We start from the raw sequence: 57671 nt of genomic DNA on the forward strand, positions 1-57671 counted from the left end.
CTTGCTGTAGTTAAACGCTAAAAAAAGCGATAGGATAAAAAGAATGGAAATGAGTACAATGAAGGTTATACCGAGCGAGAAATTTTTACGATAACCACTTTTTTTATCTAAGGCCATACCTTATTTCTTACCTAGATTTTCTTGTAAAAATTCTTCTAACGCTTTGTACAGAGCCGTTCTACTCTGTTGACGTACTATAGGGTTTGGACCTTCTTCCTTTTCGATATAGGTAACCTGAACATTCCTTTTTTTCAGCTCTTTGATAAACTGAACACCTTCTGCTACATTAACACGTGGATCTTTAGGATTCTGTGCTATAAAAACAGGCGATTTAAACCGATCGGCATGGAAAACAGGCGATGCAAACCGCATATAATCGGTATCGGTTACCGGATTGCCAACAATTTCATAATACATCTGCAAATTCGCTTTTAAAAACGGCGGGATGGTTTTCAGGTAACTAAACAAATTGATTACTCCTGAATTTGATCCACCACATTTATAAAGATCGGGATTTTTATACAAACAATTTAATGCGATATAACCACCAAAACCATTGCCATAAATGGCGATTTTTTTAGGATTGGCAATTTTTTGCGCGATCAACCATTTTACACCATCATTAACGTCTTCCTGGATTTTATCGCTCCACTGCTTAAAACCAGCAGCATAAAAAGATTTACCATAGCCGGTAGATCCACGATAGTTTACCTGCAAAACAGCATAACCACGGTTAGCCAAGAATTGAACTTCTGCATTATAGCCCCAACTATTTCGCCCTGCAGGGCCATTATGCGGCAGCACCACTACAGGTAAATTAACAGGCTTTTTATTTTTGGGTAAAGTTAAATAACCGTTAATGGTTAAATTATCTGAGCTTTTAAAAGAGATTGGTTTCATGGCACTCATATCGCCCTGTTTAATAGATGGGCTAATATCAGTTAGTTTTTTAAGTTTGTTCTCGCTAACGGTATAGAGATAATAAGAACCCGGATTTTTATCGGTAAATGTTCTTACCACAAAAACCTTATCCATTTTATCTTTATCCATAATCTTCCATTCAGTACCTGGCAAAAGCCGATCTATTTTGGAATAGGTAATCTTCGTACTGTCATCAAGGTAATATTTTTCCTTTTTCCAGGTTTCGCAGGTTACAAAGAGCATTTTCTTTTGTGGTCGCGAATATTTTGCATCTACTACATTTAAGGTATCATTTGCAAAAAGCACCTGTTTTTCTTTGCCTGTTTTTAAATCGAGTGCCACTAGTGCATTCTTATCCCTATTTACGTTAGAAATGACATAAAGTATATTGGGTTGGCTTTCTGAGAAGGCAACTGGCTGCAAAGTGGTTTCGAAATTGTTTGTAATTACCGGAGCAAAGGCCTGGTTTTCGTTTTCCCGGTACATTAAGGTTTCGTTCACTCCATCGCTCGCTACAGCAATTTTCAACACCCCTCTGTTATCCGTCATCCATTCGGTGATATTGCCAGGGTTTTTAGCTGCAATATCCATTTTACCATTCCGAACATTTAAGCGGTAAACATCGAAAACTGTCGAATCGCGTTTATTGGATGCAACAATAATGTATTTATCATCAATTAACTGATCTTCTATTACCCTTAACCTGTTTTTCTCATTTGCACTCAGCTGAACCTGCTTGCTCCCATCTTTATTGATCACGAAAATATCCGATTTGCGCTCTTTAGATTCATCTTCAGTATAATAAATCAACTCATTATTGCTGGTCCAGAAATGAAAACTGATATTCTTCCCATTCAAATGGGTTAACTGAAGACTATTTCCCGTAGCAAGATCTTCAACAAAAAGATCAAGCTTTTTATCATGAAGCTTTAAGTAAGAAAGACTTTTCCCGTCTGGAGAAATGCGATAATAGGCTTTATCCTGCGTTTTAAAGAAATCGTCCACAGGAATAGTATCATTGTTAGTGCCTTTACAGGCCAAGATCAATGCAACCATTAACAATAGAAAAATCTTTTTTAGCATAAATAAATCCTTTACGGGATGACAAAAATAAGTATCATAACAACTTAACTGCGATTTACACCAACAATGTTACTTATGCAATCAATAATAAGTCGTGGTTCAATTTAGTATTTATAAAATACCTACAAAATAAAATACAGGTAACATTTAAAATACGTTTAATATCAATTGATGCTTTAGCTAAAGATGTATTAAAATGTTACATTTAAAACTTATAATTTAGGGTTTATGAACCGCTTGCTTTTCATCATATTCTTATTTCTATCTCTTGGGGTCAATGCACAAATCTTCCGTCCCAATCAACAGATTGCACCTGATGAAAGTAGCCTGGCCATTCAATACTATAATGATGGAGATTATGAAAAAGCAGTTGTGCTACTGGAAAAACTTTATGCCATACCCAATAATGAAGCCTATTTCGATATTTACTTTAATACATTGGTAAAATTAAAGCGTTATGATGTTGCGGAGAAAGTGGTTAAAAGAGAAATAAAAAAAAATCCTCAAGGCGATGTTTATCCAATAGCATTGGGCAAACTTTATCAAGAGAAGGGCGATGTACAAGCAGCCAACAAGATTTTTACCGATGTAATTAATAAACTTCCGAAAGATGAATTTAAGATCAGGAATTTAGCTAATAGTTTTTATCGTTTTGAAAATTATGAATTTGCGGTTCAAACTTTTAAGCAGGGCAGAAAACTGTTGGGCAACGATCAGCTATTTGTCTTTGAGCTATTGAACATTTACCGCTTTAAAAAGGATAAAGCCATGCTCATGCAAGAGTACCTTGATGCCATGGGTACCATGCCTCAGCTTTTACCGCAGGCTGAAGCCGTACTGGCTTCTATTTTTGAAGATAAAAACGATTATCAAACTTTTCAGACGGCCATTTTAAAAAAGATACAGAAAGAACCTGATGCCGAAATTTATATTCAGTTACTAACCTGGAACTATATTCAACAACAGGAATTCGATATGGCCCTGCGCCAGCTAATTGCATACGATAAACGCACCAAAGCTGATGGTGGGACCTTATTTAATGCTATTTATACATTTGTTGACAATGGTGCATACGAAACAGCGATTAAAGCCTACGATTACCTATTAACTAAAGGAAAGGATAACCAGTATTATCTTCCTTCAAAAATAGAAATGCTGAATACCAAGTATAACCTTCGTACCAACGGAAAATATACAGTAGCTGACCTTGATCTGTTAGCGAAAGATTATCAGTCCCTACTGGATGAAAACGGCAAAAACAGAAATACACTTTTCGCGATAAAAAAACTCGCAAACTTGCAGGCTTATTATTTAAATCAACCCAGCAGTGCAGAAAAAGAACTGGAAGAAGCAATAAAAATGCCTGGCATTAACGATCAGGAGTTAGGCCAGTTAAAACTCGATTTAGGCGATATTTACATTTTAACCAACCAACCCTGGGAAGCTTTTTTAGTGTACGAGCAAGTGAGCAAACAATTTGAAGGACAACCCGTAGGAAATGAGGCACGTTTCAGGAGTGCTAAACTTTCCTTTTATCAGGGTAATTTCGAATACAGCAATGGCCAATGCCTGGTTTTAAAGGCCGCAACTTCACAACTCATTGCAAATGATGCGCTGAACCTGAGTTTACTGATTAACGATAATATTCAAACCCCTGCGGATAGCAACGCACTAAAAATGTATGCCGATGCAGAGATGCTTTTATTCAGAAACCTCCCTGAGCGTGCACTTAAAAAAATGGACAGTATTGCGATAGCCTTTCCACAAAATAGCCTAACCGACGCTATAATGATGAGTAAAGCAAGAATTTTCATCAAAGCAAACGATTTCCAAAAAGCAGCTGATATCCTAAAAAAAGTAACTGAAGATTTTAAAGATGGGATTTGGACAGATGATGCACTTTTTACATTGGGCGATCTTTATGAAAAGAAATTAAACGACATTACGCAGGCCAAAATCTATTTCCAGAAACTGATTACCGATTACCCGGGGAGCATGTTCAGTGCCGAAGCCAGGAAAAGGTTTAGAAATTTACGCGGAGATGGGGTTTGATTAGTTCAATGGTTCATTAGTCATTAGTTCATTCGTAATGGTTAATCGGTTAATTGATGCTAAACGCCAAACCAATCTACCGTTTCCAGTCCCAAACCACAACATTCCATTCTACAGCGCTGTTATCGGTATAAGTATGAACAACCTCAAAACCAATACGTTTATGTGCATTCATAGATCGTAAATTGATGCTTGCAATTTCGGTGATTGCGAAATCGTATTTAAACTTAAAATAGTCTTTATAAGCGCGATAACATTGATCGAACAAACCTTTACCTCGATAAGCCTGACTAACGCAAACCTGCCCTACAACAATATAGGAATAAGAAGAAACGGATTTACCTTGATATTGGATGTGATCGAAACTTTCGTACATTTCAACCAGTCTTGGGATATCATTTTTAGAATCATCGGTCATTGCTAACACATAAGCTACAACCAATTCTCCATCTTTTGCAATAATGTTGGGTTCGTACCGATGCATCTTTTCCAGATCATCAAGAGAATGCGAAACGGTAACAAAGCCTTCTTCTTTTATTTGTTCGGGAGTTAAATCTTTCTTTAAGTTTTGCTTTTGAAGCTTAAGAATCCCTTCAAGTTCCTTAGTGGTAGACGAATTGGTAATGGTAATCATTTCTGGATCCAGATGGTTTAGGCATCTAATGCAATAATAGTTAAGGTTAGCAACAAAATGAAGCAAATTCCTGATAAAATTAAGATCCTCGCACCGTGTTGTCTATCGGTTAGCGAATAAGAGAAAACTTTCTCACCCGTACTCAATTTCCTTTTTTTCTTCATTAAATCCCAACCAATCACCAGCCCCAAAATACCGCCGAAAATTGCAGTTAGGTAACCAGTATAAATATAATTACGAGTGGAATTGTCTATTTTTTGAGAGTCGTTAGTTCGTATCATGCTTAAAAACAATGGGAATCGTCAAATTTAACAGATTGACACCACTTTAAAGAATAAAATCCATTATCACCAATTTTTTAACATTTATATATTATTTACCTTTGTACCATGTTTTTATATAATGTTACGCTCATCCTTGATGATGCAGCAGCCGAAGAGTGGTTACAGTGGATGCAAGATGTTCATATACCTGAAGTGATGGCTACGGGTATGTTTATCTCCAACCGTTTATTAAAGGTTGTAGATTCACCGAACGAAGGGGTAACCTATTGCGCACAGTACGTTGCCGAAACATTAGATCATTACAATAAATACCAGGAAGTATTTGCGCCTGCTTTACAGGCTGAACTAAACGAAAGGTACAAAAACCGCTTTGTGGCTTATCGTACCTTAATGGAATTTGTACCTCCAACCTCCTAAAGGGGGCTTAAACCATTAAAAATCTAAAGTCCCCTTTAGGGGATTTAGGGGTTTAGCTTCTCATTATTCTTATGCCTATCTGCATCGCGGATGCTCTTTTTCTCCAGGTTTTTTTCTAAAGCGTCAGTTAAGTTTATACCCGTTTGATTAGCCAGACAGATTAAAACGAACATTACATCGGCCATTTCATCGGCGAGGTTTACCTCTTCGTCGCTTTTTTTAAACGACTGCTCTCCATACTTACGCGCCATAATCCGTGCAACTTCTCCAACTTCTTCCATCAAAATGGCAGTATTGGTGAGTTCGTTAAAATAGCGGATGCCTGTGGTTTTAATCCAACGGTCTACGGTTTCCTGTGCTTCGTTAATGGTCATGTTTTTCTTCTTCTATTTCTGATTTTATGATGCTATTCACATCAATATTAGCATCTTCAAGCAAAAACACACCTGCGCCTTCTTCTCTCGCGTAAGGTGTTTTTATCTCTCCAATTTTAGTAATCCTGGCAAAATAGGGCTGCTCTCTCTTGCGCTGTGGATCTTCATCGTTCCACCAAGTGATCATAATTAAATCCTTGATCGGTTTATCTATTTTAAACCAATAAAGATAATCAGCATTATACGATACAGCATTTATATTTTTATATTTTGAATAATAGTTAATCGCACCAGCTTGTCCATAATTATCGGCACGTACCAATACGGTAGATTTATCTTTAACCATTCCGTAAGCGGAATCAACAAGTGCTGCCAATTCCTTCCAGCCTTGCATATCGGCATAATCTTGTGGCAACTGGTGGTTTTTACCGTCCTCCCATCGCAAGGCACCTACCCGTTCAAATCTTTTATGATGTGCAACAATTTCATCAGGACTATAAACTGGCATGATAAGCGGTATCAAATAAATGAACGAGCCAATATTAAAGGCAAACAGTAATCCCGTCAGTACATATTTCTTAGCTAAAACCCTACTTAAATAATGGGCTCCAAAAGCCAATAAAACAGGGTACAAACCTAATGCATAATAATCTTTTGCCTTAAAATAGCTAAATACAATAAGTGTAAACAGGTAGGTGAGAATAATCCATCTGTATTTGCTAAAATCCTTATAAAAAATCAGGCTGCCGATGCCTGCTAAAAGAATAAAGATTGAACTGATAAAAAAGAGAAATTGTCCGATAAAAAAATCAATCCGGTTTACATGAACCAATTGCGTTGCCTGTAAAAGTTTCATGTGGGCGAGCACCGGAAAGTGATTGTTAATCTGCCAGATTACATTGGGCGAAATGATTAAAAGCGCCAGTAAAATGGCCAGATAAAGATGTTTATCAGTAAATATTTTTCGTTTTGAAGTAATGAGTATAGCTGGTAGTAAACCAATTATGAGAAAAAGGATGTTGTACTTATTTAAAAAACCTAAGGCCACAAAAATGGCAAAGGCATACAGATATCTGGCTTCGTTTTTATCAAAATATTTTAACAGATAATAGAATATAGCTGTCCACGCCAAAACATCGAAAGAATTAGGCTGGTAAAGGGTATTTAGCCTTAGCATAGCAGAACACAGGCAGGCTACAGCAACCAGGCATTTGGCCAATAGGTTACCCTTCAAAAAACCGACAATTTTCCAGCAGTAAAATATAGTGAGGGCACCTAATAATGCAGGAACAAGCTTTACCACGAAATATCCATTGCCAAAAGCTTTAATAAGCCATGAAAATAGAGAGGTTAACGGCGGAACTGATGTGAAACCCGCAGCGAGGTGGTTCGCCTGATCTAAATGCAGAAATTCATCACGGTGCAATTCGTAAACTGAATTGACCAATACAAAAGATAACACTAACTTTAAAATCAAAAAAAACACAAGACAACCGTACTCCGCTAGCCGGTTCGGATTTTTATCCTCCATATTAGTTTAGGTTAAAAGTTTGGAATAAATTAATATTGTTTTTTTGACAATTTAAGACTTAATAAGTTACGCCGCTACTGTTTAAATTTTAATTATTCCTTATCTTTTGTATCAATCAAAATCGTAACTGGTCCATCGTTTAAAAGTGCGATTTTCATATCAGCACCAAAAATTCCGGTTTTTACTTTTTTACCCGATAAAGCAGATAGTTTTTCGATCATTTTCTCGTAAAGGGGAATGGCCACATCTGGTCGTGCTGCTCTGGTAAAACCTGGACGGTTTCCTTTTTTGGTAGATGCAAATAAGGTAAACTGGCTGATCAATAAAATATCTCCACCCACATCGGCAAGTGCTTTATTCATCATTCCGTTTTCGTCTCCAAAAACACGCATACCAATAATTTTCTGTGCTAACCAATCCAAATCCTCTAATGCATCGGCGTCTTCTATGCCTAACAACACTAGGAATCCGGTATCAATCGCTCCCGTTACCTCACCATCAACTGTGCAACTTGCCTGTGTAACTCTTTGTAAAACTGCTCGCATTTTATACTACTTTTGCTCAATAAAATTGATATGCGCAAGATAAGTATTTTAGTGATTTCTGTGTTTCTCTTCCTTGGTTGTAGGCAAAAATCAACCGTTCACCCTACTTTTTATTATTGGAAAACGGATTATCAGAACAAAAAGGAAGAAACCGGTTATCTTGATCAATTTAAATCTAAATCTTTGTACGTGCGGATTATGGATGTAGATTTTAATCCAGATCTGCAGCTACCAGTACCCATTTCGCCGATTAAATTTTCGGATCCCCTACCTAAACAGATCGACATTATCCCCGTTGTGTTTATCGTTAACGAGGTTTTTAACAAGATTGACACCATGCAAACAGCGGTTATGGCCGATCGAATTGTCAAATTTGTAGCCGCAAAGGTAAAACAGGCCGGAAAGCAAAATTATGCGGAATTACAGATTGATTGTGATTGGACCAAAGGCACCAGAAACAGGTATTTTAAATTCCTCGAACAATTAAAGGCGAATCCGCTTTTAAAGGGAAAAACCATTTCGGTAACCTTGCGGTTGCATCAGGTTAAAAACATCGTATCAAGCGGCGTACCTCCTGTAGAAAAGGCCATGTTAATGTGTTACAATATGGGTAACCTGCGCAAATATGGTGAGCAGAACTCTATATTGGATCAACACGAAATGGATCTTTACTTAAAAGATTTCCTGGAACAATATCCCTTATCACTTGATGTGGCCTTACCGATTTTTGAATGGGCGGTGGTATTCAGGAACGGGCAATATGCGGGCATCTCCAAAAGAATCAGCAAAATCCAGATCGGGGATAAAAAACTTTTTAAACAGAGGGGAAATTCCATTCTTTATGATCTTTTGGTTGATTATCCTGCAGCCGGGTTAAAAAAAGGAGATGTGGTAAGGTGGGAAGATATTTCCACTAAAGATTTACTTGTTACATCCAAATTTTTATCACGATATTTAAGTCCTAGAGAACGAAACCTCGTTTTTTACCATTTAGACACCGACCTTTTAAAACATTTCACCGATGAAGATTTTCAAAAAGTTATCGCTAATTTTTAGTGTATTTCTGATAGCTTTTTTTGGTGAAATTGCCATAAACCTTGCCTGCGGCCCAGAGGCCGATCCATATGATTACTACCCTACCTATTTCCTCAATAATGTACAGGGGGATGAATATGCTTCGTTTGCCTACAACCAGATGGTTTACCTATACAATGATAGAGATTTCGAAACCGAAGAAGATGTTAATGGCCAGGAGTGGGGTAAATACCTAGGCGTAAAAAAAGACGATGTAATTGATGCCATGTACGATGTTGACAGCGCAACAAGTGTTTTGCTGAAAACCTTTTCAAAACAGACCTTTAAGAAATTTCCAGACAGCCTAAGAAAAAATCATTTTCTAAACAGACTAACTAAAAACCCCAACGCGTCAAAATATTTCCGTTTTACAAAAAGCTGTGAGCCATACATCGCCGTTAATTTTGATTACTGGAATGTAAAACAGAAAGATTCTGCTGCAATGATTCAGAAAGGTTGCGATGCCTTGGATTCGATAAATAAAGTAAGTACCGATAACTTCTTAAAGCTACGGTATGCATTTCAGGCACAAAGGATGTTTAGTTACGCCGGAGACTCTGGCCAGGCCGAATCTACCTACCACAAATTTATTAAAGATGCAAAAATTGTTAGTGTGATAAAAGGCTGGTCACTGGCAATACATGCTGGAACGGTAGCAGACAATAACGAATCAGCTTACCTTTTTTCAAAAGTGTTTAACAAGAATCCCGAAAAAAGGGTGCTTGCCTATAAAAACTATAGGTATATGAAAAGTGATGTTGACGAAGTTTTAAAGCTTGCAAAAAACAATGATGAAAAAGCCACTATTTTAGCTATAAACGGATTTGGAGAACCTACCTATAATTTAAAAATGCTCAAAGCAGTATATAAATTAAGTCCTAAAAGTTTGTTAAACGGAGCTCTTCTTGTTCGCGAAGTAAATAAGCTCGAAGAAAAAATAATCAAAAGTGAACAAATCGCAAAAGATTTCCCAACCATCTATTATGAAAGATGGGATAATGCCATAAATAAGGATAGTTTGCGAAATGTTGGCTTATCGGATCTACAAAACATCAAAGCTTTTGCACTTCAGCTGGCCAACGAAAAAAAGTACCCTCAACCAGAACTTGGTACCTTAACCGCCGCATATTTATTGTGGATGGAAAAAAAAGATGCATTAGCAAATACTTATATAAAAAAATTAAATCTCACAAAGCTTCCTGAAAGATTAAAGGATCAATACCGCATAATCGATTTATTAATTAAAGCCAGAAACATAAAAGTAGGGAATGATTTTAACGAGAACGAACTTATTCCTACCTTAAAATGGCTTGACAAAAAAAGGTTCGCTGAAAACTCAAAAAAAACAGCGCAAGAATATTACTATAACTGGGGTGATGCCGAAAACCGTTTTACAAAAACAACACGTAATTTTTATCAACAGATCCTTGCACCTGCATATTTAAAAAAAGGAGATACGGCAAAAGCGGCATTGGCCATGCTAAAAGGAGATGCTAGGCATAAGAGTTACGGAAAGCGGTTTAGATTTAAGCAGGTCAGTTATCAAACCACTATGTTCTGGCAAAAACAGCTAACAACAAGAATAATGGCCAGGTTGGCAAAATACAGATCAGCAAAAAACCGTAATGGTATGGATTCGTTATTGGCAATGAGCTCGAAAAGTGTAGATAAAGATGATTTTTATGAACTTTATGGTACTACTTATCTCCGCGAACATAAATATGACAGTGCATTAAAAATGTTCGATAAAATCTCGCCCAAATACAAATATTTCTATAATGAAGATTGGCGTCTTAATGATTCTACATACTTTTCCACTCCATTTATTGAAGCCATAAACGACTATCCCAAAAACCATGTGGGATTAAAAGAAGCATTTAACAAAAAAAGTTTTGCCAAAGAAATGCTCCATTTACAAAAATTAACGGTTAGCGACAAAAAGAATGCGGCGGTTTACTATTATAAAATGGCCAATGCAGTTTACCAAACAGGTTATTTTGGTAACAGCTGGTTTTTGACCAACTACGATTGGACAAATTATGACAATAACGGCCCTGTAAATTGTGGGTTCGAGATGGATTACAAGAAAGCTTATACTGCAAAAAAATGGTATACTATAGCAAGATCGTTAAGTAAAAATATTGATTTTAAAGCAAAATGTACGTTTATGCTGGCCAAGTGTGAACAGCAACAAATTCCCCGTTCGAGCGAGATAGGCTATTATATATACGATAAAGATTATAAGATGTTTATGCGCGCAAACATTAACAACCCATATTTTAAAGAATTAAAACTGAAATATAGCAAAACACCGTTTTACCAAACTGTTTTAGGGGACTGCAGTTATTTGAGAGATTTTATTACAGGGAAATAAAGCAACCCACTTATAATTTTACTCCGTCTCTCTAAATTTTTATCCCGATATTTAAACCCTAGAGACCGGAATCTCGTTTTTTACCATTTAGACACCGACCTTTTAAAACATTTTACTAATGAAGACGTTCAAAAAGTTATCGCTAATTTTTAGTGTATTTCTGATTACTTTTTTCGGCGAAATTGCCGTAAATCTTGCCTGTGGTGGCGAGATAGATCCTTACGATTATTATATCACTTATTTTCACAACAATATTGAAGGGGATGAATATTCACCGTTCGCCTACAACCAGATGGTTTACCTCAACAGCGAAACCGATATAGAAAGTGAGCCAGATATCAACAGTCGAGAATGGGCGAAATACCTCAATGTTAAAAAAGAGGATGTGCTAAAAGTAATGTACAAAACAGATAGTGCAACTGACGTAAAACTCGTTAATTTTGATGGTAACGTTTCGCAATTACCCGATAGCTTACAGCAGAATAGTTTTATCAAGGCTTTAAGCAAACGCAAAGAATCACTAAAGTATTACCAATTTGCCAAAAGCTGCGAGCCTTTAGCGAATGTTGATTTTAGTCTTTGGGATCCAAAACCCCGTGATACGACCGCCATGGGTTCAAAAGCCCAAGAAGGCCTGAAATTAACAGAAGCAGAAAAAGATGATTTTCTTAAACTGCGTTACGCTTACCAAGCTGAACGGATGTTCCATTTTGCAGGCTATCATGCAGAAAGTAAATTAACTTACGAAAAATACATTAAAACCAGTAAGGTAAACAGTGCGGTTAAGGGCTGGGCATTGGCATTGTACGCAGGGTCTACCCGTAGATTGGGGAATCCTGAAGAATCTGCCTTTTTGTTCTCGAAGGTTTTTGCAAGCAATCCGGAGCGAAGGGTACAGGCTTATAAAAACTACTACTATAACAGCACACCGGTTAATGGAGCATTAAAATATGCCAAAACCAATAACGAGAAAGCCAATATCTGGGCGATAAACGGCTTTGGAGATGCTGATTCGGGTATAGAAAGCCTGAATAAAGTTTATCAGTACGAACCAAAAAGCCAATTAAACGGCACCCTGCTGGTACGTGAAGTAAATAAATTAGAGCAAGATCTTATCGAGGCGAACGATATTGCCAAAATTGGCTATAATTATTATTTTTCGGATAACGGCAATTCTAAATATAAAGACAGTCTAAAAGCCGTAAATCTTAAACAACTGAATGAAATCAGGAATTTTGCGGTAAAACTGGCCACAGAGAAGAAATATCCGCAGCCTGAGCTAGGCACTTTAACCGCAGCTTATTTATCGTGGATGGAGAACAAAGATTTTCTGGCGACAAATTATCTTGCCATCCTAAAACCAGATAAACTGCCGGAAAGATTACGCGACCAATATCGAATCACCGATTTATTGATCAAGGCCAAAAACATCAAAAAAGGAAATCCTTTTAATGAGAACGATTTATTGCCGACCTTAAAATGGCTTGACGAAAAACGTTTTGCAGAAAACAGCGAGCAACCAAAAGGACCATATTATTATGATACAGATCGTGCCAGCAAACGCTTTAGCAGAACGACCAGGAATTTTTATCAGCAAATATTAGCTCCAGCTTATTTGAGTATGGGCGATACTGCAAAAGCGGCATTAGCAATGGTTAAAGGCGACCTGGAATACAAAACGCTAAAAGAGAACTCACTTTTCCAGAACATGAGTTATCAGAGTATTGCTTTTTGGCAGAAAAACTTAAGTCCGAAAAGTATGCAGGGCTTAGCTGTTTATAAAACCAGGGCGACAGGTAACGATGTTACTGCTTTGTTGGCCTCGGCTTTAAACCAGCTCAAAAACGATGATTTTTATGAACTTTTTGGCACAACTTATTTACGCACACATCAATATGATAATGCTGTTCAAATGTTTGCAAAGGTTTCGCCAGGTTACAAATATTTTAATCCTGATAACTGGTACGCTGACGAAGCCAACGCAAAACTATATGCCAACCCCTTCATCGAGACAATAAACGATTATCCTAAAAAATATGTAACGGCGAAAACATCAATTACCAAAAAAGCTTTTGCAGCCGAAATGCTCCGCTTGCAGAAATTAACTATCAGTGATAAAAAGAATGCTGCGCTTTATTATTATAAAATGGCTAACGCAGTTTACCAAACTGGTTACTATGGCAACAGCTGGTTTTTAATCAGCTACGATTGGTCATCCTACGACAACAGCAATCCAGCAAAATATGTATACGATGGCGATTATAAAAAAGCGCAAACGGCAAAAGCCTGGTATTTAAAAGCCAGGGCATTAAGTACCAATGCCGATTTTAAAGCAAAATGTACTTTTATGTTGGCTAAATGTTTACAAAAGCAGATTATCATGAATGCTAATCCGTTATCATTTTATTATTACGATAAAAAAGATGTGAAATGGAGAAACTTCATCAAGGCTAATTACAACAACCCTTATCTTAAAGAATTAAGGTTTAGCTATGGCAAAACGCCTTTTTATGCTGTTGCGGCAGGAGAATGCAGTTATTTAGGAGATTTTATCAGGCCTAAAACGCAATAGTCACTTTTTTCCATTAAGAAGTTAAGGTAGTTAAGAACCATGCGACAAACCTTAATGTCCTTAACTCCTTAATGGTGGAAAACATAAAACAGTGAAACTTTGCAGCACAACACTTATCTATTTTAATAGATTTCTCGGCTTCGTTTCACCCGATAGCTATCGGGTTCGCTCGAAATGACGAATTTATATTGATGAGACAATTACTTATTTTATCCTAACTTGCCTGACTATTTTACCTAAACCCTAAACCCTAAACCCTAAACCCTAAACCCTAAACCCTAAACCCTAAACCCTAAACCCTAAACCTACCACCTAATCAACGCACTGGCCCAGGTAAAGCCTGATCCGAATGCGGCGAGGCATACCAGATCGCCATCTTTAATTTTGCCTGCTTCCCAAGCTTCGCACAAGGCGATAGGAACAGAAGCTGCTGTGGTATTGCCATATTTCTGGATATTGTTAAAAACCCGATCATCACTTAGGCCCAACAACTGCTGCACATACTGGCTGATACGCAGATTTGCCTGATGTGGCACTAACATATCAATATCTTTCTCTGTTAAATTATTAGCAGCCAAAGCCTCTTTAATTACCTCTGGGAATTTTACCACTGCTTTTTTAAAAACCGATGGCCCATCCATATAAGGTAAAGCGGCACCGCTATCCAAAATTTCCTGTGTCATAAATAATCCGCCTAGCTCTTGTTCAGGATAGGCGGGTTTATCTTTCAACCATTTATTGGCATGAGAACCTGGATAATACATGGCCAGAATTTCGGCATCGGCACCATCGCTATGCAAATGTGTACTTAAAATCCCTTTCCCAGGCTCGTCTGTAGGTTGCAGTACTACAGCGCCCGCGCCATCGCCAAAAATCACCGATACATTGCGGCTACGGGTTTCAAAATCCATTGCAAACGAATGTTTTTCGCTTCCTACTACCAGCACATTTTTATACATACCTGTTTTTACAAACTGATCGGCCACAGAAAGTGCATAAACAAAGCCCGAGCACTGGTTGCGGATATCCAAAGCCCCGATTTCGCCCATGCCCATTTCGCGTTGCAATAACACGCCACAACCTGGGAAATAATAATCTGGGCTTAATGTGGCAAAAACGATAAAATCGACATCCTTAGCGGTAATCCCAGCCCTTTCGATCGCAATTTTGGCTGCTTCAATACCCATTGTAGTAGTGGTTTCCTCATTTCGATCGGCAAAACGGCGTTCTTTAATGCCGGTACGCTCCTGGATCCACGCATCATTGGTATCCATAAAACGGCTTAAATCATCGTTGGTATATATATTTTTCGGAACATAGTAACCTATTCCGGCTATTTTAGACTGGTGCATGCTATTATTTATATTTTGGTTAAACAAAGTTAATCATTTATTGCCTAAGCCATTATTATTAACAAAGGAACAAAATCTTGTTACTCGATACTAAATACTTGATACTAATGTTTATTTTTGCACCATGTCTACAGAAACCAAAGAAGAGACCTTTACGCTCGAAGAAATTTTAACTTCCCTAAAAACCGTACATCGCCTTATTTTGTGGAATGATGATATCAATACTTTCGATCATGTGATTTACTGCATGATGAAATATCTCGATTATAACGAATCGCAGGCTGAAAAAATTGCGTGGAAAGTGCATAATGACGGAAAATGCCCAGTTTTGGAAGGATCATTTACCGAAATGGAAGTTTACCGCAAAATTTTACAGCAAGAAGGATTAACTGTTTCTGTTGATTAGCATTACTTGTTTCTAGAACTACCCGCGCAATAACGTCATTTCGAGCGAACCCGATAGCTATCGGGTGCAACGAAGTCGAGAACCACGAAGTGCTCAGCGAAGCTAAATCTATTATAGATCTCTCCATTTCACTGCGTTTCAGTCGAGATGACGACTATTCTATATAAAGATTAACTCTCCAGCCCCTTCAAAAGTTCATTTAACCCGGCCTGTGTAGTCTGCGTTTTATCTTTAGCATACCAGCCATGAAGTTTTTCTGCCAAAACCGGCATTTCAGTATTTTCTTTTCTCCACTCTTTTAAAAGCTCCTGCAAAATTTGTGGTCTTGGTCCCCAGGTTCCTAAAACCTGGTCTGCTGATTCATTTAACACAATTAAAACAGGAATAGCTCTTCCGCCATTGGTTAAATGCGCATCAATTAATGGCAAATTTTTATCTCTAAGCACAAATTTCAGATCAATTTTACCTAATGATGCGGTCGCGATTTTATTGAATACCGGAACAATCTGGGCCGCATCGCCACACCAGCCTTCGGTAATCACTAAAAACTTATAATTTTCTTTAAGATGATCAATGCTTGAAGTCAACTCATCAGTTAAGCTAACTGTTTTATCCACGCGATTCATCCTTTGCACATTCATTTTAGTATAGTGCAAATCGTAAGTTACATCACCGGTAGCCTTTCCCTCTAGCAGAAGTTGATCAATCAATGCACGATAGGTTAAATAGTCAATGCCTTGTTCCTCAAAAATTTCGCGATAATTTATCATAAGATTTCCTTAAAAATACAGCGCAAAGGAAAGGAGAAATTCAATGAAAATAATCACGGATTTGCAAGAATTGCTTCGCGGATTTAAACCTCCATCAACTTACTCACATGCTGGGTTAAAGCCACAAAATCTGCAACAGTTAGCTGCTCGGCGCGTTTCTCAAAATAAATATGATCGTCCATTTTATCCTTAGGCATCACCGCAGAAACAGCATTACGCAAAGTTTTTCTCCGCTGGTTAAAACCCGCCTTAACCACCCGCCAAAATAATTTTTCATCACAGTCTAAAGTCTCCACTTCATTTCTGGTTAAACGGATGACTGCCGAGTGTACTTTTGGCGGTGGATTAAATGTACCTGGTTTAACCGTAAACAGATATTCGATTTTATAATAAGCCTGAAGAAACACACTTAAAATCCCGTACTCTTTGTTACCCGCGGGTGCTGCACAGCGTTGGGCAACTTCCTTCTGAAACATCCCAACCATTTCTACAACCTTGTTGCGGTTATCTAAAATCTTAAATAAAATCTGCGAAGATATATTGTATGGAAAATTACCAATAATGGCAAACTGACCTGGAAAAATAGCATCGAAATCGAGTTTCAGAAAATCGCCATTAATCAGGCGATCGCCAAGCTGCGGGTATTTTTCATTTAAAAAGTGGAAAGACTCAGTATCGATATCAATTAGATAAGTTTCCAAATCTTTACGCTGCAGCAAAAAATCAGATAGGATTCCCATTCCCGGCCCAACCTCTAAAACCTGATTGTATTTATCGGTATTCACCAAGGCCCCTACAATGCGGTTGGCAATGCCTTTATCAGTTAAAAAATGTTGCCCTAAATGTTTTTTCGCTTTTACTAAACTCATACCTTAAAATTAATCGAATATTTTAACCGCAAAAGGGTGCTAAGATTCGGCAATATAGACACAAAGATAGGCTTATTATTTCTTTGCGAATCAATCTCTGTTCTTTGAGGTTTCATTTTTTTTAAAGTCTTTAAACGAAAATCAGTAATTTGCGCTAAAATTTTCCAGTAATTATGAGCGATAAACTTAAAATTGGCATTAGTATAGGCGACGTAAACGGCATAGGTTTAGAGGTAATCATTAAAACATTATCCAATCCTGCCATTTTAAATTATTGCACACCAATTGTTTATGGCCATACCAAGGTTTCATCTTTTCATAGAAAAGCAAATAACCTGGGCGATTTCAGTTTTAACGTAATCAATCATGCCAATCAGGCACAGCCAAAAAAGGCAAACATGATTAATTGCTGGGAAGAGGATGTGAAAATCGAATTGGGGCAGGTAACGCCAACAGGTGGGAAATATGCACTTTTATCACTAGAGCGTGCAACAGCTGATCTGGTAAACGGCGATATAGATGCACTGGTTACGGCTCCAATCAATAAACATAACATTCAATCAGAAACTTTTGCCTTCCCCGGACATACCGAATACCTGCAGGAAAAAAGTGGCAGTAAAGATGTGCTGATGTTTTTGATCAGCGAAAATTTACGCGTGGGTGTAGTTACTGGCCACATTCCGGTGAAAGACGTTCCAACAGCAATTACTAAAGATAAAATTGTAAATAAATTAAAACTGATTAACGAAAGCCTGAAAAAAGATTTTTGGATCGAAAAACCAAAAATTGCCGTTTTAGGCTTAAACCCACATGCCAGCGATAATGGTTTATTGGGCACTGAAGAGGCTGAAATTATTACACCAGCCATTCAGGAAGCTTACGACAAAGGTATCGTTTGTTTTGGTCCATATCCTGCCGATGGCTTTTTCGGCAATGGTAGCTACAAACAGTTCGATGCCGTTTTGGCCATGTACCACGATCAGGGCTTAATTCCTTTCAAAACATTAGCTTTCCATAATGGTGTAAACTATACCGCTGGTCTAAACTTCGTCCGTACCTCTCCCGATCATGGAACAGGTTACGACATTGCAGGTAAAGATTTAGCGGATTCGACTTCATTTACCGAAGCTTTATTCTCGGCCATCCATATTGTAAAAAACCGTAGGGAACAGGAGGAGATGTTGGGCAATCAACTGCGTACAGGTGGAAAAGTGGTTGAAACGCAATTTGATATTAAAGATGATGCTTCTTAAGGTATAGAAGGGTGAGGGCGTTAAGGTTGAAGGTTTTAAGAGCAGAAAGACTAAAGTAATAATCGGTAGCTATGGCCCCCTTGCCTCCGACTTCGGACGTCTGACCTCAGACTTCCAGAAACTAAAGTGATCCATTACTTATTTGTAAAGCAATTTCTGTGTTTCATCGGTTCTGAAAGTCCTGCTATACGTTTCAATCTTTTTGTGATTATCATGCTGAGCTTGTCGAAGCACTATATCAAAAAGTATTTCCACTACTATCAGGTTTATTTTTGGTAAAATTGTGCATCAAATTCAAAATGAGCGGCACTAAAAAACCCAATTACATTCTCCCCACAATTGTTATTGCACAGTTTCTCTGTACATCGCTGTGGTTTGCTGGCAATGCGGTATTACCCGATATTGTTAAAAGCTTCCCAACTGAAACAAATCTACTGGCCAACCTCACCAGCATGGTACAGTTTGGTTTCATCAGCGGAACATTAGTTTTCGCTTTCTTTGCTATTTCCGATATTTTTTCACCCTCGAAAGTGTTCTTTATCTGTGGAATTGCAGCTGCGTTGTTTAACCTCGGCATCTGTTTAGAACTAGCCGATGTTCATTTACTGCTGCTTTTTCGCTTTTTAACTGGTTTTATGTTGGCTGGAATTTACCCTGTCGGCATGAAAATAGCATCCGATTACTTTAAAGACGGGCTAGGAAAATCGTTAGGTTTTTTAGTTGGTGCTTTGGTTTTGGGTACTGCTTTCCCTCATTTATTAAAAACATTTACTGCAAATTTTCCCTGGCAGTATGTAATCTTCGCTACTTCGGGTTTATCTCTAATTGGTGCAATTGCTATTTTATGGTTTGTACCAAATGGCCCATTTAGAACTGCCGGACAAAAATTCGATTTTCGATCTTGTTTTAATGGCTTTAAAAATCATCATTTTCGATCTGCTGCTTTCGGCTATTTCGGGCATATGTGGGAGCTTTATACCTTCTGGGCTTTTTTACCAGGTATGCTATTGCTTTATAACACCAAACATGCACATGCAACTCTAAATATCCCGCTGTTTTCTTTCTTAATTATCGCTTCAGGAGGTCTATCCTGCATGATCGGCGGTTTGCTCTCACAAAAATTCGGCGCAAAACGGATTGCCACTATTGCGCTGTCCATTTCTGGATCATGTTGCCTGCTCTCCCCAATTTTCCTATTCAGCGGCTCAGTATATCCTTTTCTTATATTTTTATTTTGCTGGGGCTTGTCCGGCACAGCCGATTCACCCTTGTTTTCTTCTTTAATTGCCAAACATGCACCAGAAAGCCTGAGAGGAACTTCGTTAACACTGGTAAACTGTATCGGCTTTGCCATTACGATTATTAGCATTCAGGTGATTAATCTTTTGGCTAAAGAAATGAATTCCCATTATCTTTATATGGTTTTGGCTGTTGGACCGGTTTTGGGATTATGGGCGCTATTAACTGGAATAAAGCGCAGTCGCTAAGCATATGGTCGGCTATACTTTATCAAGGAGTGCATGACAAATTGCTTAAACGGTCTTCATCCTGTCCCAAACTTCGGGATCAGCATCTTTCTTGTAATAAAAGATGAGGCTGTCTCATAAAGATAATTTCACCTCAGATTTTGTCACATTGAGCTTCCCGAAGAATCGGGACAAGTAGTCGAAATGCTCTTATAGTTATTTAAGCAGGTCCTTCGACAGGCTCAGGATGACAATTCTATATTTATGATACAACCTCATGACGCGTTGACTTTGATATGTGAAATTTGTCGTGCACCCTTTATCAAGTCTTAATTTCAAATTTATTTATCTTTGGATTCAAGAACTAAAAGATGAAATTATCACCTATCATAAAACCAGCAGAATTAACCTGGTTAAATCAAGACGAGGAGATCGTAATTATCGATGCCAGCGCTGGTTCGAAAACCAGATACGATGAACAACATTTGGCAGGCGCACTTTTTGCAGATGTAAATAACGATTTAGCTAATATTGGCGATTTTGCTATTGGCGGAAGGCATCCTTTACCAACATTCGACCAGTTTTCTGCCGTTTTACAGCGGCTTGGTATCACAAAAGACAGTCATGTAATTATTTATGATGATAAAAACGGCGGCAACGCAGCTGCGAGGCTCTGGTGGATGCTAAAAGCAATTGGTCATGAAAAAGTACAGGTAATTGATGGAGGCTTTCAGGCGGCCGTTAAAGCAGGTTTCCCGACAACAGATAAAGTCGAAATCCCGAAATCTGTAGAAAAATACGAAATCACAGCATGGAACTTACCCTTATCAGATATTAATGAAGTAGAAAAAGTCGCCAAAACCGACGATTACATTGTGATTGACGTGCGCGATGCCAACCGTTTTGCAGGCCTTACCGAACCTATCGATTTAATTGCAGGGCACATTCCTGGTGCGGCCAATATTCCATATACCGAAAATTTAGATGCTGATGGTGCTTTCCTGGCCCCTGAAATATTGAAAGAAAAATATGCTGAAGCTTTGGCCCACGTTAAACCCGAGAATGTAATTGTACACTGTGGCTCAGGCATTACCGCCTGCCATACGCTTTTGGCTATGGATTATGCAGGTTTACCCATCCCTAAGCTTTATGTTGGTTCCTGGAGCGAATGGAGCAGGAATAACAAAGAAATGGTATTGGCAGACTAGCCTTCTTACAGACCTTACAGGTTTCAGAAACCTGTAAGGTCTTTCAGTATTTCAATTAACATTCTGAAAACCTGTCCGATTAACATCAACAATTTTTAAAAAACATTTTTAATCTAATTATTTTATCCCTACATTTGCAGGCTAAAATTTTACAGTACTTTGAACCCACTAAAACAATTTTCATTACCGTTTACCGGATTAAAATTGGGAACTCATCAGTTTGATTATGAGCTTGATGACCGCTTTTTTAATGCATTTGAGTATTCGTTAATTAAAAGCGGAAATTTAAAAGTAGATCTGGAACTTGAGAAACAAGAGACCATGTTGCTTCTAAAATTCAAAGTTATTGGTACAGTTAATTTAGATTGCGATAAATGTTTATCTGAGTTTTCGTTACCTGTAAATCTTTATGAAAGGCAGATTGTAAAGTTTGCTGAAGATGAACTGGAGAGCGATGATGAAGAAATTATTTCGCTAAGCCGTAAAGATACCGAGATTGATATATCTGGTCCTTTATACGAAATGATTAACGTAGCGGTACCTTATATCAAAAACTGCGAACAGGCAGGTAAAGATTGCGATCAGGAGATGATTGACCGCTTAAATCAATTATCGATCGAAAAGCAGGCTGAAGAAAATGAACAAACAAGCGACCCACGTTGGGAAGCCCTTAATAAGTTAAAAAAATAATTAGATTATACACCAATGGCACATCCAAAACGGAAAATCTCGAAACAGAGAAAAAATAAAAGAAGAACACACTATAAAGCTGTTACTCCTTCTTTAGCAACATGCTCGGCAACAGGTGCTATTCACGTACCTCACCGTGCTTACAACGTTGATGGTAACTTATACTACAACGGCAAACTGGTTATCGAAAATACTCAGATAGGGTAATTTTCTTAAAAAATTGTTTGTGTTTTCAGCGGCTTTAGTCATACCTTAGTCAACTGAAAAATTCAGGATTACACCTGACATAACACAAACAGATTTTTTCTATGAAAATAGGCCTCGACATAATGGGCGGAGACTATGCTCCCAAAGCAATTGTTTTGGGAGCAATAGCTGCTCATCAATCGCTTAACGCTGGAGAGCATTTAGTTCTTATTGGCGATACCGAACAGATTAAACCCATTCTTGCAGAAGAAGGTTTTAATCCAGATCATTTTGAATACGTTCATACTGATGAAGTAATTGGTATGGGCGAACATCCCACCAAAGCAATCGTTCAGAAACCAAATTCGAGCATAGCAGTTGGTTTTAACCTTTTAAAAGAAGGCAAAATCGATTCTTTCGCAAGTGCTGGTAACTCTGGTGCTATGCTGGTTGGCGCAGTTTTTAGCGTTAAAACCATTCCGGGCATTATCCGCCCTTGTTTATGTACAATTCTTCCAAAAATTAAAGGCGGCACGGGCTTACTGTTAGATGTAGGTGCCAATGCAGACTGCAAACCCGATATTTTATTACAATTTGGTGTTTTAGGCAGTTTATATGCAGAAAATCTTTTGCAGATAAATGATCCGAAAGTTGCCCTGATAAATATTGGTGAAGAAGATGAGAAAGGAAATATGCTAAGCATGGCTACTTTCCCGTTAATGAAAGAAACCAGCCTCTTCAACTTTGTTGGCAATGTGGAAGGAAGAGATTTATTTAACGATAAAGCCGATGTAATTGTGTGTGATGGTTTTACTGGAAATGTGATGCTAAAATTAGCAGAATCGTTTTACGTGCTTACCATCAAAAAGGGACTTAAAGATGAGTTCTTCGATCGTTTTAATTATGAACAATACGGTGGAAGTCCGGTTCTAGGTGTTAACGCTCCCGTTGTTATCGGACATGGAATTTCAAGTCCGCTAGCTGTTAAAAATATGGTTCTACAATCCAGAGAAATGATCACTACAGGATTGGTAGAAAAAATTAGAATGGCATTTAAATAATTTATTAAAATTCTTAAAATGAGTAAAATTCACGCTGCTATTACAGCAGTAAATGGTTACGTTCCCGACTATGTGCTTACAAACGCAGAGTTAGAAACCATTGTTGACACTTCGGATGAATGGATTACCAGCAGAACGGGAATTAAAGAACGTAGAATTTTAAAGGGAGAAGGTTTAGGTACTTCTGATATGGCTGTTCATGCCGTAAACGGTTTACTTAAAAAGAGGGGAATTGATGCAAAAGAAATTGAACTGATTATCTTTTGCACCACTACTCCGGATTTTACTTTCCCTGCAACAGCAAACGTTTTAGCTGATAAAATCGGTGCTACAAATGCCTGGGGTTACGATTTACAGGCCGCTTGCTCTGGCTTTATTTTCGGACTTTCTACAGGTGCATCATTCATAGAATCAGGAAGACACAAAAAAGTTTTAGTTGTTGGCGGCGATAAAATGTCATCAATTATCAACTACGAAGACCGTACAACCTGTATCATTTTTGGTGATGGTTGCGGTTGTGCTTTATTAGAGCCAAATGAAGAAGGTTTTGGTATTCAGGACTCTATCCTGAGAACAGATGGTTCTGGAAGAGATTTCCTGGGCATGAAAGCAGGTGGTTCGGTTATGCCGGCAACACACGAAACTGTTGACGCAAGATTACATTTTGCACACCAGGAAGGTCCAACAGTATTTAAATTTGCCGTAACCAATATGGCCGACGTTGCTGCCGAAATTATGGAACGCAACAGCTTAACTGCTGATGATGTTGCATGGTTAGTACCTCACCAGGCCAACAAACGCATTATCGATGCCACTGCAAACCGCATGGGCGTTACTACCGATAAAGTAATGATTAACATTGAACGTTACGGAAATACAACCAACGGAACAATTCCTTTATGTTTATGGGAATGGGAAAGCAGGTTGAAAAAAGGCGATAACATTGTTTTAGCTGCATTCGGTGGTGGTTTTACATGGGGTTCGGTATACCTTAAATGGGCTTACGACACTAACTAGTCAGAAGTCTTTAGTCTGGAGTCGTATTAATGGCCTTCAGCAATAAAAAAATAAAACAAAAAAAGTATAACTTAGTTAATTCAATAAACACTATTTTTTACATAACTAGCCTAAAAAATGGATATCAAACAAATACAGGAACTGATTAAATTTGTTTCTCGTTCTGGAGTAAATGAAGTTGCTATTGAGCAGGAAAACTTCAAAATCACGATCAAAACAAACCAAGCACCAACAGTTGTGCATGCTACAGTACCACAGGCTCCGCTTGTACAGGCTGCTGCCCCTGTTGCTACAGCTCCTACTGCTCCAAATGCAGCAACACCTGCTGTACCCGCTGCAGAAGACACCTCAAAATACATTACTATTAAATCGCCAATGATCGGTACGTTCTACCGTTCAGCTAGTCCAGACAAGCCAATGTTTGTTAATGTTGGCGACGAAATTAGCACTGGTAAAGTGGTTTGTATTATCGAGGCAATGAAACTTTTCAACGAGATTGAAAGCGAAGTTTCTGGCCGTATCGTTAAAATCTTGGTTGATAATGCATCACCAGTAGAATACGATCAACCGTTATTTTTAGTAGAACCTATTTAGTAAACTACGTAACGTTTATTCCTCGGTTCTGTGTCCTCACGAACCGAAAACAGTAAATTGTTATTTTCAGTATTGTATTATACAAACTGAATAAAATATAAATGGTTCGTGGCGACACGAACCATGGCATTTAATTTAAAATTTGAATATATCGGCTTGTAGTTCACAGATAATCGATGTAATCATCAATTAAAAAATTATGTTTAAAAAAATACTAATTGCCAACAGGGGTGAAATCGCTTTGCGTATTATCCGTACCTGTAAGGAAATGGGCATCAAAACGGTTGCTGTTTATTCTACCGCAGATCGCGAAAGTTTACACGTACGTTTTGCTGATGAGGCTGTTTGTATTGGTCCCCCTCCTAGTAAAGATTCTTATTTAAATATTCCAAATATTATCTCGGCTGCAGAATTAACCAATGCCGATGCCATACACCCAGGTTATGGTTTCTTATCAGAAAATGCTAAGTTTTCTAACATCTGCCGCGAGTACAACATCAAATTTATTGGTGCAACCCCAGAGCAGATCAATGGCATGGGCGATAAAGCCTCTGCAAAAGAAACCATGAAAATTGCCGGTGTACCAACCATTCCAGGATCTGAAGGTTTGCTTACCAGCGTTAAAGAAGGTATTGCGATTGCGAATGAAATGGGCTACCCTGTTATCTTAAAAGCAACTGCCGGTGGTGGTGGCCGTGGTATGCGTGTAGTTTGGAAAGACGAAGATTTTGAAAATGCATGGGATAGTGCCCGTCAGGAATCTGGTGCAGCCTTTGGTAACGATGGTTTATATTTAGAAAAATATATCGAAGACCCACGCCACATCGAAATCCAGATTATCGGAGATCAGTTTGGCAAAGCCTGTCACTTATCAGAACGCGATTGTTCAATCCAACGCCGTCACCAGAAATTGGTAGAGGAATCTCCTTCTCCTTTTATGACAGATGAACTTCGTGTAAGAATGGGCGAAGCAGCTATTAAAGGTGCAATGGCCGTAAATTACGAAGGTGCTGGTACAATCGAATTCCTGGTTGATAAACACCGTAACTTCTACTTTATGGAAATGAACACCCGTATCCAGGTAGAGCATCCGGTTACGGAAGAAGTAATCAACTTCGATTTAATTAAAGAACAGATTAAAGTTGCTGCCGGAATTCCGATTTCGGGTAAAAACTACTTCCCTGATATGCACGCAATCGAGTGCCGTATCAATGCAGAAGATCCAGCAAATAACTTCCGTCCGTCACCAGGAAAAATCACTAATTTCCACTCTCCAGGTGGCCATGGTGTTCGCGTTGATACACACGTTTATGCAGGATATTCAATTCCTTCTAACTACGATTCGATGATTGCAAAATTAATCTGTGTGGCACAAACACGCGAAGAGGCAATCTGTACCATGGAGCGGGCTTTAGGTGAATTTGTAATTGAAGGTGTAAAAACAACCATTCCTTTCCATCTGCAGTTAATGAAAGATCCGAACTTTAGAGCAGGAAATTTCACTACGAAATTTATGGAAACGTTTGAGTTTTCAGAATAATAAAGTATTTCTATACTTAATAATACAAGAAGGCTATTCAAATAATTTGGATAGCCTTTTTTATTGTTTTAGATTTCAGTTACAGTGAGATAAGTACCTGATAATTAATATTTACCGAACAGTGTAGCGTTTAATTAACCGCATACGTTTATTATTAAAACACTCTAATTATGAAAAAAAATCTAATTAACGTACTGCTCTTCCTACTTGTTTTCGCTGTATTTACAGGATGCAAAAAAGACGAGTATGAAATGATAAAGATTGTAAAAATGATTTCTGTTCAGCAAATGAGGGCTTTACCTGTAGGTATGACAAAAGCTACTCCTGCCAAAAAAACCGGAAAAATATACATTTACAACAATTATCTTTTCATTAATGAACCAAATGAAGGTATTCATATCTACAACAATGCTAATCCGGGTGCTCCCGTAAACATGGGTTTTCTACAAATTCCAGGTAATGTAGATTTAGCGATCCACAACAATATTCTTTACGCCGACAATTTTATTGACTTGCTGGCTTTTGATATCTCAAATATGAACAACATCAAACAGGTAAAAAGAGTAACCGATGTTTTCAATCAGTTCTATTTGCCAGGTGCGCAAAAGTATCTTTACACCTATAAAGATACGCTGGTAAAGAAACAGACTTATAAAGGGGTAATTAATGATCTCGCTTATTCGAACAACTCTTCTTCTGGGCAAGGTGGCTCGATGGCCAGATTTACCTTAATGAATGACTATTTATATGCTGTTGGTATAAATAATTTAAGTCTGTTTGATGTTAAGACCGCATCGAACCCAACTTTTTTAAAGGCTATTAGTTTAGGTTGGGGTGTCGAAACCATCTTCCCATATGAGAATAAATTATTTATAGGTACCAATAGCGGTATGCACATTTTTAGTACTACCGATCCGGCTAATCCCGTAAAACTATCTACTTACAGCCATATTTTTGCCTGCGACCCTGTTGTTGTACAGGGCAAATACGCTTACGTTACCTTACGCACAGGAAATATGTGCAGGCAAGCAACTAATCAATTGGAAGTTGTAGATATAGAAGATCCCACCAAGCCGAAACAGATTGCAGTTTATCCTATGCAAAACCCACACGGCCTAAGCACCAGTGGTAATAATTTGTTTCTTTGCGAAGGAAATTATGGAATAAAGAGCTTCAATATTACCGATAAAACCAAAATAGGCGATAACATGTTGCAGCATTTGAATAACATCAAAAGCTTTGATGTTATTGCTGGTCCTAAATCTTTAATCGTTACCGGAGAAGATGGTGTATATCAATTTAATTACAACAACGCCGCAAATTTAAAGCAACTGAGTATAATTAAAGGGCAACGTTAAAAACTACTGTTATAGCTTTTTTCTATTTTTGCAGTCATTTCTCATAATAATATAAACTATTTCTATATTTAACACGTAAATACCATTCTATTCAAATAGAATGGTATTTTTGTTTTCAACATGAGCGACACTAAAAAAACTTCACTTACAAAAGCTATCGGACAAAAGAGCACCACATTAGAGGCAGAAATGTCTTTTTTTGATCACCTGGATGTTCTCCGTAAACATTTAATCAGGGCCGTAATCGCCATTGCCGTTTTTACCGGTATTGCTTTTTACTTTAACGAATTCATTTTAGATAAAATCATATTTGGCCCAAAAAAGCCCGATTTCTGGACTTACAGGATGATGTGTAAACTGGTAGAAAAATTTCCTTCACTTGGTGCAGATATGTGTATCACCAAGATTAATGGAGAGATTATTAACACCGAAATGGCCGGCCAATTTAACCTGCAATTAAATGTTTGCGTAATGTGCGGTATTGTGGTTGGTTTCCCGTATTTATTGTGGGAAATATGGCGTTTTATTAAACCGGCATTACACGAAAATGAGCGAAAATCGGCAAGTGGCTTCGTGTTCTTCGCTTCGGTACTTTTCATCATTGGTATCTTTTTTGGCTACTTTGTGGTATGCCCATTATCGGTTAACTTTTTAACAGGTTATACGGTCAGTGCCGAAATCAAAAATACATTCACAGTTGATTCGTATCTATCATCTGTAGCAACTTTAACTTTAGGCACGGGAATTATCTTCGAACTTCCGGTTATCATTTTCGTCCTGTCGAAACTTGGGTTGATGACACCAAAACTGATGAGATCGAGCAGAAGGTATGCCGCGGTTATTATCTTAATCATTGCAGCTATTGTTACCCCAACACCTGATATTATGACGATGTTAATTGTAGCTACGCCATTGTTCTTGCTTTATGAGCTGAGTATTTTTGTTTCGGCCTATATAGAAAAAAAGAAGAAAAAGGCTGATGCTGCTTTCTACGCTAACTAACAAAAACATTACGAATAGATTTTATAATTCTCTATAAATTTGACAATGTCTGATACAAAAATTAAAATTGCTATTGGAGCGGATCACGCTGGGTTTGAATACAAAGAAATCTTAAAAGATTTTTTACAGGATTACGAAGTAAAAGATTTTGGTACTTACTCAGAAAACTCTGTTGATTATCCAGATTTCGCCCATCCAGTTGCTGCTGCTGTAGAAAATGGAGAATTTACCTACGGGATTTTACTTTGTGGATCGGCAAACGGTGTAGCCATCACCGCGAACAAACATCAGCACATCAGAGCAGGTTTATGTTGGGAGAATGAAGTTGCTTCTTTAGTCCGCAAGCACAACAACGCAAACGTTTTGTGTATACCTGCCAGATTTGTTTCGGAAGAGCTGGCTAAAGAGATTACCACAACCTTTTTAACAACTGAATTTGAGGGCGGGCGTCACCAGAACAGGGTTGAAAAGATTTCGTGCTAACAAGAAACTTAACTAACTATTATCATAATGAACAAAAAGTTTTTAACCCTTGGGCTGGTATCGCTTGTTACCGCAAGTTGCTTTAGCCAGATAAAGCCCCTTATACCGAATAAGGATGCGATAAAATTCAGCAAGACCATTAACCCTGAAAATGCCTACAAACACCTCTCTGTATTGGCTTCTGATGAATACGAAGGCCGCGAAACAGGAACGAAAGGCGCTTGGATGGCTGCTGATTATATCCGCGATTATTTCAAATCTTTAGGTTTAAAAGCTCCTGTAAATGGCAGCTATTTCCAAAAAATCGATTTGGTTAACGTTACCTTAAAAGAAAGCCATTTAACGGTTAACGGTCAGCCTAAAGAATACCAAAAAGATTATACTGTATTAGCTAGCTTAATCAGCGATCAAGGTTTTACTTTTTCAGCCAACGAACTTGTATTTATTGGTTACGGTTTAAAGAAAGACAACTATAATGATTTTACAGGTACCGACATTAAAGGAAAAGTGGTTATCATGTTCAATGGTGGCGACCCAACCGTAAAACCAGGTACAAAAATTGATAGGGCTGCTTACCGTGCTACACTTGAAGCAAGAGCTAAGTATTTTACAGAAAATAACGTGAAAGCCATTATTCTGATCGACCCAGCGGTTGATAGAATAACTGAAAGCTCTAAAGAAAGTGCTAAAAAAGGAAGAGTGGTGGTGAAAACCAATGCCGCTATCGAAGCTCAAAAGCAAAACGATATTCCGCGCATCTCAATATCTGTCGCTTTGGCAAACGAGCTGTTAAAGGCCTCGAACACTACAGTAGCTGATCTGCAAAAGAAAATAGTAGATAGTCAGGCTCCTGCCTCGCAAATATTAAATGTGCCTTTTTCTGCAAGCGCTGCAAAAACAGAAACACCAGTTAGATGTGAGAACGTTCTGGGTTATTTAGAAGGTTCTGATCCGGTACTTAAAAAAGAAGTATTGATCCTTACAGGTCACTATGACCATATTGGGTTGGAAACAGATCCAAATGCAAAAGACAAAGTAAACAACGGAGCGGATGATGACGGATCGGGAACTACGGGCGTTTTATTAATGGCAAAAGCATTTACAGATGCTAAAAAAGCCGGAAAGGGCTCTAAACGCAGCATCCTTTTCATGACTGTTGTTGGTGAAGAAAAAGGACTTTGGGGTTCTGAATGGTACTCCGAGCATCCTGTTTTCCCTGTCGAAAATACCATTGCTGATTTAAATACCGATATGATTGGCCGTACTGGCGAAGAATATCTAGGTAAGCCAGATTCGGCAAATTACATTTATTCTGTAGGTTCAAGAATGTTGAGTAGCGATTTGGCTAACTTAAGCGAGCAGGTTAATGCAACCTATACCAAAATGAAACTAGATTATAAATACGATGATCCAAAAGATCCTGAGCAAATTTATTACCGTTCAGATCATTATAACTTCGCAAAGTTAGGCATTCCAATCATCTTCTATTATGATGGCATGTTGCAACAAGATTACCACAAACCTGGTGACGAAGTAAGTAAAATCAACTTCCCACTTTTGGCCAAAAGAGCAAAACTAACCTACTTTACCGCATGGGAATTGGCCAACAGAGCAAAACGCCCGGCAGTAGATATGGACGGAAAAGGAAATCCAAAGAAATAATAGTTCAAAATACTTAGCCTCGACAAAATGTCGAGGCTTTTTTATGCACAATAGCTTTTCGCGCCTGCATAAATTCCTATCTTTGATGTTATAACGAAATAGCTAAAAACTAAAATCAGTTAATATTCGTTACCCTATTACAAAATAACTATTGATGAATATTGCCGAGGAATTTTTAGAGAAATCTGACGAGAAAGCTTTCGATCTGCCGCATCGTAAAACCATAAATTATAATATTGGGAAATACAATGCAGCCGTTGAACGGGGCTTATCAAAATTCGAAAATTTAGAGGCATCCAAAAAAAAGGCACACGTAATTAAATGGCGCGTGATGGAAAACCTTGATAAGTTCTTACCAGAGTTCGAATCAAATTTCCAACGTCGTGGCGGCAAAGTAATCTGGGCCAATGATGCCGAAGAAGCCCAACAGGAAATCCTCAGCATCATCAAAAGAAACAACGGCAAAACGGTTATCAAATCAAAATCGATGACTACCGAGGAAATCCACTTAAACGATTTTCTGGAAAAGAACAACATCGAATCTTTAGAAAGTGATCTGGGCGAGTATATTGTTCAATTACTTGGTCAGGCTCCATATCATATTGTTACCCCAGCTATGCACCTAAGTGCAACAGACATCGCGCAGTTATTTCACGATAAATTTGGCACACCTATCGATGCTACTCCTCCACAGCTGGTACAAAAAGCAAGAGAATTACTCCGCGATAAATACCTGAATGCCGATATCGGCATAAGTGGTGGAAATTTTTTAATTGCCGATACAGGAAGTATTGCCTTAACGGAGAATGAAGGTAATGCACGTTTAAGCACAACTTTTCCTAAAATCCATATTGCTATAGTAGGAATCGAAAAGGTAATTCCCTCTATGGCTGATCTTGATCTGTTCTGGCCTTTACTGGCATCGCACGGAACTGGACAAAACTTAACGGTTTATAATACCATTTTAAGTGGTCCACGTCAACCCAATGAAACAGATGGGCCAGAGGAAATGTATGTGATTTTGCTGGACAATGGCCGCACCAATTTATTGGCACAAAAAGACCAGCGACAGGGTTTGTACTGCATCCGTTGTGGTGCGTGTTTAAATGCTTGTCCGGTTTATAAAAATATCGGCGGCCATACTTATAATACAACCTACAGTGGCCCAATCGGCTCAGTAATTACACCTCATTTAAAGGGTATGGAAGAGTTTAAACACTTAAGCTATGCTTCTAGTCTTTGCGGTAAATGTTCTGAGGTATGTCCTGTAAAAATCGACATCCATAAAATGCTCCTGCTTAACCGCAGAGATGCCGCCGCCGGGCATGAAAACGGCAAAAAAGAGGAAATTGGCTGGAGCATGTTCAGCAGAATGATGCAAAAACGCAAATGGATGGATTTCTTTGGCGGGAAGTTTAAAAACTTTATGCTCAAAAGATTTTTCAAAAAAAGCTGGGGCAAATACCGGGAGATGCCTAAGGTTGCCGATAAATCTTTTGCTAAACAGTGGGAAGAACTGAAGAAAAATAAGGAATCTTAAATCAGAACTCATTAGTCAAAATAACCAGATATGCAATTTAACAGAGGTGATAAAGACGACAAGTTCTTACTGAACTTATACAGAAGATTGCTTTACCCTCGGATGGTTGAAGACAAAATGCTCAAGCTGTTGCGTCAAGGTAGAATTGGCAAATGGTTTTCGGGCATTGGCCAGGAAGCGATAGCTGTTGGCAGCACCTTAGCCATGCAAAATGATGAGTACATCTTACCTATGCACCGTAATTTGGGTGTTTTTACCTCTCGCGATATTCCTTTAAAAAAATTAATGGCCCAATGGCAAGGCAAAATTACCGGCTTCACCAAAGGCCGCGACCGCTCTTTCCATTTCGGCACACAAGAATATAAAATAATTGGGATGATATCCCACTTGGGGCCTCAAATGGCTTTAGCAGATGGTATTGCGCTGGCCGATGTTTTGGCCAATAAACAGCACGCCACATTAGTTTACACAGGAGAAGGGGCAACCAGTGAAGGCGATTTCCACGAAGCAGTAAATGTTGCCGCAGTTTGGAACCTTCCTGTTATTTTTTTAATCGAAAATAACGGATATGGCCTTTCTACTCCAAAGTCAGAGCAGTTCAGGTGCAAAAACCTGGTTGATAAGGCTATTGGTTATGGTGTAGAAGGCATTCAGATAGATGGAAATAATATTCTGGAGGTTTATAATACCATTAACCAGCTGGCCATGGAAATCCGAAAAGATCCAAGACCGGTTTTGGTAGAGTGCCTAACTTTTAGGATGCGTGGACATGAAGAAGCATCTGGCACTAAATATGTTCCGCAAGAACTGTTTGATGAATGGGAAAAGAAAGATCCGTTAAATAATTACGAAGCGTATTTAATTGAACAGAGTGTTTTAACCTCAGATTCAATTGTCGACATTAAAATCCAGGTTAAAAGAGACATTGAGTTGGAAGTTGAAGAAGCTTTTAACGAGGCTGAGCCTATCGCTAATGCCGATCAGGAAGAGACCGATATGTATTTTCCTTATCAGCAAGAAGTTGTCCGACCTAGTCAAACTTCCACAGAAAAAAGGTATTTAGATGCAATAACCGATGGATTAGACTTGGCCATGCAAAAGTATCCTAACCTGGTTTTAATGGGTCAAGACATTGCCGATTATGGTGGCGCTTTTAAAATTACAGATGGTTTTACTACTAAATATGGCAAAGGCAGAGTCCGCAACACCCCTATTTGCGAATCGGCCATTGTAGGGGCAGGTTTAGGCCTATCCATAAATGGTTATAAAGCTGTTGTGGAAATGCAATTTGCAGATTTTGTAACCGTCGGCTTTAATCAGATCGTGAATAATCTGGCAAAAACACATTACCGTTGGGGCGAAAAAGCCGATGTGGTAGTGCGCATGCCCACAGGTGCCGGAACAGGCGCAGGGCCATTCCACTCACAAAGCAACGAAGCCTGGTTTACCAAAACACCGGGTTTAAAAATTGTTTATCCCGCTTTCCCTGAAGATGCAAAAGGCTTGTTATTGGCGGCCATTGAAGATCCAAACCCAGTACTTTATTTCGAGCATAAATACCTTTACCGAAGTTTAAGCACCTCTGTTCCTGATGGCTATTATACTACAGAGATCGGCAAAGCAATTAGGCTTGCAGAAGGAAGTAAATTCGCAATCATTACCTACGGACTAGGCGTTCACTGGGCTTTAGACTACCTGCAGCAATATCCAGAAAGCGATGCCACCTTAATTGATCTGCGCACATTGCAGCCCTGGGATAAAGAAGCTGTAAGGGCAGCTGTTAAAGCAACCGGAAGGGTTTTAGTTTTGCATGAGGATACCTTAACCAATGGCTTTGGTGCCGAAATCTCCGCCTGGATTGGAGAGCACTGCTTCTCCTATCTGGATGCACCTGTAATGCGTTGCGCAAGCTTAGATACGGCAATTCCAATGAGCAAAGTATTGGAAGAAGATTTTTTAGCTAAAGCAAGATTGGCAGAAACGATTGATAAATTATTGAAATATTGAGAGCAGTTCAGAACATTAAAAAACAAAAAAATACATGGGCAATTTCAAAGTCGAAGGGAATATCATCAACATCACCAAGCGGAATATTTTCTTTGGCGAAGTAGCCGTTGAGGATGGAAAAATAAAATCAATCTCTAAAATCTCTGAACAGAAAGAAGGTGCTCATTTTATCTCACCAGGTTTTATAGATAGCCATGTGCACATCGAAAGCAGTATGCTAATTCCAAGTGAATTTGCACGATTGGCGGTTGTTCATGGAACCGTTTCTACGATTAGCGATCCACATGAAATTGCCAACGTTTGTGGAATGGAAGGTGTAGAATTTATGATTGAAAATGGCAATACCGTGCCTTTTAAATTTAATTTTGGTGCTCCAAGCTGTGTTCCAGCTACCATTTTTGAGACGGCTGGAGCTGAATTGGATCATGATGATGTAAAATCACTTTTAGCGCGTCCTGAAATAAAATATCTGAGCGAAATGATGAATTTCCCAGGCGTACTTTATAAAGATGAAGAAGTTTTAAAAAAGATTGCGGCGGCGCACCAGTTGGGTAAACCAGTTGATGGACATGCCCCGGGCTTACGTGGCGATGCTGTTCAACAATACATCAATGCCGGAATTTCTACCGATCACGAGTGTTTTACTGCAGATGAAGCGCTGGATAAATTACAGCGTGGTATGAAAATCCTCATCCGCGAAGGAAGCGCAGCCAAAAATTTTGAGGCGCTGATCGATCTATTGAACGATTGGCCAGAAATGATGATGTTCTGCAGCGACGATAAACATCCTGATAGTTTAGTCGAAAACCATATTAATCAGCTTTGTGCACGAGCAGTAAAAAAGGGAATTGATATTTTTAATGTGTTGCAGGCAGCCTGCATCAACCCTATTCTTCACTATAAATTAGATGTTGGCTCACTTCAGATCAATGATGATGCTGATTTTATCGTGCTTGAAGATTTAAAAACATTCACGGTTAAACAAACCTACATTGACGGGTTATTGCTTGCCGAAAATGGAAAAATAGTGGGCAACTGGGTAAAACATGTCGAAGATCGCGAATCGGTAAACCATTTCGATTGCAGTTTTAAAAAGGAAGAAGATTTTATTTATCCATTCACCGGACAAAAAGAAATTCCTGTTAGTGAAGCATTAGATGGGCAATTGATTACCAACAGGATATCTGCCAAACCAAAAGTTTTAAATCAAAATATCATTAGTGATCTGGAAAACGATGTTTTGAAAATGGTAGTCGTGAACCGTTACCATGATGCGCCTATTGCAATATCCTTCGTAAAAAACTTTGGCTTAAAAGAAGGCGCCATTGCCTCAAGCGTTGCCCATGACAGCCATAACATTATTGCAGTTGGTGTAGATGACAAAAGCATCTGCGAAGCAGTAAATTTGGTAATTATGGCCACTGGTGGCATAGTAGCTTTAGGCAATGAAAAAAAAGAAGTTTTAGCTCTACCGGTAGCCGGCTTAATGAGCAACCATAACGGTTATCAAGTTGCCCAAAGTTATACCTCCATAGATCGATTTGCGAAAGATTTAGGTTCTACTTTGCTTGCTCCATTTATGACGCTTTCTTTTATGGCTTTATTGGTAATTCCACACTTAAAACTAAGCGACAAAGGTTTATTTGATGGGGATGAATTTAAGTTTGTATAGATAAATTATTGAAAATCGTCATCTCGACTGAAGCGCAGCGAAATGGAGAGATCTATCTCAAGACAGATTTTGCTTCGCAGAGCCTTCGGGTTCTCGGCTTCGTTACACCCGATAGCTATCGGGTTCGCTCGAAATGATGATTTTTCGTTATTCCGCCACAAAAACCTCTGCAAGAGGATTAAACAGATATAACCGTTTATCATCCAAACAGATACAGCGGTACCGCTTCCTAATCCGTTCGCCTTTGGTAAAACGCCGGCCATCTTTAATTTTAAAGGTGGTATTAATCGGCAATTGCTCTAAATGTAAAGTCTCGGTTTTATTGCTGTCGTACTTTTTTAAGGCACGCGATAAATGCAGATCAGAACAGCTGGATGCCGCCGGGTTCGACATATAATTATCAATTGCTTTGTGTATATCGGCAGGGAAGATATTCATATCAAAAAAGGGAATCATCATTCGCTGAAAGTTCTTCTTCCACTCTGTGCCATGCGGTTTCACTTTATTCTTGAAATCGTTCCAGGTGAGCAAATGTGCAAACTCATGTACTGTGGTAACCAGAAAAGCGTAATGGTTAAGATTGAAGTTTACCGAAATACGATGGCCTTTGCCTTGATAAGGATGACGGTAATCGCCCAGTTTTGTGGAGCGGGTTTTAGAAATCTTAAATTCGCACTGAAAATAATCAATCCATTTTGCAATTAGCGGTGCCGCTGGTTCGGGCATGTACTGTGCTAAAACTTTAACCTTTTCCATTTAACCGCAAAGTTCGCAAAGTTTTTCGCAAAGAGACAAAAGAAATTTATAAGCCATTCACTACACGTTTTAATCCATCCTTTAACCTAATTACGTTAAAATTCATCAAAAGGCCTAATTTGTGATTCCCTAATTTCATATAAGTTAATGTTTGGGCTAAATGAATATCGTTTAACATTTCAATACTTTTCAGCTCTAAAACCAATTTCCGTTCCACTAAAATATCAATCCGATAACCGCAATCAAGTTTAATATCTTCAAAAACTAATGGCATCATCTTTTCTTTTTCTACAAATAATCCAGCCTTGAGAATTTTGTAATATAAACATTCTTTATAAGCACTTTCTAACAATCCTGGCCCTAAAGCATTATGAACTTCTATAGCCAATCCAATTACAATTTTTGAAAGTTCATTCTCATTCATAATATTATGTTTTCTTTGCGCCTTTGCGTTTCAGTCCTTGGCGCTCTTTGCGGTTAAAAATCGGCCTATTCCTCGGATGGGAACAACGACGCCAGCACCAACTTAATCTCCCCGAAAGAATAATCTTTACCCAAAAACTCCCTTATCGTAGCCATCGATTTTGTTTTCTGGCTCTCTACCGCATCACTGATATTTCTGATCTTATTGGCTTTTACCAGTTTGGTTACATCCAATTGCTGGGTTGAAACATAATAGGCCAGATGCCCCTCAATGGTACCGGCAGAAAAACCACGCTCTTTTGCAATTTCTTCTATTGTTTTCCCTTGCTCATAAAGCTCGAAGCTCACTAACTTGGTATCAACCTTTGGCTCCTTTTTCTTTTTCTCTGCTGCAGATTTTACCTTAAGTGTTTCTCCTTTTAACTGGATTGCTTTTTGGAGTTGGTTGTTTCTTTCGACCGTATTCAACAGCGCATCGGTATCCGCTTTGCTAAACTCTTTTCCTGCAATGAGTGCTTGCAACAATGCTTTGCTTTTATGCATTTTTTTCAATTGCTCATACACCAGAATTTCTAGTTCTAACAGTTCTGTAACATAGGTTTTAATCTGTTTTTCTTCTTTTATCGCTTCAATTTGGGCTAGGAAACGGTCTGAAATTTCCTTAACTAAAGGATTAAAATATTTTAAGGCAGCCTCTACCCTTTTCGATACATTAAATAAAGTATGTTCAGTTTGCTGTGCAAACAGGTTTTTGAGCTGATTAACAAACGTATCGGCCGTAGCCGTGATTTTTTGAAAGTCAGTATAAACGGTATCGGTCCAATCTTCGTGCTTTTGCTTGGTCGATTTTTCACTTTTATCAAATGTTTGACGGTGTTCTTTTAAGTAATATCGGATCAGGTTCAGATCGAATGCCGCGAGCAGATAACTGCGGATAAAAGTATAACTTTCTATACTGATCTGCTCGTTCAGCACTTCAGAAGGTTGTTTTGTTTTAGAGAAATAATGCACATTCTGATCCTGTTGCAGACCACTCTCGCGCAGGTGAGAAGTTAAAACCAAGCCCTTCAAAGAGCGTAAACGCGATAAGGCCACATAAGCCTGACCCGGCGCAAAAGCCTCCCCGACATCAATAATCGCTTTATCAAAAGTTAAACCCTGACTTTTATGTACGGTAATCGCCCAAGCGAGTTTAATGGGGTACTGAATAAACGAACCAGCCACATTTTCTTTGATCTCATTGGTTGCCTCATCCAGTTTATATTTAACATTTTCCCAGGTATAACGCGAAATCTCAATGACTGTCCTATCCTCGGGAAGCTCAATTTCGATTATATCCTTTTCGATATGATGTACCACACCGATCTTACCATTGTAATACCGTTTTTCGGCCGTCATATCATTTTTAATGAACATTACCTGTGCACCAACCTTTAATTCTAAACTTTTATCATTCGGGTAAGCATATTCATTAAATTCCCCTTGAATTTTTGCTTCAAAAAAGTAAGATTTGGTTTTCAGCTGGGCCAGTCTCTCACGGTTAATGCCATCAGCCTTATTGTTATGGGTGGTTAAAGTGATATAATTTTCGTCTGCCGAGGGTTTAAAATCCTGTTTGAAATGCTGCCTGAGCAAGGCCGTATCTTCTGCGGTGATTTTATTATTTCGAAGGTTATTCAGCAGATTGATAAAAACAGCATCATCCTGACGATAAATTTTATCCAGTTCGATATAAACCGGTGGATTATCCTGCAAGGCCAGTGCATCGAAGAAATAAATGCTCTTATAAAACTTAGCCATGATGCGCCACTCATCATTTTTTACCACTGGAGGTAACTGGTGCAGGTCGCCGATAAATAAAAGCTGTACTCCGCCAAAGGGGATATTTCTGTTTCGGCGTACATACCGCAATGCAAAATCGATCGCATCGAGCATATCGGCTCGCAACATACTTACCTCGTCGATAACAAGTAATTCCAGTTCCTGCAACATGCGGCGCTTATTGCCCTGCATGTTTAAGTGTTTTACTAAAGTTTTGGGCGTGTTGAAGTTAAAATTGATATTTTCATTGATCAAGGCGCCGGCAGCATCAGGGAAAAAGGCTCCGAAAGGAAGTTGAAAAAGCGAATGGATAGTTACCCCAGCTGCATTGATTGCAGCAATACCCGTTGGTGCCACAATTAAGGCTTTTTTATGCGTAAGCTGGATGAGTTTCCGTAGAAAAGTTGTTTTACCTGTTCCTGCTTTCCCAGTCAAGAAAACGTGTTTTGAGGTGTAATTAACAAATTTAGCCGCAATTTCTGCGGGCATAGAAGTTTCTTCCAAAGTGGGCATCGGCAGTAAAATTTTAGTCAACAATAAACGGAGGGATGAATAAAGCTAAACATTTTAGCACAAAACTAAACAATGATTGGTGAGAAATTTTAAATTTTATTGGATAATTTCGGTTTAAGCCACTGTTTAGCCGATAAAGTATTTAATTAGCGGAAATAAAACCCTTAATAGAATTACTGCAGCAGTAACCCACGCAACCTATTTTCAATTAAACAATTAACCTATTCAAACTTTAAGCAAATTCCTTATCTTTGCGGCCAGATGAAACAACAATATTCAAATCTTATCGCTGTTAAATTCCTTTAACAAGGTTTCATCTCTCTTTACACCCAAAATTTTATTATGCTTAACCCTGAAATAGAAAAACGTAAAACCTTTGCCATTATTAGTCACCCCGATGCGGGCAAAACCACACTGACAGAAAAGTTTCTGCTTTTTGGTGGTGCTATTAATACTGCTGGTGCGGTAAAAAGGAACAAAGCGAACCAAAGTAATACCTCCGATTTTATGGAGATCGAAAAGCAGCGTGGTATCTCGGTTGCGACTTCGGTAATGGGTTTCGAATACAGTGGTAAACGTATTAATATTCTGGATACACCCGGTCACAAGGATTTCGCAGAAGATACTTACAGAACCTTATCGGCGGTAGATAGTGTGATTTTGGTGGTAGACTGTGTAAAGGGTGTGGAGGAACAGACGGAGAAACTAATGTCGGTTTGCCGTATGCGTAATACACCTGTAATCATTTTCATCAACAAAATGGACCGTGAAGGTAAAGAGGCTTACGATTTACTGGATGAAATTGAAGAAAAATTAAACATCAGCCTTTGCCCGCTTTCATGGCCTATAGGTCAGGGACATACCTTTAAAGGCGTTTACAGCATTTATAACAAACATTTAAATTTATTCAACTCGGATAAAACCAAAGTAACCGATTCGGTTGTGGCGGCAAGTGATTTAAATGATCCATCTTTATTGAATTACCTAAAAGAAAACGAGATCAATACGTTGAAAGATGATGTTGAATTGGTTGACGGTATTTATGGTAAAATTGATAAGGATTTATATACGGACGGTTTAGTTGCACCTGTATTTTTTGGTAGTGCGATCAATAATTTCGGGATAAAAGAACTCTTGGACACCTTTATTGATATTGCCCCGAGCCCTCGACATAGAGAAGCTGAAGAGCGTGATGTGCTTGTTGAAGAGAAAAATTTCAGTGGTTTCGTATTTAAAATCCACGCCAACTTAGACCCTAAACACCGCGACAGGATTGCCTTTTTAAGGATATGTTCAGGTAAATTTGAACGCAATAAATTTTATTATCATACCCGTCAGGATAAGAAACTAAAATTCTCTAACCCGATGGACTTTATGGCTAACGAAAAAAGTATTGTTGAAGAGGCCTGGCCAGGCGACGTGGTTGGCTTATACGATAGTGGCAACTTTAAAATTGGAGATACCTTAACCGAAGGTGAAAAACTGCAGTTTAAAGGAATCCCTAGTTTCTCTCCATCTATTTTTAAAGAGGTAGAAAATATGGACCCAATGCGTACCAAACAATTGGAAAAAGGCATTGAACAGTTAACAGACGAAGGCGTTGCACAGTTATTTGTGATGCAGCCTGGAAACAGGAAAGTAATCGGTGCGGTTGGCGAGCTCCAGTTTGAGGTAATCAATTTCAGGTTAGAGCATGAGTATGGTGCAAAATGCCGTTTCCGTACCTTGAGTTATACCCGATCGAGCTGGGTAACTTCTACCGACAGAAAGAAACTGGATGAATTTGTAAAACGTAAACAACAGCATATCGGTTTCGATAAGGAAGCCAACCCTGTTTATCTGGCCGATAGTGAATATATGATCAATTTAACAAAACAGGATTATCCTGATATCGAATTCCATAAAACGAGCGAGTTTAAAAGTTAACTTTTGAATAATTGAGTGATTGAATGAGAGAATATTGGCAACAGCGCTAATAAGTTCATTAATTCAATCACTCAAATTCAATCATTTTCGTTTATCTTTTACTCATATCCCAAACTTTAAAGCTATTTAAAACCGCTTTACCTCCTGTGGAAAAGGCGGCTAAGCCGGTGGCTTTTTCATCAGGAAAAATCATCGTGGTAATTACTTTTTCGCCACCATTCACGAAAACTTCTAATGAAGATTTATCGAGCAAAATCTGGAGTTTTATTCTACCGTTTACAGGACTCACGGTTATGGTTTGAATGATGTTCTTATCGTTTTTAATACCTTTCTCTGAACGTGAGCAATCTACATAAAGTTGTTTTTTAACAGCATCATAGCCCACTTCAACTTCCTTAACAACATTTCCTTTCTCATCCTTTAGTTGTGCAAGCTTAAAACCTAGGTTTTTTGCACCCTTAACAGAAAATTCGGCATCAATCCAATACGAATTTTGGCTGTCACCCAAGTCGATATCCTGATCAATAACAATATTTTGTTTGGTTATGACTTTACTACCTGAGTGTTTTTTAATATTATCGGCAATCAGGCTGGCCGGTTGCTGAAACAACCTAATTCCTTCGGGTGTAGTTCTTAAAGATAAATCTCTTGGGATAGACATCTGTCCTTTCCATGGGAATGTTTCTTTACCGCCAGGTTGTAACCATCCCAATAAAATCCGCTGTTTTTTTGGCGCATCGTTCCATGGAATAGCTGCATAAAAAGAATCGCCTTCATCAACCAATAAGGTCAATTTCCCATCATTGTCGTTCTTAAAAGTCTTGCCATCAAAATCGCCTACAAAATATTGCATCGTTGGCCCTTTTGGTCCAAATAAGGATATGGCTAAAACCCATTTTGTATTATTCTTATTTCCGTCAACCGCCAGGGGAATAATAAACGGGCATTCCCACCCACTCCCCTGATTGCCTTGTTTCCCAAAATCGCTCAGCATGGTCCAGTCTTTTAAGTTTTTTGAGCCATAAAACCGCACCTGATGCTCATCAACCATCGCAACAGTCATGATCCATTGCTGAGAGGCCTCATGCCACCATACATTAGGGTCCCTGAAATCTTTTTTATTTAAATCGATAACAGGATTTTTGGCATAATTGGTAAAGGTTAACCCTCCATCATTGCTATAAGCCATGTATTGAGATTCATTCCGTTGCTTAGGTAGATCTGCCGTATAAAAAGCGACAACGGGTGCTTGTCCTTTCCCCAATCCACTTACATTATGTTTATCCAGCACAGCCGAACCCGAAAAAATCATGGTGGTGGTGTCATTTGTGATTTTTTCCGGAATAGCAACCGGAAGGTGTTTCCAGTTCACCAGATCTTTACTGGTGGCATGGCCCCAGCTCATGTGCCCCCATTTATTTTCGAACGGATTGTACTGATAATAAAGATGAAATTCCCCATTCAGATAAATCAATCCATTTGGATCATTTAACCAATTTGATGGTGCTGTAAAATGATAGGTCGGCCTCCATTGAGGCGTAGGCTGTTGAGCGAAAACTCTTACCGAACAGCAAATTAAAAAAGCTAGAATATATTTGGTCTTGAACATAATTAAATTCAAGTTAAACATAAGAATTCAATTACTAAAACGTTTAACTAGTTTCTTAAGGTCTTTATAAAAAAATTTTCTTCATCAACGCTTTCGTACTGCTTATACGTTTGTGCTAAACGCCTTTTAATTTTTGAGATCAACAATCGTGGCAAAAGCACTTTAACACACTCTCCAAAGCCTAAAATTTCGCGCTCGAGTTCATAATTCAATACCACATCGATCCTAAAAATTGTTGTTTTTTCGTTCTTATTTAATACCACTTGCGATTGATGCATTGGTTTAGTTACCACGTATGGTGCATGATCGTTTGTAAATTCCAGGATCACCTTCTGCGCGCGGTCACGTTCGTTTTTGGTTACGCCGATTAAATCATCGTAATATCTATCGAAATCTACCCCCTGGTACGCAACAAAAGTTTCATTAGGTAGTTCCTGAAATTCTACTATCCTATCCAGTGCTAAATTTAAGATCTCTGGCCGCTTTTTAGCTTTACAAATCAAAAACCATCTGTTGCGGTATTCTTTTAATAGATACGGATAGTAAATTCCCTGCTGTGATTGTTGCGCCTTGAAAGATTTATATTCTATTAATAAAGATCGTTTGTTTAAAACCGCTTGATACAAGGGCGGGATACATTCTAAACCCTTAACCAGCTTATTACTCTCCAATTGGATATTATTGCCACTCTGTTTGGTCGATTTGTAGAGGTTATTTTCCAATCGGGCAATCATATCGCTCATTTCGTCGAAATAATTAAAGGCATTAAACTGTTTGAGTACACCAACAATTTCCTTCATTTTATCTACATCGGCATTATTGATCGGCGCTTTGGTAATACTGAAAGCTGGGTCTTCGTAAGCATAAAAGCGTTTATCGTTTACCACAATCGGCGCATTGTAGCCCAATTTGTCACTCCGCATCAGTTGGATATCGGCTTGGATAGTCCGCTTGCTTACCCCAGTGGTAATCCCTTCGAGCTCGTATAGCGTTGCCGATACCTTTTCGATAAGATCCTCTAATGTCCATTTACGGTAACGGTTCTTCAAACAGTCGTCGATAGTTTTATACCGGATGAGCGCCAATTTATTTACTGCCATTTTTAATCAATTTGAGTTTGAAGCTAAAAAATCTGATTGAAAAGCTTAACTAAATATAGCAAAGCATTTATCATCTACGCAATACAATTGCGCAATTGAGTGTTAAAAGAATAAATTTAATTGAAAAATAAATTTTATTAATCTAATTACCAGATACTTATTTATTTTATCACAAAATAAATTTTACTACGCAAATCGACCGCGTAGTGGTGGTGGCATCTTTGTAATGTCGCTAGTCGATACAGTTCTTTGAGAAATATTAATAGCAACAATCTGATTGATAAAAAACAGTTTACTGTCCTAAATGATACGCGCTCTCTGTCATGTTGCTCCGATTTATTTGGGTCAGCATTTCATTAAAATGAAGCCCCTGTTCGGGATACGCCGGACAGGGTTAGTAAAGGGTACCACAATCAGATCAATATAAAGAAATCCCGAAAGGGATGGCAACACTAAATAAAATCTATCCAATGTTGTGGGTTTCGGAATAGCCCCAAAGTATTCGGGCAGATTGCTTGGAATATACTGATAAGGATTATGATAGACTGTCTAAACACGTTGTGTGTCGTGGGTTCGAATCCCGCTTCCGAGCAATCGGAATAACTCAGTTTGGTTAGAGTAACAACCACCAATGCAGGTTCGAATCCTGCTTCCAACCATCACTTGGAATCGCATAAGGGTAATGCAATGGACTTAGGATCCATCTTAAAAGAAGGGTAACTTTTCAAACCGCTCAAAAGATCAGCATTGTAAAACCGCACTCAGCTTTAAGGTTTATCATAAAATCTCAAAAGCGAATTTGCCTTTTGCTTTGTAAGCAAAACAGATGAACGAAACGGTTTAAAAATCAAATTCAGCAATTAGCGGCTAACAGAATCTTCGGATGCGAAAACTGCTAAAGTTCAATTTCATTCTTAAAAACATCAGGATTCTTTTTACTTCCGCAAGAAACGAATGAATGCGCTTTTGCAATGCTTTGTAAAACAAGAAATTAAATAATTATAAATCTCAACATCAGAAAACATGAAAAGAGTAACCATTAACACCAATTATGTTGGATTGGTGTTTAAAAAAGGAAAATTAAAAAACGTTTTAACCGCAGGAACTTACTGGTTAGGTTTCGGTGAAGACATGACCTTGTACGATATGGCAAAAGAGTACTATTACACGGTTGCCGAGTTGGATATTTTATTGGAAAATGCAGATTTTGTGAATTTAATTCACCTGGTAAGTGTGGCCGATAATGAGTTGGCTTTGGTTTATCAAAACAAAAATTTCAAGAACGTTTTAACGGCTGGCAGACATGCCATCTGGAAAAGCTTGTCTGCATATAACTTTGTTAAGGTAGATATCAGTAACATCAATATTGACGAAACCATTGATAAAAACTTATTGGAGAAAGCTCCATTATTGAATTACATCAGGGCTTACAAAGTAGAATCGTTCGAAAAAGCCTTGTTATTTATCGATGGTAAATTTGAAAAGGTAATGGAAGCAGGAAACTATGTTTACTGGAAAAACAGCACCACTATTCAGGTTATTAAAACCGATATGAGGCAATTGAATATGGAGATCATCGGACAGGAAATCTTAACTAAAGATAAAGCGCAATTGAGGGTTAACTTCAGCATCCAATATAAAGTTGATGACATCATCAAAGCCTTATTAGAGAACAAAGAATTTGAAAAACAATTGTACATCACCATGCAATTGGCATTAAGAGAATGTATTGGTTTAATGACTTTTGACGAATTGATGGAAAGCAAAGAAAAAATTGCTGAAATGGTAATGGCTATTACCTTGGATAAGGTTGAAAACCTGGGTGTAAAATTAACAAACTGTGGTGTTAAAGACATCGTTTTACCTGGTGACGTTAAAGAAATTATGAACCAGGTTTTAGTTGCCGAAAAAAGAGCCCAAGCCAATATCATTACCCGTAGAGAAGAAACGGCCTCGACCAGAAGTTTGTTGAATACCGCCAAATTGATGGAAGACAATGCTATGTTGTATAAGTTGAAAGAGATGGAATATGTGGAGAAAATCGCAGAAAAGATCAACAACATCAGCTTATCGGGCAGTGGACAAATTGTAGATCAGTTGAAGCAGATCTTCGTAAAATAAATTAAATTTAGAAACCCCTCGGTTGGGTGAATGTTGCCTACCGAGGATTAATTAGAAATAAAATGAACAACAACATAACAGGAAAAGACCTGATCGAAATAGGTTATTCCGAAGGAAAAATAGTAGGCTTGGCTTTAGATATCCTGAAAGAAAATTTCGCGGATATTGAAGAAAAAAAATTATTGGCTTTATTTAAAAAAGTAAAAGACTATCCTGAAAGTTTTTTGGATGATGAAGTATTAAGTGTACTGGCAACTGCTGTGATCGAGGAAGCCAATCCGAAATCAGATGGAACCATTGAATTGATCAGCAATGCTAAAGATTATTCAATTTTCGGTGCCGATTATATAGAAGAAGGTGCCAGAAATCAAATGGATATTGCCATGAAACTGCCTGTTTCAGTAGCTGGAGCATTGATGCCTGATGCTCACCAAGGCTATGGCTTGCCAATTGGTGGTGTTTTGGCGACCAGAAATGCAATTATCCCTTATGGTGTAGGTGTAGATATTGGTTGCCGAATGGCTTTGAGTATTTTCGATATCCCAGAGAAACATTATTTCGGGAAGGATGCAATGTACAAACGCGAATTAATTGCTTTTACCAAATTTGGTGCGGGTCAAAATTTTAAAGGTAATGAAAGAGCTGATCATGATGTTTTAGAAAATGACGCATTTAACGCTACTCCTTTTCTTAAAAATTTACACGGAAAGGCCTGGGCACAACTGGGTACTTCAGGTGGTGGAAATCACTTTGTAGAATGGGGGATTATTGATTTTGCCGAACGCGATGAGATTTTAAATATCGATAAAGGACGTTACGTAGCATTGTTGACCCATTCAGGTTCCCGTGGTTTTGGCGCAACCATTGCAGGTCATTACACCAAACTGGCTAAAGACATCTGTAAACTCCCTAAAGTGGCTATAAACCTGGCTTATTTGGATCTAAATTCTGCCGAAGGACAAGAGTATTGGATTGCAATGAACTTAGCTGGCGATTATGCTTCAGCCTGTCATGAGGTGATCCATAAAAGATTAACCAAGGCCATTGGCACTAAAGTTTTGGCCAAGGTAGAAAACCACCATAATTTTGCATGGAAAGAAATGCTTGATGGCGAGGAAGTGATTGTGCACCGAAAAGGGGCTACACCGGCAGGTAAAGGTGTGATGGGAATCATTCCGGGAAGTATGACGGCGCCGGGATTTTTGGTTAGGGGAAAAGGTGAAATGAGTGCAATCAATTCAGCATCTCATGGTGCGGGTAGACAAATGAGCCGAACAAAAGCGATTCAATCGATTACCAAATCGGATATGAAAGCGATTTTGAAAGATCACAACGTCACTTTAATCGGAGCAGGTTTAGATGAGGCGCCAATGGCCTATAAAGACATCAACAAAGTGATGGCAGCACAAACAGAACTGGTTGATGTAGTAGCCAAGTTTGAACCAAAAATGGTGAGAATGGCGGATGATGGAAGTAGGGAAGACTAGTTTGATGGTGGGAGTCTGAAGTTGAATGTCCATAGTTGCAAATACATAAACCTCGCAGGTTTCAGAAACCTGCGAGGTTTAATGTTATTTCAAAAAAATTAGAAGAACATTGGTTCCTGTCTATTATCCCAAAAGAAAAGAATTTCTATCCGATCAGACTTAACCTCATAAAATACAGAAGAAAGCTTTTTGATTAATCCTTGTCGGATATTAGGATCAAATTCAGTTTCTTTATAAAGGAATGGAGAATTACTAATTAATTCTAAAGTTTTAATCGTATTCTTTTTAAATCACTTAATGCTTTAGCCCCTAATCTTTCATGTATTTGAGTACAAATGGATTCGAAAGTTATATATGCTGTTTCTGATATGATTACAGGCAAAGTCATCAAATAGTTGAGATTTTTTCTTTAAATTCTTCTAAAGAAAAGCTTTTGCCTGCTTTGATATCATCCTGTCCTTTTTTTATCCCAGACACAACATGTGCTGGTAAAGAACTATCTTTTTTTATTTCATAAGGAACTTCTAAAGCTTTAAGAAATGCCTTTAAAGCTTTTTCTTGCATTTTATCGGGATGTACAAGGTAAGTTTCCATATAAACGTGATTTTAAACTAATATACAAATTTAAAGATTATTAAATAAAACCTTCAAACTTAAATAGTGTCCATCAAAAGATTAAAAACAAAAAACCTCTTCAAAATTAATTGAAGAGGTTTTTTATTTTATAATCCTATTTCAACTTACTCAAAGCGGTTTTAATCCTTGGTAACATGTCTTTAATATCCTGCAGGGTACAAGCACCAACCGAAGCCCTGAACCAAGGCATACTGTCTTCATTCCCAAATGCAGAGAATGGAACCAAAGCTGCTCCGGCTTCTTTAATCAGATAGAAATTCACATCTGCACTGTCTTTTAAAAGCTTACCATCTTCAGTAGTTTTTCCGATGTAATCGATTTTTATGGTCAAATAAATGGCACCCATAGGCTCAACAGCATCAACATTAAAACCTTCAGCTTTTAATTCGTTAAAACCGTTGTAAAGTGCATTTAAACTATCTTGAATTTGGCCTTTAAAACTGGTCAAAAAAGTATCTACCTGTGTTTTATCATTAAAATAGTTAGACATAGCCACTTGCTCAGCTTTCGGTGCCCATGCGCCCATATGCCCAACCAATGCTTTCATTCTATTGATAATATCCTCCGGACCAAAACCCCAGCCTACACGTACACCTGTTGCAGCCAAACATTTCGAGCTACCATCAACAAAAACGGTAAAAGGACGCATTGCAGGGCGCAAAGAAACTGGGTTTACATGCTCTTTTCCGAAAGTTAAAAGCGAATAAATCTGATCGTACATCATGTACAACGGTTTTTCGTCGGCACTACGTGATGCATTTTCTTCTAACACAGCATCGCAGATTTCAGCTAGTGAATCTGCATCAAACATGGTTCCCGTTGGGTTTAACGGCGAGCACAAGGCCAATAAAGTTGCCCCTTTTAAATGCGGTTTTAGCTGTGCAGCCGTTGGCATAAAATTATGTGCAGCATCTGTTTCTACAGCAATTGTTTTTGCCGAAGTTAAATGTGAATAGTGGTTGTTATTCCAAGATGGTGCAGGGAAAACTACGGTATCGCCAGGATCGATTAAAGCCAGATAAGTTGCATAAATTAACGGGCGTGAACCACCAGAAACTAAAATGCTATTGGTGTTGTATTCTAACCCAAACCTATCCTTTAATAATTCAGAAACCGTCTCGCGTAATGGCAAAACACCATCAGCAGGTGGATAATTGGTCTGATTGGCATTGTACGCCTCGACAATTCCGGCCTTTAGTTCGGTCGGGATTGGGTAAATGTTTGCATCAAAATCGCCTATGGTTAAATTAGCGATCGAAGCACCTTTGCGCTTCATTTCGTTAACTTCGTTACCGATTTTTATAATTTCTGAGCCGATTAATGAACTGGCCAATACTGAAACTTTCATCTATTTATATTTTGTTTCTATGGTGATGAAGCTATCATGACTTGGTAATTATTCCCTTGTAGAAAATCATGATAGTTTCATACTTATATGTTGAAGCTGGTGTTAGCAGATTTATAATGCTTTAATTATTTTTTGAAGTTCTTTTTTATCAATACTACTTTCTTCTGATTTATCGTAGAGGGTCAACATATTGATAATTGTACCGTCGGTAATGTCTGAAACTAAATAAGTTATTATCCTAAATCCTCCACTTTTACCTTTTCCTTTGCTTTTTACCGCAAGTCTAATTTTGTATAAACCTGCACCCAGATCATTACCTTGGTGCGGATTTTCACGAAGTTTTTCTTCGAGTTCGTAGAGATCTTCTACTAAAGAAATATATTTCTTTTTATAGACTTTGGCTTTCTTGATAAAAACGTCTGAATAAATAACCTCATTAGCCATTAAATGTCTTTTAAACTTAGAGGCTTCCGTTTTCCTTGCTGCATTTCCTTAATTTCTTTTAAAGCTTGAGCAATTTCAGATGTTATCTGACTGGTTGGTTCTGATTTAACTTTTGCACCAATTTTGCTAAGGAATTCTTTTACAAAACCTGCATCTTTGTCCTTAATTTCTATTGTTAAAGTTGTCATAATTACAAATTTAGCAAAATTTATTTAACCAAATCTTCTATCGCTTTATTCACTTTTCCGAAACCAAATTGAGATAATACCCCTTGCATTGCCGAAGTAATCTGCTCGTTGCACAGGTTGCCGATACTTCCTTCGTGTGTATGGTGTATTTGGCCAGATGGTGCAAAACTACCATTTTCTATCTGTTCGCCAACAATCTTATAAGCCTCTCTAAATGGGACACCTTGTAAAGCCAGATCGTTTACGACTTCAACGCTAAACAGGTAATCATATTTTTTATCCTTCAAAATATCATCTTTTATGGTGATGTTCTGGAGCATAAAAGTGGCGATCTCCAAACATTCATTTAACGACGTAATTGCCGGGAAAAGGTTTTCCTTTAATAATTGTAAATCGCGGTGATAACCTGATGGCAAATTGGTAATCATCATGGCAATTTCATTCGGCAAAGCCTGAATTTTATTGCAACGCGAACGGATCAACTCAAAAACATCAGGGTTTTTCTTGTGTGGCATAATACTCGAACCTGTAGTAAGTTCTGCCGGAAAACTAATGAATCCGAAATTCTGATTAATGAACAAGCACACATCCATAGCCATTTTAGCTAAAGTTGCCGCAACAGCGCTCATTGCCTGTGCTAAAATCCTTTCGGTTTTGCCACGCCCCATCTGTGCATAAACCACGTTATAGTTCAAACTTTCAAAACCCAACAACTCAGTAGTTAAGGTTCTATTTAACGGAAATGAAGAGCCATAACCTGCGGCAGAGCCTAAGGGATTTTTGTTGCAGATTTTCCATGCAGCCAACATTAGTTCCATATCATCTGCCAAGCTTTCGGCATAGGCACCAAACCATAGGCCAAAAGACGATGGCATGGCAATCTGCAAATGCGTATAACCAGGCATCAATTTATCTTTGTGCGTATTGCTCAGCTCAATTAGCTCATTAAACAAAGTTGAGGTTTGGCCAACCATATCTTCAATGCAAGCCCTAAAGAACAGTTTCAAATCAACCAGTACCTGATCATTACGCGACCGACCACTATGGATTTTCTTGCCTGCTTCTCCAATACGTTGAGTAAGTAACCATTCAACCTGTGAGTGCACATCTTCTACGCTGTCTTCGATTGTGAAATTTCCAGCTTCAATTTCTGCATAAATATTTTTCAATTCCTGCTGGACGGTTCTCAGTTCGTCAGCTGTTAGCAAATTAATGGTTTCTAACATTTGGGTGTGCGCCAAAGAACCCAACACATCAAACTTTGCCATTTGCAGATCCAGTTCACGGTCTTTACCAACCGTAAAACGCTCTACAAATTGATTTACATCTATATTTTTTTGCCAGATTTTCATTCTTGTGATTGCTCTATTTTATACCTGCACAAAGGCAGTCGAAATACCCGCAAAAGTACAATAAATACATTAGAAATCAGGAATGAGATTGATTTGTAATGCACATTAAAACGCCAATAAACTCAATTTTATATGGCTACTCATAATTCTTGGTTTAAAAGCTTATTTTCGTATAAACTTAAACTTATTATGAAATCCCTAAAACTGTTCTCCTCCGTTTTTTTCATGCTTGTTATACACCAGCTACAAGCACAGGAAAAACCAGCGTTAGGCTGGAAAGATGTATCTAAATGGACCTTTAATAGACCTGCTACTTTATCGCCCAACGGCGAATGGATTGCGCTGGCCAGTGGCCCGGTTGAGGGAGATCTAAAGATGACGATCAGAAAAACCAATGATACTTTAAGCCGCAACTACCCGATTGGAGCAATGGCCAATAGCATCTCATTTTCAAACGATTCAAAATTTGCTGCTTTTAAAGTTGCACTTAAGGATAGCGAAGCCAAAGCAGCAAAGAAAACAAACAAACCGGTTTATGATAAACTCTTGCTGGTTTCGTTAAGTGATAATAAACAGACGACTTTCGAAAAGGTAAAAAGTTTTAGCTTTTCTGAAAAATCACCTGAATGGATTGCCATCCAATTTGCTCCGGCAGAAAATGCTTCTAAAGAGAAAGATGCACCAAAAGGTACCGACGTACTGCTTTACAACCTGATCACCAAAAAAAGTTACAACGTCGGTAATGTTTCGGAATTTGCATTTAACAAAACAGGAAGCCAGTTTGCTTATGTTATCGATGCAGCAGGGCAAAATGGAAACGGTATTTTTTTACGTGATATGAAAACAGGCATTACCACGGCGCTTGATAATGATAAAGCTGTTTATCAGAAACTGGGGTGGAATGAACAGGGAACTGCATTTGCTTTGCTTAAGGCCAATAAAAACGATAAATATAAAGATGATGTTTACAGTATGCTTGGTTTTAACAAAATCAATGGAGATTTAACAAACAAAGTAATATATAATGGTATTGACGACAAAATATTCCCGGCCAATATGGGCATCAACACCAATGCTACCCCATTCTGGTCTGACGATCAAACCGTGTTGTTCCTTGGCGTTAATACATTAACTAAAAAGGAAGATAAGAAAGAAGAAAAAAAGGAGGATAAGAAATCAGACACTTTAGCCAAGGCAAAACCTGAGGTTAAAAAAGATGATATCGAGAAACCTGATATGATTATCTGGAATTGGCAGGATAAAAGACTACAATCGGCCCAACAAACGCAAGAAATGCGCGATAAAAATTTTAGTTATTTAAGTGCTTACCGCATTGCGGATAAAAAATTCATCCAACTCGCAGATAGCAACATGCGCTCAGTTAGTGTAAACCCGAAAAGTTTATACGCGATTGGGTACGATAATTCGAAATATGAGCTGATGGGAAATTTAGATGGACAAAGCTATGTGGATGTTTATCTGATCGATCTTAAAACCTTTGGCAAGAAATTACTATTTGAGAAAATGTATGCCTCTAATGGTGGAAGACTTGTGATTGCACCAAATGGAACTTTAGCCAGCTATTATTTAGACGGTGTATTTTATAGCATTAATTTAGAAAGCGGAAAAACGGCTAATCTTACCGGCAAGATTAAATCTTCTTTTGTCGATGAATTAGATGACCATAACGTAATAAAACCAGCCACGCAAAACCTGGGCTGGTCAGCTGATTCTAAATATGCATTGATTAAGGATAATTACGATTTATGGAAAATCTCTGCTGACGGAAACAGTATCACTCCATTATCAGATAATTGGAAAAGCAAGAAAACCGAAGTAGCCACCCGTTTCCGCGTTGATGCTGATGAGAAAGGTGTTGATTTAAGCAAAGACCAGTATTTTGCGGTATTTAATACCAAAAACAAGAAAAATGGCATTGGGATTTTACCAGCAGGTAAATCTAAGATCAATATTTTGTTCCTAGACGACAATGCTTACCAAAGTTTTTCAAAAGCCGAACAAGCTAAAGTTTTTACTTATACCAAAAGTAATTTTCAGCAATCGCCAGATTATTATGTAAGTACAACGGGCGATTTAAGTACTGCCAAAAAAGTAACCACAAATACTCCAGATCAGGCCAAATATGCATGGTCTTCGGGTGTAAAACTAATTGACTATGTGAGTGCAAATGGCGATAGCTTACAAGCGGCCATTTATTTACCTGCCAATTATGTTCCCGGAAAGGCTTATCCTACCATCACATACATTTACGAAAGGTTGACTGATGACCTGAATACTTATACCATGCCTACATTTCCTGGTGGAGGTTTCAACAAAGCGATGTATACCAGCAATGGATACGCAGTTTTAATGCCCGATATTAAATATAAGCTGAATGATCCGGGCATGTCGGCCGTTGCCTGCGTAGTACCTGCGGTAAAGGCAGCCATTGCTACCGGAATTGTTGACGAAAAAAATGTGGCTATCCATGGTCACTCATGGGGTGGTTACCAAACTTCATTTTTAATTACCCAAACCAATATTTTTAAAGCGGCCGCAGCAGGAGCACCTTTAACCAACATGATCAGCATGTACAGCTTAATCTATTGGAATAGCGGTGGCACAAACCAAGCCATTTTCGAAGCCAGTCAAGGTAGGTTAACGCCTGGTTATTGGGATAACTGGGATGCTTTCGCACGCAACTCCCCAGTGTATCACATCAAAAAAGTACAAACTCCATTATTGCTTTTACACAATGATAAAGATGGGGCTGTAGATTTTACCCAGGGCATTGAATATTACAATGGTTTAAGAAGGTTAAACAAACCTGTTGTTATGATTACCTATCGTGGCGAAAATCACGGAATTGCAAAATTGCCTAACCGTAAAGATTATGCTGTACGGATGATGGAATACTTTGACTATATGCTTAAAGGAAAACCTGCTCCTGAATGGTGGAGCAAGGGGGTAAATCGATTAGATATGGAAAAACACTTAGAGGCAAGAGCTTTTGATGGTGGCGAAGAGAATTGATTATTTTGAGAAAGCCTCAGATCTATTAGACCTGAGGCTTTCTTTTTATTTACCGTTTATTACCGGTTTTAACATATTAACATATCCCTCAACTCCTTCGGCTACTTCTCTAACATATAAAAACTCATCAGCCATGTGCGAGCGGCCAGAAAATCCTGGACCGCATTTTACCGATGGGATATCTAACAACGCCTGATCGGAAGTAGTAGGCGAACCATAAGTGGTTTTTCCAAGGGCAACACCAGCCTGAACAACCGGATGGTTTTTATCAATCGACGATGGTTTTAAACGGATAGAGCGTGGGGTAACATCACAATCAACATTTGCCCTGATGATCTCTAAAACCTCTTCATTAGTGTAAGCATCTGTTACACGAACATCAACCGTAAAAGTACAATTTGCCGGAACAACGTTATGTTGCGAACCTGCGTTGATAATCGTAACCGTCATTTTTAATGGCCCGAAAACCTCCGATACTTTGGGAAACTGATAGTTTCTAAACCACTCAATATCTTTTAACGCTTTGTAAATGGCATTCTCTCCCTCTTCGCGAGCAGCATGACCAGCTTTACCATGCGATACACAATCCAACACCAACAAGCCACGTTCTGCAATGGCTAAATTCATTTCTGTCGGTTCGCCAACGATACCAAACTCCAGTTCGCCCAAATCAGGAAGAACCAATTCTAATCCATTATTACCAGAAATTTCTTCCTCGGCAGTAGCTGCCAAACAGATATTGTATTTTAAATCTGCCTGCTCATAATAATATAAAAACGTTCCGATTAGCGACACTAAACAACCACCAGCATCATTACTGCCCAAACCAAACAGTTTATCACCTTCAATTGCAGCATCGTAAGGATCGCGGGTATAACCAGAATTAGGCTTAACCGTATCGTGATGTGAATTTAAAAGCAATGTTGGCTTAGCCGGATCAAAATGTTTGTTGTAAGCCCAAACGTTATTCATTTTACGCTGAGTCTTAACCCCTCTCTCCTCCAAAAACTGCGCAATTAAATTCGCCGTCCGATCTTCTTCTTTACTAAAAGACTGGATGCGGATCAACTGTCGCAATAAATCCAGACTTTCTTTTTGTATATTTTCTAATAACATAGTATCAAGTAATTAGTATTAAGTATCAAGACTAAACCCGTCTTTAAACTTTCTACCTTTTATTTTGGCTTTCAGTTTTATGTTTGCGATTAAGACTTTATGCCCAATACCGCTAACCCTCTTTAGTATACAGATTTCCTGCTTTTAAAGCCGAAAGTTTAATACCTTTTATCAATGATGAGCTAAAACCGTTATGTTCCATTTCATTTAAACCTGCTATGGTACAACCTTTCGGCGAAGTTACCTTATCTATTTCTGATTCTGGGTGTGTTCCGTGTAATAAAAGCAAATCGGCAGCTCCTTTAGCCGTTTGAACAGCCATTTTCAAAGCTTCATCAGCATGAAAACCGATTTCTACCCCACCTTGTGATGCCGCCCTAATTGCCCTTAAAAAAAACGCAATCCCGCATGCACAAAGCGCTGTTGCCGAAGTCATTAAATCTTCATTTATTTTCACCACAGAGCCTACTGTTTCGAACATTTTAGTCACACTTGCAATATTTTCTCCTGAGGCGTTATCGCTGGCCATGCAAGTCATTGATTGACCAATAGCAATTGCCGTGTTGGGCATCACCCTGATTACCTCAACATCATCACCTAATTTTTCTCTAACCGCAGCACAACTCACGCCAGAAATTACCGAAATAACCAAATGTTTGGCCGGAACAATTGAAGTTTGAATTTCATCTAAAACCGTATTTAATTGTTGCGGCAGAACAGCCAAAATCACCACATCAGCATCAACTACAGCCTGTTTATTGTTATTGCTTACATTAAAACCGGCTTCGGCAAAAGATTTTAAATGGTCGATATTTCTACGGGTAAGCGTAATGTTGTCTGCTTGAGCAAAGTCGGCTTTTACCAAACCTTTCGCTAAAGATAAACCGATATTTCCGCTACCAATTATGGCTATTTTTTTTTTCATGTGGTTCGTTTATTATTTCCTTTCGGACTGGTTACATAGATTTATATTTTTGTTGGAAAAGCAGGTTCAGTAATTCTATTGATGTTCAGTCCTGCTATACACTTCAATCTTTTCTAACTTCAGCCATTCCATCCATTATCGTCATTGCGAGGAGGAACGACGTGGCAATCTTTCTCATTTTGAACACAAAAAGTATTTCCGTTTCTATCAGGTTTAAATGACAAAGCCAACATTAATCGGTTTCCTTTCCTTTCTAATCCCAAAACCTTCCGCCTTCAACCTTTCTACACTCTACCTTATTTTAACATTTTGGTGCCAAAAGTTCCCTCGGCAAGTTCAGCGAGCTCATCGGCTTTGCCGATATAAACCGCAGAAACTCCTTTCTTAATCGCTTCAAAGGCATTGTGCAGTTTAGGGATCATTCCACCTTGCACAGTTCCATCGGCTTTTAAACCTTCAAACTCATCGGCTTTGATTTCTCTTACAACAGAAGCATCATCATTAACATCCCGAAGTACCCCTTTTTTCTCAAAGCAATATACCAAACGTGTTTCATACAAGTTCGACATCGCTACTGCAACAGAAGAAGCAATGGTATCAGCATTGGTATTTAGAAGCTGAGTATCACCGTCATGTGTAATTGCACATAAAACAGGAACAAAGCCAGCATTTAATAAAGTGCCTAAAGTGTTCGCTGAAACAGAATTTTCATCTAAATCGCCAACAAAACCATAATCAATTACGGCTCCAGCCATAGGACCACCTTCCAGGCCATAGGTTTTGGTAATAACAGGTCTTTTTTTCGCCTTAATGATATTACCATCTGCGCCGGTTAAACCAATCGCATTACTTCCTTTGGCCTGTAGTTGGGCAACC

49 protein-coding genes and 1 tRNA gene (2 of these 50 running past the window's edge) are annotated in these 57671 nt (G+C 38.4%); 27 read left to right on the forward strand and 23 right to left on the reverse strand.

The window, feature by feature from the left end; all coding sequences use genetic code 11:
- Positions 1-117 carry the 5' end (the start) of a sensor histidine kinase gene (locus ASU31_RS07600; protein ID WP_057931770.1) on the reverse strand. Its footprint begins 1557 nt before the window's first position, so only the first 117 of its 1674 coding nucleotides appear in the window; it begins with the start codon at positions 115-117; the stop codon falls past the left edge of the window.
- A 3-nt stretch (positions 118-120) separates the two neighbouring features.
- On the reverse strand, positions 121-2004 hold the full coding sequence (locus ASU31_RS07605; RefSeq protein WP_057931771.1) for a S9 family peptidase: 1884 nt from the start codon (positions 2002-2004) through the stop codon (positions 121-123).
- Between the two features lie 228 nt (positions 2005-2232).
- Between ASU31_RS07605 and ASU31_RS07610 the strand changes: the two genes are divergently transcribed.
- Positions 2233-4056, forward strand: coding sequence for a tetratricopeptide repeat protein (locus ASU31_RS07610; RefSeq protein WP_057931772.1), 1824 nt, complete (start codon positions 2233-2235; stop codon positions 4054-4056).
- A gap of 76 nt (positions 4057-4132) precedes the next feature.
- Here ASU31_RS07610 and ASU31_RS07615 read toward each other — a convergent pair whose 3' ends face one another.
- Entirely contained in the window at positions 4133-4690 is a 558-nt protein-coding gene (locus ASU31_RS07615; protein ID WP_057931773.1) for a GNAT family N-acetyltransferase, read from the reverse strand.
- Positions 4691-4707: 17 nt separating this feature from the next.
- Positions 4708-4971: a hypothetical protein gene (locus ASU31_RS07620; RefSeq protein WP_057931774.1), complete on the reverse strand. Its 264-nt coding sequence runs from the start codon at positions 4969-4971 to the stop codon at positions 4708-4710.
- 108 nt (positions 4972-5079) lie between these two features.
- Here ASU31_RS07620 and ASU31_RS07625 point away from each other — a divergent pair, with 108 nt between their 5' ends.
- Positions 5080-5391, forward strand: a complete 312-nt coding sequence (locus ASU31_RS07625) for a DUF4286 family protein (RefSeq protein WP_057931775.1) — start codon at positions 5080-5082, stop codon at positions 5389-5391.
- Between the two features lie 44 nt (positions 5392-5435).
- Here the strand turns inward: ASU31_RS07625 and ASU31_RS07630 are convergent, their stop codons facing one another.
- From ASU31_RS07630 to dtd, 3 genes are all read right to left on the reverse strand, one after another.
- Entirely contained in the window at positions 5436-5765 is a 330-nt protein-coding gene (locus ASU31_RS07630; RefSeq protein ID WP_025143974.1) for a nucleotide pyrophosphohydrolase, read from the reverse strand.
- Positions 5755-7227 (reverse strand): glycosyltransferase family 39 protein, encoded by a 1473-nt coding sequence (locus ASU31_RS07635; protein WP_245224502.1) that lies wholly within the window; start codon positions 7225-7227, stop codon positions 5755-5757. Before ASU31_RS07635 ends, ASU31_RS07630 begins: the two co-directional genes overlap by 11 nt.
- 161 nt (positions 7228-7388) lie before the next feature.
- Entirely contained in the window at positions 7389-7841 is a 453-nt protein-coding gene (dtd, locus tag ASU31_RS07640; protein WP_057931777.1) for a D-aminoacyl-tRNA deacylase, read from the reverse strand.
- Positions 7842-7871: 30 nt separating this feature from the next.
- Here dtd and ASU31_RS07645 point away from each other — a divergent pair, with 30 nt between their 5' ends.
- The 3 genes from ASU31_RS07645 to ASU31_RS07655 all read left to right on the forward strand — a co-directional run bounded on the left by ASU31_RS07645 (position 7872) and on the right by ASU31_RS07655 (position 13861).
- On the forward strand, positions 7872-8897 hold the full coding sequence (locus ASU31_RS07645; protein WP_057931778.1) for a hypothetical protein: 1026 nt from the start codon (positions 7872-7874) through the stop codon (positions 8895-8897).
- Positions 8863-11289, forward strand: coding sequence for a hypothetical protein (locus ASU31_RS07650; protein ID WP_057931779.1), 2427 nt, complete (start codon positions 8863-8865; stop codon positions 11287-11289). The genes ASU31_RS07645 and ASU31_RS07650 overlap by 35 nt, the downstream gene beginning before the upstream one ends.
- A 118-nt stretch (positions 11290-11407) precedes the next feature.
- The gene (locus tag ASU31_RS07655) at positions 11408-13861 is read left to right on the forward strand and encodes a hypothetical protein (protein ID WP_057931780.1); all 2454 of its coding nucleotides are present in this window, start codon (positions 11408-11410) and stop codon (positions 13859-13861) included.
- 305 nt (positions 13862-14166) lie between these two features.
- On the opposite strand, the gene ASU31_RS07660 is transcribed toward ASU31_RS07655, so the two are convergent.
- Positions 14167-15213 (reverse strand): 3-oxoacyl-ACP synthase III family protein, encoded by a 1047-nt coding sequence (locus ASU31_RS07660; protein ID WP_057931781.1) that lies wholly within the window; start codon positions 15211-15213, stop codon positions 14167-14169.
- Between the two features lie 124 nt (positions 15214-15337).
- Between ASU31_RS07660 and ASU31_RS07665 the strand changes: the two genes are divergently transcribed.
- Positions 15338-15619: an ATP-dependent Clp protease adaptor ClpS gene (locus tag ASU31_RS07665; RefSeq protein WP_029274160.1), complete on the forward strand. Its 282-nt coding sequence runs from the start codon at positions 15338-15340 to the stop codon at positions 15617-15619.
- A gap of 170 nt (positions 15620-15789) precedes the next feature.
- Here the strand turns inward: ASU31_RS07665 and ASU31_RS07670 are convergent, their stop codons facing one another.
- Positions 15790-16389, reverse strand: coding sequence for a thioredoxin family protein (locus ASU31_RS07670; protein ID WP_057931782.1), 600 nt, complete (start codon positions 16387-16389; stop codon positions 15790-15792).
- Positions 16390-16472: 83 nt separating this feature from the next.
- Positions 16473-17258: a 16S rRNA (adenine(1518)-N(6)/adenine(1519)-N(6))-dimethyltransferase RsmA gene (gene rsmA, locus ASU31_RS07675; protein WP_057931783.1), complete on the reverse strand. Its 786-nt coding sequence runs from the start codon at positions 17256-17258 to the stop codon at positions 16473-16475.
- A 173-nt stretch (positions 17259-17431) separates the two neighbouring features.
- Here rsmA and pdxA point away from each other — a divergent pair, with 173 nt between their 5' ends.
- The 16 genes from pdxA to ade all read left to right on the forward strand — a co-directional run bounded on the left by pdxA (position 17432) and on the right by ade (position 35997).
- Positions 17432-18511, forward strand: coding sequence for a 4-hydroxythreonine-4-phosphate dehydrogenase PdxA (gene pdxA, locus ASU31_RS07680; protein ID WP_057931784.1), 1080 nt, complete (start codon positions 17432-17434; stop codon positions 18509-18511).
- A 299-nt stretch (positions 18512-18810) separates the two neighbouring features.
- Complete coding sequence (locus ASU31_RS07685) at positions 18811-19998, forward strand: MFS transporter (protein WP_057931785.1); 1188 nt, start codon at positions 18811-18813, stop codon at positions 19996-19998.
- A 350-nt stretch (positions 19999-20348) separates the two neighbouring features.
- Positions 20349-21185: a sulfurtransferase gene (locus tag ASU31_RS07690; protein ID WP_057931786.1), complete on the forward strand. Its 837-nt coding sequence runs from the start codon at positions 20349-20351 to the stop codon at positions 21183-21185.
- A 159-nt stretch (positions 21186-21344) separates the two neighbouring features.
- Entirely contained in the window at positions 21345-21875 is a 531-nt protein-coding gene (locus ASU31_RS07695) for a YceD family protein (RefSeq protein WP_057931787.1), read from the forward strand.
- A 15-nt stretch (positions 21876-21890) separates the two neighbouring features.
- Positions 21891-22082, forward strand: coding sequence for a 50S ribosomal protein L32 (gene rpmF, locus ASU31_RS07700; RefSeq protein ID WP_025143959.1), 192 nt, complete (start codon positions 21891-21893; stop codon positions 22080-22082).
- Between the two features lie 101 nt (positions 22083-22183).
- Positions 22184-23122: a phosphate acyltransferase PlsX gene (plsX, locus tag ASU31_RS07705; protein WP_057931788.1), complete on the forward strand. Its 939-nt coding sequence runs from the start codon at positions 22184-22186 to the stop codon at positions 23120-23122.
- 18 nt (positions 23123-23140) lie between these two features.
- Positions 23141-24139 carry a beta-ketoacyl-ACP synthase III gene (locus ASU31_RS07710; protein ID WP_057931789.1) on the forward strand — a complete coding sequence of 333 codons (999 nt, stop codon included), beginning with the start codon at positions 23141-23143 and terminating at the stop codon, positions 24137-24139.
- A 117-nt stretch (positions 24140-24256) separates the two neighbouring features.
- Positions 24257-24733 (forward strand): acetyl-CoA carboxylase biotin carboxyl carrier protein, encoded by a 477-nt coding sequence (accB, locus tag ASU31_RS07715; RefSeq protein WP_029274148.1) that lies wholly within the window; start codon positions 24257-24259, stop codon positions 24731-24733.
- A gap of 199 nt (positions 24734-24932) precedes the next feature.
- Positions 24933-26273, forward strand: a complete 1341-nt coding sequence (accC, locus tag ASU31_RS07720) for an acetyl-CoA carboxylase biotin carboxylase subunit (RefSeq protein ID WP_057931790.1) — start codon at positions 24933-24935, stop codon at positions 26271-26273.
- A 170-nt stretch (positions 26274-26443) separates the two neighbouring features.
- On the forward strand, positions 26444-27631 hold the full coding sequence (locus tag ASU31_RS07725) for an LVIVD repeat-containing protein (protein ID WP_057931791.1): 1188 nt from the start codon (positions 26444-26446) through the stop codon (positions 27629-27631).
- Between the two features lie 120 nt (positions 27632-27751).
- Positions 27752-28633: a twin-arginine translocase subunit TatC gene (gene tatC / locus ASU31_RS07730; protein WP_057931792.1), complete on the forward strand. Its 882-nt coding sequence runs from the start codon at positions 27752-27754 to the stop codon at positions 28631-28633.
- A gap of 45 nt (positions 28634-28678) precedes the next feature.
- Positions 28679-29116 carry a ribose 5-phosphate isomerase B gene (gene rpiB, locus ASU31_RS07735; protein ID WP_057931793.1) on the forward strand — a complete coding sequence of 146 codons (438 nt, stop codon included), beginning with the start codon at positions 28679-28681 and terminating at the stop codon, positions 29114-29116.
- 27 nt (positions 29117-29143) lie between these two features.
- Positions 29144-30778, forward strand: coding sequence for a M28 family peptidase (locus ASU31_RS07740; protein ID WP_057931794.1), 1635 nt, complete (start codon positions 29144-29146; stop codon positions 30776-30778).
- A gap of 154 nt (positions 30779-30932) precedes the next feature.
- Positions 30933-32318: a LutB/LldF family L-lactate oxidation iron-sulfur protein gene (locus tag ASU31_RS07745; RefSeq protein WP_057931795.1), complete on the forward strand. Its 1386-nt coding sequence runs from the start codon at positions 30933-30935 to the stop codon at positions 32316-32318.
- A 30-nt stretch (positions 32319-32348) separates the two neighbouring features.
- The gene (locus ASU31_RS07750; RefSeq protein ID WP_057931796.1) at positions 32349-34325 is read left to right on the forward strand and encodes an alpha-ketoacid dehydrogenase subunit alpha/beta; all 1977 of its coding nucleotides are present in this window, start codon (positions 32349-32351) and stop codon (positions 34323-34325) included.
- A 34-nt stretch (positions 34326-34359) separates the two neighbouring features.
- Positions 34360-35997 (forward strand): adenine deaminase, encoded by a 1638-nt coding sequence (gene ade / locus ASU31_RS07755; RefSeq protein WP_057931797.1) that lies wholly within the window; start codon positions 34360-34362, stop codon positions 35995-35997.
- A 147-nt stretch (positions 35998-36144) separates the two neighbouring features.
- Here the strand turns inward: ade and ASU31_RS07760 are convergent, their stop codons facing one another.
- From ASU31_RS07760 to ASU31_RS27985, 3 genes are all read right to left on the reverse strand, one after another.
- Positions 36145-36753 (reverse strand): SprT-like domain-containing protein, encoded by a 609-nt coding sequence (locus ASU31_RS07760; RefSeq protein WP_057931798.1) that lies wholly within the window; start codon positions 36751-36753, stop codon positions 36145-36147.
- Between the two features lie 46 nt (positions 36754-36799).
- The gene (locus ASU31_RS07765; RefSeq protein WP_057931799.1) at positions 36800-37177 is read right to left on the reverse strand and encodes a GxxExxY protein; all 378 of its coding nucleotides are present in this window, start codon (positions 37175-37177) and stop codon (positions 36800-36802) included.
- A gap of 65 nt (positions 37178-37242) precedes the next feature.
- Positions 37243-39510: a helix-turn-helix domain-containing protein gene (locus tag ASU31_RS27985; RefSeq protein WP_083505307.1), complete on the reverse strand. Its 2268-nt coding sequence runs from the start codon at positions 39508-39510 to the stop codon at positions 37243-37245.
- A 342-nt stretch (positions 39511-39852) separates the two neighbouring features.
- Between ASU31_RS27985 and ASU31_RS07775 the strand changes: the two genes are divergently transcribed.
- Positions 39853-41436, forward strand: a complete 1584-nt coding sequence (locus ASU31_RS07775; protein ID WP_056094020.1) for a peptide chain release factor 3 — start codon at positions 39853-39855, stop codon at positions 41434-41436.
- Between the two features lie 91 nt (positions 41437-41527).
- Here the strand turns inward: ASU31_RS07775 and ASU31_RS07780 are convergent, their stop codons facing one another.
- Both ASU31_RS07780 and ASU31_RS07785 read right to left on the reverse strand, forming a co-directional pair.
- Positions 41528-43045, reverse strand: a complete 1518-nt coding sequence (locus tag ASU31_RS07780) for a glycoside hydrolase family 32 protein (RefSeq protein WP_057931915.1) — start codon at positions 43043-43045, stop codon at positions 41528-41530.
- 47 nt (positions 43046-43092) lie between these two features.
- On the reverse strand, positions 43093-44145 hold the full coding sequence (locus ASU31_RS07785) for a helix-turn-helix transcriptional regulator (protein WP_057931800.1): 1053 nt from the start codon (positions 44143-44145) through the stop codon (positions 43093-43095).
- Between the two features lie 595 nt (positions 44146-44740).
- Between ASU31_RS07785 and ASU31_RS27405 the strand changes: the two genes are divergently transcribed.
- The 3 genes from ASU31_RS27405 (at position 44741) to ASU31_RS07795 (ending at position 47753) form a co-directional block, all read left to right on the forward strand.
- Positions 44741-44804, forward strand: a tRNA-OTHER gene (locus ASU31_RS27405).
- 364 nt (positions 44805-45168) lie between these two features.
- Positions 45169-46266, forward strand: a complete 1098-nt coding sequence (locus ASU31_RS07790; RefSeq protein ID WP_057931801.1) for a slipin family protein — start codon at positions 45169-45171, stop codon at positions 46264-46266.
- 62 nt (positions 46267-46328) lie between these two features.
- Complete coding sequence (locus ASU31_RS07795; protein ID WP_057931802.1) at positions 46329-47753, forward strand: RtcB family protein; 1425 nt, start codon at positions 46329-46331, stop codon at positions 47751-47753.
- A 387-nt stretch (positions 47754-48140) separates the two neighbouring features.
- Here ASU31_RS07795 and ASU31_RS07800 read toward each other — a convergent pair whose 3' ends face one another.
- The 5 genes from ASU31_RS07800 to argH all read right to left on the reverse strand — a co-directional run bounded on the left by ASU31_RS07800 (position 48141) and on the right by argH (position 51721).
- Entirely contained in the window at positions 48141-48347 is a 207-nt protein-coding gene (locus ASU31_RS07800; RefSeq protein ID WP_057931803.1) for a DUF2683 family protein, read from the reverse strand.
- A gap of 136 nt (positions 48348-48483) precedes the next feature.
- Positions 48484-49737: a pyridoxal phosphate-dependent aminotransferase gene (locus ASU31_RS07805; RefSeq protein WP_057931804.1), complete on the reverse strand. Its 1254-nt coding sequence runs from the start codon at positions 49735-49737 to the stop codon at positions 48484-48486.
- 111 nt (positions 49738-49848) lie between these two features.
- Positions 49849-50181 carry a type II toxin-antitoxin system RelE/ParE family toxin gene (locus tag ASU31_RS07810; RefSeq protein ID WP_057931805.1) on the reverse strand — a complete coding sequence of 111 codons (333 nt, stop codon included), beginning with the start codon at positions 50179-50181 and terminating at the stop codon, positions 49849-49851.
- Entirely contained in the window at positions 50181-50369 is a 189-nt protein-coding gene (locus ASU31_RS07815) for a hypothetical protein (protein WP_057931806.1), read from the reverse strand. The genes ASU31_RS07810 and ASU31_RS07815 overlap by 1 nt, the downstream gene beginning before the upstream one ends.
- Positions 50370-50389: 20 nt before the next feature.
- The gene (argH, locus tag ASU31_RS07820) at positions 50390-51721 is read right to left on the reverse strand and encodes an argininosuccinate lyase (protein WP_057931807.1); all 1332 of its coding nucleotides are present in this window, start codon (positions 51719-51721) and stop codon (positions 50390-50392) included.
- Between the two features lie 189 nt (positions 51722-51910).
- On the opposite strand from argH, the gene ASU31_RS07825 reads away from it, so the two are divergent.
- A complete protein-coding gene (locus ASU31_RS07825; RefSeq protein WP_083505312.1) occupies positions 51911-54754 on the forward strand; it encodes an alpha/beta hydrolase family protein in 2844 nt (947 codons plus the stop codon).
- Between the two features lie 45 nt (positions 54755-54799).
- On the opposite strand, the gene ASU31_RS07830 is transcribed toward ASU31_RS07825, so the two are convergent.
- The 3 genes from ASU31_RS07830 to argB form a co-directional block, all read right to left on the reverse strand.
- Positions 54800-55870 (reverse strand): M20 family metallo-hydrolase, encoded by a 1071-nt coding sequence (locus tag ASU31_RS07830; RefSeq protein ID WP_057931809.1) that lies wholly within the window; start codon positions 55868-55870, stop codon positions 54800-54802.
- Positions 55871-55982: 112 nt separating this feature from the next.
- Positions 55983-56795: a pyrroline-5-carboxylate reductase gene (gene proC, locus ASU31_RS07835; protein WP_057931810.1), complete on the reverse strand. Its 813-nt coding sequence runs from the start codon at positions 56793-56795 to the stop codon at positions 55983-55985.
- 296 nt (positions 56796-57091) lie between these two features.
- A protein-coding gene (gene argB, locus ASU31_RS07840; protein WP_057931811.1) for an acetylglutamate kinase crosses the window boundary here: on the reverse strand, positions 57092-57671 show its 3' portion. The gene runs 251 nt beyond the window's last position; only the last 580 of its 831 coding nucleotides appear in the window; its start codon lies beyond the right edge, outside the window; its stop codon occupies positions 57092-57094.

The sequence above is a fragment of the Pedobacter ginsenosidimutans genome, assembly GCF_001442625.1.
Taxonomy (GTDB): Bacteria; Bacteroidota; Bacteroidia; order Sphingobacteriales; family Sphingobacteriaceae; genus Pedobacter; species Pedobacter ginsenosidimutans.

Excerpts from the sequence above, each read along its gene's own strand:
- ASU31_RS07660 (WP_057931781.1), bottom strand. The coding sequence starts at position 15,213 with ATGCACCAGTCTAAAATAGCCGGAATAGGTTACTATGTTCCGAAAAAT.
- dtd (WP_057931777.1), bottom strand. The coding sequence starts at position 7,841 with ATGCGAGCAGTTTTACAAAGAGTTACACAGGCAAGTTGCACAGTTGAT.
- ASU31_RS07760 (WP_057931798.1), bottom strand. The coding sequence starts at position 36,753 with ATGGAAAAGGTTAAAGTTTTAGCACAGTACATGCCCGAACCAGCGGCA.
- ade (WP_057931797.1), top strand. The coding sequence starts at position 34,360 with ATGGGCAATTTCAAAGTCGAAGGGAATATCATCAACATCACCAAGCGG.
- ASU31_RS07795 (WP_057931802.1), top strand. The coding sequence starts at position 46,329 with ATGAACAACAACATAACAGGAAAAGACCTGATCGAAATAGGTTATTCC.
- ASU31_RS07670 (WP_057931782.1), bottom strand. The coding sequence starts at position 16,389 with ATGATAAATTATCGCGAAATTTTTGAGGAACAAGGCATTGACTATTTA.
- ASU31_RS07780 (WP_057931915.1), bottom strand. The coding sequence starts at position 43,045 with ATGTTCAAGACCAAATATATTCTAGCTTTTTTAATTTGCTGTTCGGTA.
- ASU31_RS07605 (WP_057931771.1), bottom strand. The coding sequence starts at position 2,004 with ATGCTAAAAAAGATTTTTCTATTGTTAATGGTTGCATTGATCTTGGCC.
- rpmF (WP_025143959.1), top strand. The coding sequence starts at position 21,891 with ATGGCACATCCAAAACGGAAAATCTCGAAACAGAGAAAAAATAAAAGA.
- ASU31_RS07710 (WP_057931789.1), top strand. The coding sequence starts at position 23,141 with ATGAGTAAAATTCACGCTGCTATTACAGCAGTAAATGGTTACGTTCCC.
- ASU31_RS07790 (WP_057931801.1), top strand. The coding sequence starts at position 45,169 with ATGAAAAGAGTAACCATTAACACCAATTATGTTGGATTGGTGTTTAAA.
- ASU31_RS07805 (WP_057931804.1), bottom strand. The coding sequence starts at position 49,737 with ATGAAAGTTTCAGTATTGGCCAGTTCATTAATCGGCTCAGAAATTATA.
- ASU31_RS07750 (WP_057931796.1), top strand. The coding sequence starts at position 32,349 with ATGCAATTTAACAGAGGTGATAAAGACGACAAGTTCTTACTGAACTTA.
- ASU31_RS07785 (WP_057931800.1), bottom strand. The coding sequence starts at position 44,145 with ATGGCAGTAAATAAATTGGCGCTCATCCGGTATAAAACTATCGACGAC.
- ASU31_RS07745 (WP_057931795.1), top strand. The coding sequence starts at position 30,933 with ATGAATATTGCCGAGGAATTTTTAGAGAAATCTGACGAGAAAGCTTTC.
- tatC (WP_057931792.1), top strand. The coding sequence starts at position 27,752 with ATGAGCGACACTAAAAAAACTTCACTTACAAAAGCTATCGGACAAAAG.
- ASU31_RS07765 (WP_057931799.1), bottom strand. The coding sequence starts at position 37,177 with ATGAATGAGAATGAACTTTCAAAAATTGTAATTGGATTGGCTATAGAA.
- ASU31_RS07615 (WP_057931773.1), bottom strand. The coding sequence starts at position 4,690 with ATGATTACCATTACCAATTCGTCTACCACTAAGGAACTTGAAGGGATT.
- ASU31_RS07650 (WP_057931779.1), top strand. The coding sequence starts at position 8,863 with ATGAAGATTTTCAAAAAGTTATCGCTAATTTTTAGTGTATTTCTGATA.
- ASU31_RS07775 (WP_056094020.1), top strand. The coding sequence starts at position 39,853 with ATGCTTAACCCTGAAATAGAAAAACGTAAAACCTTTGCCATTATTAGT.
- pdxA (WP_057931784.1), top strand. The coding sequence starts at position 17,432 with ATGAGCGATAAACTTAAAATTGGCATTAGTATAGGCGACGTAAACGGC.
- ASU31_RS07620 (WP_057931774.1), bottom strand. The coding sequence starts at position 4,971 with ATGATACGAACTAACGACTCTCAAAAAATAGACAATTCCACTCGTAAT.
- rpiB (WP_057931793.1), top strand. The coding sequence starts at position 28,679 with ATGTCTGATACAAAAATTAAAATTGCTATTGGAGCGGATCACGCTGGG.
- ASU31_RS07630 (WP_025143974.1), bottom strand. The coding sequence starts at position 5,765 with ATGACCATTAACGAAGCACAGGAAACCGTAGACCGTTGGATTAAAACC.
- ASU31_RS07830 (WP_057931809.1), bottom strand. The coding sequence starts at position 55,870 with ATGTTATTAGAAAATATACAAAAAGAAAGTCTGGATTTATTGCGACAG.
- ASU31_RS07685 (WP_057931785.1), top strand. The coding sequence starts at position 18,811 with ATGAGCGGCACTAAAAAACCCAATTACATTCTCCCCACAATTGTTATT.
- ASU31_RS07690 (WP_057931786.1), top strand. The coding sequence starts at position 20,349 with ATGAAATTATCACCTATCATAAAACCAGCAGAATTAACCTGGTTAAAT.
- ASU31_RS07665 (WP_029274160.1), top strand. The coding sequence starts at position 15,338 with ATGTCTACAGAAACCAAAGAAGAGACCTTTACGCTCGAAGAAATTTTA.
- ASU31_RS07740 (WP_057931794.1), top strand. The coding sequence starts at position 29,144 with ATGAACAAAAAGTTTTTAACCCTTGGGCTGGTATCGCTTGTTACCGCA.
- ASU31_RS07655 (WP_057931780.1), top strand. The coding sequence starts at position 11,408 with ATGAAGACGTTCAAAAAGTTATCGCTAATTTTTAGTGTATTTCTGATT.
- plsX (WP_057931788.1), top strand. The coding sequence starts at position 22,184 with ATGAAAATAGGCCTCGACATAATGGGCGGAGACTATGCTCCCAAAGCA.
- ASU31_RS07815 (WP_057931806.1), bottom strand. The coding sequence starts at position 50,369 with ATGACAACTTTAACAATAGAAATTAAGGACAAAGATGCAGGTTTTGTA.
- ASU31_RS27985 (WP_083505307.1), bottom strand. The coding sequence starts at position 39,510 with ATGCCCACTTTGGAAGAAACTTCTATGCCCGCAGAAATTGCGGCTAAA.
- accC (WP_057931790.1), top strand. The coding sequence starts at position 24,933 with ATGTTTAAAAAAATACTAATTGCCAACAGGGGTGAAATCGCTTTGCGT.
- rsmA (WP_057931783.1), bottom strand. The coding sequence starts at position 17,258 with ATGAGTTTAGTAAAAGCGAAAAAACATTTAGGGCAACATTTTTTAACT.
- ASU31_RS07810 (WP_057931805.1), bottom strand. The coding sequence starts at position 50,181 with ATGGCTAATGAGGTTATTTATTCAGACGTTTTTATCAAGAAAGCCAAA.
- ASU31_RS07800 (WP_057931803.1), bottom strand. The coding sequence starts at position 48,347 with ATGGAAACTTACCTTGTACATCCCGATAAAATGCAAGAAAAAGCTTTA.
- argH (WP_057931807.1), bottom strand. The coding sequence starts at position 51,721 with ATGAAAATCTGGCAAAAAAATATAGATGTAAATCAATTTGTAGAGCGT.
- ASU31_RS07625 (WP_057931775.1), top strand. The coding sequence starts at position 5,080 with ATGTTTTTATATAATGTTACGCTCATCCTTGATGATGCAGCAGCCGAA.
- ASU31_RS07725 (WP_057931791.1), top strand. The coding sequence starts at position 26,444 with ATGAAAAAAAATCTAATTAACGTACTGCTCTTCCTACTTGTTTTCGCT.
- proC (WP_057931810.1), bottom strand. The coding sequence starts at position 56,795 with ATGAAAAAAAAAATAGCCATAATTGGTAGCGGAAATATCGGTTTATCT.
- ASU31_RS07645 (WP_057931778.1), top strand. The coding sequence starts at position 7,872 with ATGCGCAAGATAAGTATTTTAGTGATTTCTGTGTTTCTCTTCCTTGGT.
- ASU31_RS07825 (WP_083505312.1), top strand. The coding sequence starts at position 51,911 with ATGAAATCCCTAAAACTGTTCTCCTCCGTTTTTTTCATGCTTGTTATA.
- ASU31_RS07610 (WP_057931772.1), top strand. The coding sequence starts at position 2,233 with ATGAACCGCTTGCTTTTCATCATATTCTTATTTCTATCTCTTGGGGTC.
- accB (WP_029274148.1), top strand. The coding sequence starts at position 24,257 with ATGGATATCAAACAAATACAGGAACTGATTAAATTTGTTTCTCGTTCT.